We start from the raw sequence: 54,833 nt of genomic DNA on the forward strand, positions 1-54,833 counted from the left end.
CGCCGCAAGATCGCGCCACCTCTAGGCCTTGAAATCGCAAGGTGCTCCGATTACGAGCCTCGGTTCCCCGCTTATGGCTGCCTGGCCAAATGCGCGGGCGCCCCGATCCCAGGCTCCGTCATCGTGGTGGCGAACTGCAATCTTGTAGGAGTGAGGCGGCGTCGCCCGGACTTGGTCGGCGAACCGCCGGCACAGCTGGAATCGATGGGCTGCCTATACGGCAAATCAATCGGATAGGACCGGCTTCCTCGGCCACCCAATGAGGTCGCCCGCGCAACACCAGGCGATTGCTCACTCGGACGGCTGGGTACGCTCCGCGATGGCGAATGCCTGTAGGTTCTTGGCCTTGCCGATGTCCTGATCCGCATTGGCGATGATCGAAAAGAAGGCCGCTCTGGCGATGTCCTTCTTCGAGGCCTTGGGGTGGGCTTTCTGGGCTGCCTTGACAAGCTGCTTGGGTGACATGTCTGGCGTGACGATCCTCATGAGGGTGTCGCCGATCGCGCTCAATTCACTTGCGTCCATGACGGGGTGTCCTGTGCTGACCGTAGGCCACGATAGCAAGGACAGTTCGCGACTGCCAAGATGCTATATGAAATAGAAAACCCCACCGGCAGGGAACCGGAGGGGTTGGTCTTGGGAGGACGCGCGGCACACGCTGCGATCATCAACCGCGCAATGCTGAGATACCGCCTGGTTGCGACACCGTTATGACAGACCGGCGAGCGCTTCGATCGCGGGCCCTGCCCTCAGCAAGACCGGGAGACCGGCATCAAGCCTTTGGAAAGGAGAACTGTGGTTCTGTCCGGAAGCTGACGCGCGAGCGGGTGCTGGCCACAGGCAAGGCCATAGAGGCGGGTGAATGGACATATTTGGCATCAAGGCACTGTTGATCTCCGCATTGATCTTCATTCCGTTCGAACATCTGTTCCACGAACGCCCCCAGAAGACCCTCCGCAAGGGCCTGGGTGTCGATCTGATCTATGTGCTATTCAACGGCCTCATCATAAAAGCAGTCATCGTTCTGATCGCGGCCAACACACTCGACGCCGCCGCAATCCTGGTCCCGCAATCCATGACGCACGCCGTCGGTGGCCAGCCCGTCTGGCTGCAGGTCGCGGAAATCATCTTGATCACCGATATCGGCGTCTACTGGACACACCGGGCCTTCCACGAAATCCCCGCGCTTTGGAAATTCCATGCCGTTCACCACGGCATCGAGGATTTGGATTGGCTCGGCGCTTTCCACTCCCACCCGGTCGACGCCATCCTCACTAAGGCAATATCGCTGACGCCGATCTTTTTCCTTGGATTCTCGGAAACCTCGATCGCCGTCTTTTCATCCATCTATTTTGGACACACGCTGCTTGTTCATTCGAACCTGCGGATTCCGTTCGGCCCCTTGAAGTGGCTGATCGCCAGCCCGCAATTCCATCGCTGGCACCATGCCAACCAGCGCGAGGCCTATGACAAGAACTTCGCCGGGCAATTGCCTGTCCTCGACATGGTGTTCGGCACCTACAATGCCACTGGCAACAAGGTGCCGGAAAAATACGGCGTCGATGATCCGATCCCATCCAGCTACGTCGGGCAGGTCAGCTATCCGCTCCTGCCTCGTGGGAAACGATCGGATCGTCCAGTGCCGAGCACCGAAGCCTGACATCGACGGTGCACGGCCTTTTGCCGCTCCAAATTGATGGTGTCGCCTGATGGCAGCAGACTTTTCGTCGCGGGTTGGTTTCGGCAGATACCAGCAATAATTCTAGGTCCTGCGCTTCGCCTCAGGACTTTCTCAGCATGGACCATCGCGACGACGATCTCAGGAAATTCGAAGCACATAGCGCCACGCCCCTGCCGACCGCGGGGGACGAAGGCCATGTGGAACATGAGGGCGCAAAAATCTGGTACGCCACGTTTGGCGCCGGCTTTCCCGTGATCTTGTTGCATGGCGGCCTCGGCCATAGCGGCAATTGGGGATTTCAGGTTCCCGCACTGGTGGAGGGTGGCTACCGGGTCGTGCTGATCGACAGCCGCGGCCACGGGCGCAGCACCCACGACGAACGGCCTTACAAATACGAACTGATGGCTTCCGACGTCCTGGCCGTGATGGACACGCTGAACTTGAAAAAGGCGGCCGTGGTGGGTTGGAGCGATGGCGCCTGCGTTGCCCTGATCCTTGGCATGAAAGCCGCCGACCGCGTCACGGGCGTCTTCTTCTTCGGCTGCAACATGGATGCGAGCGGTACGAAGGACTTCGAGCCCAGTCCGGTTATCGAGCGGTGTTTCGGCCGGCACGCCAAGGACTATGCCGAACTGTCGGCGACGCCGGACCAGTTCGACGCATTCGTCAAAGCCGTCAGCCTGATGATGAAGACCGAACCCAATTATTCCGCCGCCGAGCTGGCACTGACGCGCGTGCCCGTGGCAATCGTTCAAAGCGAGCATGACGAGTTCATTAAAGACGAACACGCGAACTATCTCGCCCGCAGCGTCCCGGGAACGGAATTGATCATCCTGCCTGGCGTCAGCCATTTCGCGCCGCTGCAACGGCCCGGGCAGTTCAACGGCGTGCTGCTGGCCTTCCTCGGAAAAATTCATTCTTAAGGATCCGCTGCGCCGCGCTTCCTCAAGCCGGAGGGCTTTTCGCGCCGAATCGGCTAAGCCTTGAGGCATGAACGAGACCTCACTCTATGCGCCGGTGAAGCGGTTCCTCGAAAGTCTCGACTTCGTCGTGAAGGGGGAAATTGGCGGCTGCGACATCGTCGCGCTGCGCGAGGGCGAGCCGCCGGTCGTCGTCATCTGCGAGTTGAAGCTACAGTTCAATCTGGAACTGGTGCTGCAAGGCGTCGACCGTGCGGCCGCTTGCGACGAAGTCTGGCTGGCGGCACGCATGTCGGCGCGGGGCAAGGGGCGCGAAAGCGACGCCCGCTTCCGCAATCTCTGCCGCCGGCTTGGCTTCGGCGTGCTTGGCGTGACAGCCAGTGACAAGGTCGAAGTGCTTGTCAGTCCTGCCGCGCCGGAGCCGCGCAGGAACGCGCGGAAGCGATCCCGCCTTGTCGACGAGCACCAGCGCCGCCGCGGCGATCCTGTCGCCGGTGGAGGATCGCGCAATCCAATCATGACCGCCTACCGCCAAAGCGCCCTCACCTGCGCGGCTGCGATGGCAGACGGACCCAAGCGACCGCGCGATCTGAAGGCCTTGACGCCGATCGCGCCGAAAATCCTGCAGCACAATGTCTATGGCTGGTTCGCGCGCGTCGACCGCGGCCTTTACGATCTCACCGATGCCGGCCGCGCCTCGCTGGTCCGTTGGCCGCAAGCCGCGCAAGACGAGGCTCGACACGAGATTTTGATTGCGTCGACCGCCTGAATACGGGGGCTTGCCGAGCATGAAGCGCCCCTCTTGGTTGATTTTTCAGACAAAACATGCTGCTTGTCCCGCCCATGAAGACACTCTGCATGATGGCCGTTGCGTCCCTGACGCTGGCTTTCCCGGCCAGCGCAATGGACAACGCATTGCGTGCCGGGCTGATGAAACTCGATCCGCAAACACGCCTCGAGCAGCGGTGCGATGCCGAGGTTCTGGACCGGATCACTCACGATGACCGCAAGTTCAAGGCCGACCGTGTCGTCGCCTACGCCTTCGCGACGCCCGAGATGAGCGCCGATGCGATCAGGAGCCCGGGTGCGGCGTTCCGCAGCAAGGGACAGTGGTATCGGCTGAAGTTCAAATGCCAGACCGGGCCGGACCATATGGAGGTCCTGCAGCTGCGCTACCGGATCGGCGACGAAATTCCGGAAGCCGACTGGGCGAAGTACAATCTCTACGATTAGTTTTTCGCAGGCGCTCGTCCGCTTCGGCTCACGTTCCGGCGGCGGCTGAAAATCCCCTGTAAAACCCCTGCCACGAAAGTGGTTTTCCAGTGTTGTCTGTCGCAGCGTCTTGACGCCAGCGGACCATGCCTTTAGGCCCGTCTGGACAATCGACAACGAACACTCGGCGAAGGGCTTCCAGGTCGATGGAAATATTTACCGCCGCGGGCATATCGGCTCTTTTTCAGGTCATCGCCATCGACCTCGCGCTCGCGGGCGACAATGCCATCGTCATCGGCCTTGCCGCGGCCGGCCTGCCGGCCGCCCAGCGCAAGCGCGCCATTCTCGTCGGCATCGCGGCGGCCACCGTGCTGCGCATTTTCTTCGCCCTGATCACGCAATGGCTGCTGACCATTGGCCCGATGCTGCTGATCGCCGGCGGCCTGCTTTTGCTGTGGGTGTGCTGGAAGATGTGGCGCGAATTGCGTGTCACCCATGAGCAGGAGCGCGACGCCACCGAAGCGTTGTCGAATGGCGATTTCGACAAGGACGGCGCCATTGGCGGCAAGGGATCGGGCAAGACCTTCTCGCAGGCCGCCTGGCAGATCGTCATCGCCGACGTGTCGATGTCGCTCGACAATGTCCTTGCCGTAGCCGGCGCGGCCATGAACCATCCGACAGTGCTGATCATCGGATTGGCCCTGTCGATCGCCCTGATGGGCTTTGCCGCGTCGTTCGTCGCGCGCCTGCTGCACAAATACCGCTGGATTGCCTATATCGGCCTGGCGATCATTCTCTATGTCGCGGTCAAGATGCTGCTTGACGGGGCCGTGCAGCAATTCCCCGACCACTTCGCTTTCCTAGCGCCCTGGTTCGGATCGGGAGGCCACTGAGCCACCCCAATGGCGCGGACCAGCCTGCCGGCCGGTTTGCTTGATTGCGCAACCCATGCTATTGCGCCGCGCGTATTGGCTGCTGCCACGCGCCACAGACCGACATTTACAACGATTTGAGGCCGGACCAGCGTTTCGGCCCGTGCCCCCATTGGAAACTTGCCTATGTCCGCCCCTCGCGTCAGTTTCGTCAGCCTTGGATGTCCGAAGGCGCTCGTGGATTCCGAGCGCATCATCACGCGCCTGCGCGCCGAAGGCTACGAGATCGCCCGCAAACATGACGGCGCCGATCTCGTCGTCGTCAACACCTGCGGTTTCCTGGATTCCGCCCGCGACGAGTCGCTCAACGCCATCGGTTCAGCGCTTTCGGAAAACGGCAGGGTCATCGTCACCGGCTGCCTCGGCGCCGAGCCGGATGTGATCCGCGAAAAGCACCCCAATGTGCTGGCGATCACCGGGCCGCAGGCCTATGAGAGTGTGATGGCGGCCGTGCATGAGGCGGCGCCGCCTTCGCACGACCCCTACATCGATCTCCTGCCGCCACAGGGCGTCAAGCTGACGCCGCGCCACTATGCCTATCTCAAGATTTCGGAAGGCTGCAACAACCGCTGCACCTTCTGCATCATTCCCGCCCTGCGTGGCGATCTCGTTTCGCGCCCGGCAGCCGATGTGCTGCGCGAAGCCGAAAAACTGGCCAAGGCCGGCGTCAAGGAGCTGCTCGTCATCTCGCAGGACACCAGCGCCTACGGCATAGACATCAAATACCAGACGTCCATGTTTGGTGACCGTGAAGTGCGCGCGAAGTTCCTCGATCTGTCCGAGGAGTTGGGCAAGCTCGGCATCTGGGTGCGCATGCACTATGTCTACCCCTACCCCCATGTTGCCGACGTCATCCCGCTGATGGCCGACGGCAAGATCCTTCCCTATCTCGACATCCCGTTCCAGCACGCGTCGCCGCAGGGGCTGAAAAACATGCGCCGGCCGGCGCATGGCGAAAAGACACTGGAGCGCATCCGCGGCTGGCGTGATGTGTGCCCCGATCTCGCCATCCGCTCGACCTTCATCGTCGGCTTCCCCGGCGAGACGGATGAGGATTTCGAGATACTGCTCCACTGGCTGGACGAGGCCAAGATCGATCGCGCCGGCTGCTTCAAATACGAACCGGTCAAGGGCGCCCGTTCCAACGAGCTCGGCCTCGAGCAGGTTCCGCAGGACGTCAAGGAAGCACGCTGGCACCGCTTCATGCAGCGCCAGCAGAAGATTTCGGCGACGCAGCTGGCCAAGAAGGTCGGCAAGCGCCTGCCGGTGCTGATCGATGAAGCGCATGGCACATCGGCGAAGGGCCGCACCAAATACGACGCGCCCGAGATCGACGGCTCGGTCCACATCCAGTCGCGCCGCCCGATGCGTGCCGGCGACATCGTCACCGTCAAGATCGAGCGCGCCGACGCTTATGATCTCTACGGTTCGGCTGTCTAAGCCTGCCGTCGGTTTCTTCGGGAAATGAAAAGGGCGCCTCGCGGCGCCCTTTCCTATTCGAGATGTGGTGCGCCGCCTATTGCGGCAGCTTGTCGTCGACGCCCTTGACGTAAAAGTTCATGCCGAGCAGCGTGCCGTCGTCGGCGACTTCGCCGTCCTTCAGCCATGCCGAGCCGTCCTGCTTGGCTATCGGTCCGGTGAAGGGGTTCCAGCCGCCGGCGATCTTCTTCTCGGTCGCCTCGGCCATCGCCTTCACGTCGTCGGGCATGTTGGTATAAGGCGCGAGCTTCACCGCGCCGTCCTTGATGCCGAGCCAGACATTGTCCGGCTTCCAGGTGCCGTCGATGGCTGCCTGCACCCGGCTGATGTAGTAGGGCCCCCATTCGTCGGTGAGCGAGGTCAGCTGCGCGTTGGGCGCGAACTTGATCATGTCGGACGACTGGCCGAAGCCGTGCAGCTTGCGCTCCTCGGCGACCTGCAGGGCGGCGGTGGAATCGGTGTGCTGGACGATGATGTCGGCGCCCTGGTCGAACAGCGCCTTGGCGGCGTCTGCTTCCTTGCCTGGATCGAACCAGGAGTTCACCCAGACGATCTTGGCCTTGAAGTTCGGGTTGATCGACTGCGCGCCGAGCATGAAGGAGTTGATGCCCATCACCACTTCGGGAATCGGGAAGGAGACGATGTAGCCGGCGACACCGGACTTCGATTCCTTGGCGGCGATCTGGCCGAGCACGTAGCGGCCTTCGTAGAAGCGGGCATTGTAGATGCCGAGATTGTCACCGGTCTTGTAGCCGGTGGCGTGCTCGAACATCACTTTGGGAAACTTCTTGGCGACCTTTACCTCGGCATCCATGAAGCCGAACGACGTGCCGAAGATCAGCTTGCAGCCTTCGCGCGCCAGCCGCTCGAAAGCACGGTCGGCGTCGGGGCCTTCGGAGACGTTCTCCAGATAAGCGGTCTCGACCTTGTCGCCGAGCGCCTTCTCGACTTCGAGCCGGCCCTGGTCGTGCTGGTAGGAGTAGCCGAAATCGCCGATCGGGCCGGTATAGACCCAGCAGGCCTTCAACTTGTCGGCAGCCTCTGCGGACGCGGCCAGCGACAATGCCGCTGTCGTCGTCATCAGGGCAATAAGCAGTTTTTTCATCGTGTTACCTCTCTGTGTTAAGCCTTGGAGCTTCCCGTCTTTTTGTTGTTGTCAACGATCCGGAACGAATGGCTGCCCCAGGGATGCCGGCGTGTTCATCATCGTCAGACGCTTATTGCGCGAGATTAGAACGAGAACCACGACGGTTGCCAGATAGGGCAGAGAAGAAAGCATCTGCGAGGGCACCGGAATGCCAAAAGCCTGTGCATGAAGCTGGCCGATCCAGACCGCGCCGAAGATGTAGGCGCCGGCCAGCACCCGCCACGGCCGCCACGACGCGAACACCACCAGCGCCAGGGCGATCCAGCCGCGGCCCGCGCTCATGTTCTCGACCCACTGCGGCGTGTAGACCAGCGACAGATGACCGCCGGCGAGACCGGCGCAGGCGCCGCCAAAGATGACCGAGATATAGCGGTAGCGGATGACCTTGATGCCGAGCGCATGCGCCGACGTGTGGCTGTCGCCGATCGAGCGCAGCGTGAGGCCAGTGCGCGTCTTGAACAGGAACCACATGACGGCGGCGGTCAGCGCGATCGAGATGTAGAAGACCGGATCCTGGCCGAACAGCAGCTTGCCCACGATCGGGATCGAGCTGAGGCCGGGAATATCGAGATTGGGCAGCCTGACGCCGGGCTGGCCAACGAAGCTCGTGCCGATCATGCCGGAGAGACCGAGGCCGAGCAGCGTCAGCGACAGGCCGGTCGCCACCTGGTTGGTTGCAAGCGACAGCGTCATCACGGCAAACAGCAGCGAGAACAGCGCCCCCATGGCGATCGCCGCCAGCAGGCCGATCCAGGGCGAGCCTGTCAGGTAGCCGGCGCCGAAGCCGCCGACCGCGCCCATGATCATCATGCCCTCGACGCCGAGATTGAGCACGCCGGAGCGTTCGACCACCAGTTCGCCGATCGCCGCGATCAAAAGCGGCGTTGCCGCGGTGGCGATAGTCAAAAGGATGTTGACGGTGATGTCCATCAGCGGGCTTCCTTCAACTTCGGCGTGGCTTCGAGCTTCGCCGCGCCTTCTTGTTTCGTCAGCGCCAGTCCGATCAGGCGGATGCGGTAGTGGATGAGCGTGTCGCAGCCGAGCACGAAGAACAAAAGCATGCCCTGGAACACCCTTGCCACCTTGTCGGAAATGCCGAGCGCGCTTTGCACCGCCTCACCGCCGAGATAGGTCAGCGCCAGCACCAGACCCGCGGCGATGATGCCGAGCGGATTGAGGCGGCCGAGGAAGGCCACGATGATGGCGGTGAAGCCGTAACCGGGAGAAATCACCGGCTGCAACTGTCCGATGGCGCCGGAGACTTCAGAGATGCCGGCAAGGCCGGCCAGCGCGCCCGACAGCAGGAAGGCGAAGAACACCATGCGGCTGAGGCCGAAGCCAGCGAAGCGCCCTGCCCGCGGGCTGGAACCCAGCACGCGCACCTCGAAGCCCTTAAGCATGCGGCCCATCAGGATCCAGATCAGCACCGCGGCAACCAGCGCGAAGACAAAGCCCCAGTTGGCGCGTCCGGCATCCGGCATCAGTTCCGGCAGCACGGCGGAGTCGCCGAACTGGATCGTCTGCGGGAAACCATGACCCTGCGGATCGCGCCATGGGCCGCGCACCAGCCAGTCGAGGAAGAGCTGGGCGACATAGACCAGCATCAGGCTGGTCAGGATTTCATTGGTGTTGAAGCGGGTCTTGAGCAAGGCCGGGATCGCCGCATAGGCGGCACCGCCGACCATGCCGAGCAGCAGCATCAGCGGCAGCACCAGCGGGCCTTCGAACTGCGGAAACAGCACCGGAATGGCGGAGCCGAAGATGGCGCCGAAAATGAACTGGCCCTCGGCGCCGATGTTCCAGATGTTGGCCTTGTAGCAGACCGACAGGCCGACAGCGATCAGGATCAGCGGTGCCGCCTTGATCGCAAGTTCATGCAGCTGCCAGACCTGGCTGACCGGCTCGATGAAGTAGATCCGGAACGCGGTCAACGGGTTGACGCCGAGCAGCGCAAACAGAACCGCGCCGGCAATGATCGTCAGCGCGAAGGCAATGAATGGCGACAGGGCCGAAAACAGCGCGGAGCGCTGCGGGCGTTTGACGAGTTCGAGGCGCATCATGCCGTCTCCAGCGTGTGTTCGGCGTGGCCGGGCTCGGCGCCGCCCATCAGCAGGCCAACCTTCTCGAAGGTCGCCTCGGCGATCGGCATCGGCTTGGACAATTCGCCATTGTGCATGACCGCGATCGCATCCGATATTTCGAACAGTTCGTCGAGATCCTGGCTGATCACCAGCACCGCCGATCCGCTGCGCGACAGTTCGATCAGCGCCTGCCTTATGTGGGCAGCGGCACCGGCGTCGACGCCCCAGGTCGGCTGGTTGACCACCATGACGCTTGGGCGGCGATCGAGTTCGCGGCCGACGATGAATTTCTGCAGATTGCCGCCTGAAAGCGCTGCCGCTTCCGGATCCGGCGCGCTCTTGCGCACGTCCATCGCCTCGATGATGCGTTGGGACGCAGCGTAAACAGCGCCGCTCTTGACCATTCCACCGGTGCCGACAAAGGCCTTGCCGTCGGTGGCATGGCGCGACAGCAGGAGATTTTCCGAGAGTTTCATGCGCGGCGCCGCGCCATGGCCGAGGCGCTCCTCCGGCACGAAGGCGGCACCCAGCAGGCGCCGTCCGGTGATGGTGAGGCCACCCGCATCCTTGCCGCGGATGCGCACCGAGGTGGCATCCTGCTGCGAGACCTCGCCGGAGACGGATTCGAAGAATTCGCCCTGGCCGTTGCCGGCGACACCGGCAATGCCGATCACCTCGCCGGCGCGGACATTGAGGCTGATGGCCTTGAGCGGAATGGAGAACGGCGTCGCCGGCTTGCGGCTGAGATTGCGGATTTCGAGCAACGGTTGAGCGGTTTCGATCCCTTCGACCGGTGCACGCACCACGGCCTGCACTTCGTTGCCGACCATCATGCGGGCGAGCGAAGCGGCAGTTTCCTCGCGCGGGTTGCAATGACCGACCACCTTGCCATGCCGCAACACGGTGGCACGGTCGCAGATGCGTTTGACCTCTTCGAGCCGGTGCGAGATGTAGAGGATCGATTTGCCTTCCGCGCGCAGCCGCTCCAGCGTCTCGAACAGCTTGTCGGCTTCCTGCGGCGTCAGCACCGAGGTCGGCTCGTCGAGAATGATGAGCTGCGGCGTCTGCAGCAGGCAGCGGATGATCTCGATGCGCTGGCGCTCGCCGACCGACAGGTCGCCGACCAGCGAGTCTGGATCGAGCGGCAGGCCATAACTGTAGGAAAGCGCCCTCGCCTTCGCGGCGATGCTGCTGATCGGCGAACCGTCATCCAGAGACAGCGCGATGTTCTCGGCCGCGGTCAGCGCCTCGAACAGCGAAAAATGTTGGAACACCATGCCGATGCCGAGCTTCTTGGCAGCACCCGGGCTGGTGATCCGCACCGCCTGGCCGTTCCAGAAAATCTCGCCGGAATTGGGCTCCAGCGAGCCGAACAGCATCTTGACCAGCGTCGACTTACCGGCGCCGTTTTCGCCGAGCAGAGCGTGGATTTCACCCTTGGCGATGTTGAGGTCGATATGATCGCACGCCGTCAGCGTGCCGAATATCTTGGTCAGGCCACGAACCTCAAGCAGGTTCGCCCCATCATGATTTGCACTCACAGTGCCTCCCATCTGGTTCGCCAGATATGTTCTGTGTTCCCGCAAGCATGGTAGGCGCCGCCGGCTCTCGACGGAAAGCGGCACGCGTCTTGAAAGAGCTTCAAGAATTTCAGCGGAAATTCAAGGGATAGCAAGCCTGGCGGGACTAAGGGATGAGAATGGTCGTCCCTGTGGTCCTGCGACCCTCAAGGTCGGCATGCGCCTTGCCCGCATCCTCGAGCGCATAGCGCTGGTTGATCTTGATCTTGACGGCACCGCTGAGCACCACCTCGAACAGCGCCGCCGCGGAGGCATCGAGGTCCTCGCGTTTTGCGTTGTAGACGAACAGCGTCGGTCTGGTCGCGAACAGCGAGCCCTTCTGCGCCAGCAACGACATCGAGAATGGCGGGATCGGTCCCGAGGACTGGCCAAAGCTGACGAACATGCCGAGCGGCTTCAGGCAGTCGAGCGAGGCCGGAAAGGTGTCGTTGCCGACCGAATCGTAGACGACATCGCATTTCCTGCCGCCGGTGATGGCCGCGACGCCGGCGACGAAATCCTGTTCCTTGTAGTTGATGACATGGTCGAAGCCGTGCGCCCTGGCGAGTTCGATCTTGTCGGTCGAGCTTGCCGTGCCGATGACGGTTGCGCCGAGGTGTTTCGCCCATTGGCCGAGAATGAGCCCGACGCCGCCGGCAGCGGCATGGAACAGGATCGTGTCGCCCGCCTTCACCTTGAAGGTGCGGCGCAAGAGATATTCGGCGGTCATGCCTTTCAGCATCATCGCGGCCGCCTGCTCGTCGCTGATGCCCTCGGGAATCTTGACCACGAGGCTGGCGGCGATGACGCGTTGCTCTGCATAGGCGCCGACATTTGTCGAATAGGCGATGCGGTCGCCCGGCTTCAGCCAGTCGACGCCTTCACCGATCTCCTGAACCACGCCGGCGGCTTCGCTGCCCGCAATGAGCGGAAAGCCGCCGGGCGGCGGATAGAGGCCGGAGCGATGATAGACATCGATGAAGTTGAGGCCGATGGCTGTATGCTTGACCAGGATCTGCCCGGAACCCGGCTGGCCGGGATCGGTATCCTCATAGGTCAGAACTTCCGGGCCGCCATGGGCGTGGATGCGGATGGCTTTGGACATGGACTAGGATTCCTCTGGGAGCGGCTGATCAAGCCTTCTTGGCGCCGAGATTTGGAAAGAACTGCATGATGCCGCCGATGCAGCCCAGGTAAAGCCCGCTCACGGTGATGCCGATCTTGATGAAGGTGCTGACCTGCTCGCCCAGCACACCGATCTGATCATAGAAGGCGGCTAGAGCCGCCTGCGCAAGCGCAAGCGCGCCGAAGGCGCACCACAACAGGGTCATTGTGAGATTGATGCGGCGCAGCCGCACCACCCGCACCGGATGAATGAAATTGATCGGGACGAAGGTCAAGATGCCGGCGACCACCACCACAGCGAACGACACCCATTGTCCCGGCTCGATGACGAACAGTGTGAACACCACCATGTTCCAGACCACAGGGAATCCCTTGAAGAAATTCTCCTTCGTCTTCATGCCGGTGTCGGCATAGTAGATCGCGCTGGAGACGACGATGATCGCCGCCGACAGGAACGACAGACCCTCACCCATGAAGCCGCGCTGGTAGAGCGCGAAGGCCGGAATCAGCACGTAGGTCACATAGTCGATGATGTTGTCGAGGAGTTCGCCCGACCAGGTCGGCAGGATTTCCTTGACCTCGAGCTTCCTGGCGATCGGCCCGTCGATGCCGTCGACGAACAAAGCCAGTCCGAGCCACCAGAACATCGCCGTCCATCGTTCCTCGCTCGCCGCCACCAGCGACAGGAAGGCCAGGAACGAGCCTGACGCTGTCAGCAGATGGACGGAGAACGCCCTCGCCTGCGGCCAGGTGACTTTCTTCTTCGGTCGCGGAATCCGGTCCGTGATTTTCTTGGCAGCTTTCCGTGCCGCCAGGTTCCTGGCCGCCATATTCCTCGCCGATGTGTTCTTGCTCACGGGCCCCGCCAATCCAGCTTGCAGATTTCGGCCGAGCGGCCTGCAAAATTCCAGTTGCGGCCAAAGGCGCGCATCTTGCTCTTGTCGGACTTGGCCACGATGATCTCCGGCGCGATCCAGTATTCCGAATTCGTGATCACCGTATCCTTCTCGCGATCCTTGCCCGCAATCGGCGTGACCGCCCCGTCGATGATCTTCGGTATCTGGAAGATACGCGTCTTGTCCCGCGTCTCATAGGTGATCTGCACCTGTTCGACACCCAGGAATTTTCCGACCAGGATCGACAGCAGCGACGTGGTTCCGCCGGCCTTGCCGGTAAAAATCTTCGTCAGTGCCTTGACCGCGTAGACCGAGGCGCGTTTGTCGATGAAGAGGCCCGCCGTCCAGTTGCCGCGGCTCATGTAACCGGGGATTTCCATGATCAGCCCTAGGTTGAGGCCGGAGAGGTCGACCTCGCCGAAATGACCGGCGTCGATGCGGAAACCCGCCCAGGTCTGGCAATAGCCCTCGGTCGGCGGGTGACTGCCGAGCGACAGCACGCAAGGGCAAAAAACCGTGCAATTGCAGGAGAGTACGAGCTCTCCTTTCATTGCCCAGCCCTGATCTTTCATTGAATTTCCCCCACTCACAGCGAGACTACTAGCAGCGCGGCTGCCCAGACAAGCAGTATCGCACCGGCCAGCCGGGTTGGAAGACGGCCGGTCGTTTGTTTTTCAATCAGGGTGAACAGGCCGATCAGCGCCATCCAGAAGATGTTCATCACGCCGACGGCGAACATCACCAGCATCAGCGCCCAGCAGCAGCCGAGGCACCAGATGCCTTGCGCGACGCCGAGCCGGAAGATGCGGATGGCTTTGGCACTCCAGTTCGAAAACAGGATCGAGAACGGGTTGCGGCATTTCTTCAGGCAGGCCTCCTTGAGGCCGCTGAACTGGTAGAGGCCGGCAACCAGCAATGCGAGCGCTCCGGCAATGCCGAGCACCGGGTCGTAGATTTCGCCGGACGCAGAGAATGCGTGCACGGAGAGCGTCAGTGCCGAAAACAGCATCGAGGCGGCGAGCCATACGCAGAGATAGCCGGCAACCAGCACCAGCGGATGGACGACCGGCTCGCCCTTGATCCGGGCTGTATCGGCGATCTCGCAATAGGTGCGGATCATCGGCGCCGCGGATGGCAGCATCGCGGCGATCGCCATCAGGAACCACATCAGGATGAGCGCCAGGGCACGCAGACCGATGTTTGCGTCCAGTGGCGTCGGCGACAGGCAGAGCGCGAAGAATCGCTCCAGGAAATCAGGCAGCGGCAACTGCGGCAGGCCACGCAGCAGCGGGTCACCGGGCGCGCTGCCCCCGACCTCGGCACCGCGAATTGCCATCGCGGCCAGCAGCAGCCAGGCGAGCAGGATGCCGGCGCCGACGACGATGTTGACTGTCAGGCGCGGGTTGCGCGCGATGTCAGCCGCGGCGCGGCCGGCGCGGTCGAGATGGCTGAAGTCGTCCTGATGGCCGGTCATGACACCCGAATGGGCCGAATCGCCGCGTTGATCAAGCCGCATGAACTGCCCTATATGCTGCTCAACTGGCAGGTCTGGTGGGCCCGCCTCGCATCACAAACCGGAAGCCGACCTTGGAGCATCAGGAAACAGCGCCGATACTGATTGCCGGCACCGGGCCGGCAGGGCTGATTGCGGCGCTGGCTTTCGCCGATGCCGGCTTCCCGGTGACGCTGGTCGGGCCTAAGGCGTCGGCCCCCGACGGCCGCACCACGGCGCTGATGAACCCTGCTCTGAAAGTGCTTGAGCGGCTTGGTGTCCTCGAAGACATCAAGCCCAAGGCCGCGCCCTTGAAAGTCATGCGCATCGTCGATGCGACCAGCCGGCTGATCCGCAGTCCTGTCGTCACCTTCCGCGCCAGCGAGATCAACGAGGACCAATTCGGGCTGAACCTGCCCAACGCCGTCTTTGGCCCGGCGCTTGCCGGCAAGGTGGCCGCGCATTCCGGGATCGAATGGCGCAGGTCGATGGTCAAGACCTGGCGCCTCGATGCCGACAAGGCTTATGCCACCCTCACCGACGGCAGCGAGGTTGGCGCATCGCTGGCGGTCGCCGCCGACGGACGCCAGTCGCCTGCGCGCGAGGCGGCTGGCATTTCGACCGGCTCGCGCGCTTATCCGCAGGCCGCGCTCGTGCTCAATTTCGGTCATAGCCGAGAACATGCCTTCACCTCGACCGAGTTCCACACCGAGACCGGTCCGTTCACACAAGTTCCGTTGCCCGGCAATCGCTCGAGCCTTGTCTGGGTGGTGAAGCCCGAGACCGCCAAGGAGCTTGCCGGCCTGGATGACGCAACGCTCTCCCTGCGGGTCGAGCAGCAGATGCAGTCGATGCTGGGACGCGTGACCGTAGAGCCTGGCCGCCAAATCTATCCGCTTTCGACCGTGACGCCCCTGCGTTTCGCGCGAGACAGGGTGGCGCTTGTCGGTGAGGCGGCACATGTGTTCCCGCCGATCGGTGCGCAAGGCCTCAACCTTGGCATCAGGGATATTGACGATCTGGTTGGAATCGCAAGTGAAAATCGTGAGGATCCGGGCGCGGCCAAGGCCCTTGCCGCCTACGATTTCAAGCGGCGCCCCGACATTCTGGCCCGCAGCAGCGCTGTCAATCTGCTCAACATGTCGCTGCTCTCCGATATGCTGCCGGCGCAGATGGCGCGAGGTGCGGGCCTCAGCGTACTCGGCGGCTTTGCGCCGCTCCGCGCCTTCTTCATGCGCGAGGGGCTCCGTCCCGGCAGCGGTTTTTCGGCACTTGTGGGTGGCCTGCGAAAACCGATGCGGCAGCAGTAGCGATCTTGCGGATTTTATCGCGGCATCGCGGCACCAATCAAAAACCTTTGCTCCGCATTTTGCGTAGCTTGAAGGCGTTCAAACGCTTCGGGATTGAATTGACTCGGAGTCTGCGCCAAATAAAGTCAAGGAATTCAGTGGTGAGTACGATGAAAACGGCCAAATTCGCGATCGGACAGGTGGTTCGCCACCGGCTGTTTCCGTTTCGAGGCATCATTTTCGACGTCGATCCGCAATTCGCCAACACCGAAGAATGGTACGAAGCCATCCCCGCCGACGTGCGGCCGCGCAAGGATCAGCCATTCTACCACCTGCTCGCCGAGAATTCGGAAACCGAATACATCGCCTATGTGTCGGAGCAGAATCTGCTTGAGGATCGGTCGGGCGAGCCGGTCCGCCACCCGCAGATCAAGGAGATGTTCGACAAGAAGCCGGACGGGCGCTACGAGCCGAAACGCCAGTCAAGGCACTGAGTTTCCGGCTAGCCGTCAGGAAATCCAGCCATGGAACAAAAAAAGCGGGGCATGACCCCGCTTTTTCTTTGACTGGAGGTGACCCGAGCCCGCGATCAGTTGGCGGTCTTGGCCTTGTCCTGCTCATCCTTGAGCTTCTTGGCGAAGTCCTGGTTGTTCTTGGCGACGAAGTCCTGGAGCTTCTTCTGCCGGTCCTCGATGTCCGACTGCTGCAGCGGCGGGCCGTCATAGGCGCCGCTGAAGCCCTGCAGCGCGATCTTGATCGGGTTGGCCTGGTTCTGGAAATTGATCGAGGTCAGCGTGATCCCCTGACCCTTCTTGAACGCGGCGACGAGCTGGTCGGTCAGCGGCACTTCGGCCACGCAACGATCCGGGAAACAGATGACATAGTCGAGCTTTACGGCCTTGCCGGTATCGATCTGCAGGCCGATGCCGGGAGGCACCAGGCGGCCGGTCGGGACCGTCACCTGAAACACCTTGCGGTTCACCTTGCCCTTGAGTTCGATCAGGCTGACACCGGTGACGAGCTGGCCGTTGCCGGCAGTGACGATGTTCTGGACGTTGCAGATATCGACGTCCTCCTGCTTGGTGCAGGCCTTGAACCAGCCCTGTGGGATCTGTTGCTGCTGCTGTGCGGAAGCAGAGGGAAGTCCCGCGCCCAGAAAGCCGACCACGCCCGCGGCCATAACCGAAAGGCGGTATGCGTTGCTGTTCAGGCTCGTCATGTCGTGCACTTCCTCTCAAATGATCCCGGAACCGGCTTCTCTGCGCCGTGTGGTCCAGCTACCTGTTGCCGAAATGAGGCAACAGAATGACTTCGGACGGCGTGTTACACTGCAAGCGGTGCCGAATCCAGCCCGCTCACTTGTAATTCTTGATGACACCATTGGCCGGCACGCAGCCGCCTCATGCTAGGGTGCGCACCGAATCATCAAGCCGACCTGTTAAGGAGACGGTCATGGGCCGCGTTCTTGTTTGGCTGATCACCGCGATATCGCTTTTCACCCTGTCGCCGCCGGCGCTGTCGGAGCCAAAATACGCGATCGCCATGCAGGGCGAACCCGCTTTGCCGCCGGACTACGCGCATTTCAGCTACGTCAATCCAGACGCGCCCAAGGGCGGCAGCATCACCTATTGCGTCGTCGGCAGCTTCGACAACCTCAACCCTTTCATTCTGAAAAGCCTGCGCACGACGGCGCGTGGCATGATGGACACGATCTTCGGCAATCTGGTCTTCGAGCCGCTGATGCAGCGCAGCGCGGATGAGGCTTTTACCCTCTACGGGCTGCTTGCCGACACAGCCGACATGGACCCAGAGCGCAAGAGCATCGAATTCCATCTCAACCCGAACGCCAAATGGTCTGACGGACAGCCGGTGACTCCGGAGGACGTGCTGTTCACCTATGATGCCTACACGCAAAAGGGCCGCCCGCCCTACAGCGACCGCATGGCCAGGATCGCCAAGCTCGAAAAGACCGGCGACCACAGCGTGCGCTTCACCTTCAACGACAAAGCCGATCGCGAGTTTCCCCTGATCATCGCCCTGACGCCGATCATCCCCAGGCACGCCTTCGACATGGAGACTTTCGACAAGACGACGCTGAAGCCGCTGATCGGCAGCGGTCCCTACACGATCGCACAGGTGACGCCCGGCCAGCGCATCGTCTTCAAACGCAATCCGGACTACTGGGGCAAGGACGTTCCAGCCAAGCGCGGCTTCGACAATTACGACCAGATCACCATCGAATATTTCCTCAACGCCAACGCCAAGCTCGAAGCGTTCAAGAAGGGTCTTTGCGCCATCGACGATGACGGCGATCCGGTGAAGCGCGAGCGTGATCTCGACTTCCCGGCCTTCCACAGGGGCGAGGTCGTCGCCGAAACCTTCGACACCGGCATTCCGCCCGTCGTGACCGGTTTCCTGTTCAACACCAGGCTGCCGAAATTCTCCAATCCGGTGGTTCGACGCGCGCTCGGCATGCTTTACGATTTCGAATGGGCCAACAAGAACCTGTTCGGCGGCAAGTACACGCGCACGATGAGCTATTGGCAGGGCTCCGAACTGTCGGCGCTTGGTCATCCGGCCGACGACAGGGAAAAGGCTTTGCTGGCGCCCTACCCCGGCCGCGTGCCGCCTGATGTCATGGACGGCACCTGGAAACCGCCGGTGACCGATGGTTCGGGCCAGGACCGCAAGGTGTTGAAGACCGCTTTCGATCTCCTGAAAAGCATCGGTTACCACGTGCAGGACGGCACGATGCTCGATCCCGACGGCAAACCTTTCGGATTCGAGATCCTGACCGCTTCGCAGGACGAGGAGCGCCTGGCCGGCATCTACCAGCGCACACTGGAGAAGATCGGCATCAACGTCAGCATCCGGAGCCTCGACGGCGACCAGATCCAGTCGCGCAAGCAGCGTTTCGATTTCGAGGCCCTGATCGGCTCTAGCGGCTTCAACAATTCGCTGTCCCCAGGCATCGAGCAGATCGGGCGTTGGTCGTCCGCCGCGGCCAAGACCGAAGGATCTTTCAATCTCGCCGGCGTTGCCGACCCGGCGATCGATGCCGCGATCGACGCGATGCTGCGCGCCCGCTCGAAGGAAGACTATGTCGCCGCCGTTCGCGTCCTCGACCGGCTGCTGATCTCGGGCAACTATATGGTGCCGATGCAGTACAACACGCAGCAGTGGCTTGCGTACTGGAATTATCTGGAACATCCGCAGAAGACGCCCATATTCGGTTATCAGCTGCCAAGCTGGTGGCGCAAACCGAACTGACAATCCGGAGATCGAGATGAGCGAAGCGAACGCCATTACCGTCGATGTGGTGTCGGACGTCGTCTGTCCGTGGTGCTTCATTGGCCAGAAGCGGCTGGACAAGGCGGTTGCCGCGGCCGGCGATGTCGATGTGCACATACGCTGGCGGCCGTTCCAGCTCGATCCGACCATTCCGCCGCAAGGCAAAGACCGCCGGGAGTATATGCTGGCCAAGTTCGGCAGCGACGAGCGCATTCGCGAGATCCATGCCCGCATCGAACCGCTTGGCGAGGCGGAGGGCATTTCGTTTGCCTTCGACGCCATCAGGGTGGCGCCGAACACGCTGGATGCGCACCGCCTGATCCGCTGGGCGGGTGCTGCTGGCGAAGCCGTGCAGAACAGGTTGGTGCGCCGCCTGTTCCAGCTGAATTTCGAGGAGGGCGCCAACATCGGCGACCATGCCGTGTTGGTCGAAGCCGCCCGTGAGGCCGGAATGGACGCGTCCGTGGTCGCCACACTCTTGCCGACCGACGCCGATGTCGAAGCGGTGCGCACCGAAATCGCCACCGCTTCGCGCATGGGCATATCGGGCGTGCCGTGTTTTCTGCTTGAAGGCAAATATGCCGTGATGGGTGCTCAGGACGCCGACACGCTGGCTGATGCTATCCGCCAGGTGGCGGCGGCCAAGGCACGGGGCGAACTGGACAAGGTCGGCTGAGGCAGGTTCCTACAAGGCAGGCGTTACTTCACCGTCGCCTTCGCTTTGCTGATAAAAAATCCGTGGCCATTCATGGCGGTGCAGGTCAGTCCCTTGGTCGATGACTGGCAGAAGAAGGGCCCAGCGCTCCAGCTGTTGCCATAGGCGAGCCTTGTGACATCGCTGCAGCAAGGCTGTTCGCCGGGGTTCTTGATCAGCGTCGCCGGCCCGTTGGGGCCGAGGATGATGGTGATGTAGCTCGGCTCGACGCGCGAGCAGCTCAGTTCCGGGCCGCCATCCTGTGGCTCATAGGTGCTGGTGCCGCCTTTCGGCGTATAGATGCAGCCAATGTTGTCGGATGGTGTGTTGAACTCGATCTGGCCCTCGGCGCTGGCCGGGATGCTCTGTTCGGCTGCGTGCGCCAAAGGGAGGGTAGCCAGGCGAAGAGGACGAAAGCTGCGGTTGCGCGCGTGAGCATGAGAAAGCTTCCCTGTTGGACAACCCTGGGTGTCGACAACGCCCCGGAAGGTTCAATCCCGAACGCGGGAATTGTCAAAGCAGACATCAAGGACGGCACGTTTTCGGGAATTTTGGTTAGCCCGCAATGAAAATCCCGGCCGGCTCGACCAACTAAAACGAGTCACAAAATCGTGTGCACACCTTCCCTTAGGGAAGCTGTAGGCGCCCTGCCAGCGATTTGGTAACTGTCTGACATCGTTGCGTTAAATCGCCGTTTCGCCAACTTCCGCGCGACGCTTGGAAAGCCTGTTCTGTTGCCTTGCCGACACGGCCGGAACTTCAATCTCGCTGACCCCCTACAAAAATTAATGGAAAATGATCAATTGGTGTTACCATCCGTAACAAAACAAAAAAGGTTTGGGCGGGATCGTGATTCGGATCGGCAGACGATCGCAGGAGTCAGTACCGGATAAACTACACGGCGGCGCCGCAGGGCCGTCGCATTTGACGCCGGTATCCTCGATGCGCAGTTTCTGGGGCCTTATGCGGGCCTACTGGTTCTCCAACCGTTGGAAGGAGGCCTGGACGCTGACCATCGTCATCGCCCTGCTGACGGCGCTTTCCAGCAAGGCCGGCGTCTGGTTTGCCTTGGCATTGGGCGAGTTGGGCAATTCGATCGCCTTCTTCCACGATGCCGCCAACACCAGCCCGCTGCGGGCAATTCTGACCAATGCCGGCATATTGGTGGTGCTGGTCGTGCTCAAGGATGCCGGCTTCACCGGCGTGCGCGGTCTTGTCTCCGCAACCTTGCACCGTAAATGGCGTGGCTGGCTGAACAGCCAGTTCAACCAGGCTCTGCTCGACGGCAATCATACCCATTTCCATGCCCAGCATGGTTCGGCGGCCGGCGGTATCGTGGCTCCCGACAACATCGACCAACGCATCCAGGAATCGATCAAGGACATGACCGGTGGGGCGATCGGTCTCGCCATGGGCGTTCTGGGTGTTGCGACCTCGCTCTATTTTATCGGCGAAAATCTGATCGGATCCTCGGTCGAGGTTAAGGGGCTGGAGTTCCTCGGCAGTTATGGCAGCGCGGTGCTGGCTTTCCTCGCCGTCGCCATTTACGTGCCGCTGAACACCTGGATCGCGGTCAAGCTTGGGCGCCTGCTCGAGCGGCTCAATATCCGCATGCAGCAGGCCGAGGGCAGCTACCGCAGTGAACTGACGACATTCCTGCGCCGCAGCTTCCACGTCGCCGCCTCGCATGGCGAGGACGTGCAAAAGTCGATGCACGACAGGCTCTACGTCGATATCGACAAAACCTGGGGCCGGCTCAATGTCGTCAACAACAGCTACACGTCGTTCGAGCTGATCTACAATTTCATCGGCGCCCGGATCGTCGCCTATGGTCCCGGTCTCGTGTCGTTCATCCACAATCGCCTGGACTACAAAGGCTACATAACCGGCTCTGAAATGGTCGCCCAGCTGATCAGCCAGTGCTCGTGGTTCATCCATGTGATGCCGGCCATTGCGACGCTGCGTGCCAACAGCCAGCGTGTCACCGAGCTGGCGAATGCGATCGAGAATGTTCAGCACCCGCAAGCGTTCTACAGCCAGACCGGCCGTTCCGACTTCCACTATGCCAGCCAGAATCCGGTTTTCGGCCTGACCATCCAGAAGCTCGAACTGGCGCATCAGGGCGAGGACGCAACACCGTTCCTCAGCGCCGCCAATTTGCGCTTCCGGCGCGGCGAATGGACCTTCCTGAAGGGCGAATCCGGGTGCGGCAAGACTTCGCTGATCAAGGCGATCAACGGCCTCTGGCCCTACGGCCACGGCACCATCGTCTTCCCTGACGGGGTGAAGAGTTTTTATGCTGCCCAGGACGTCAAGCTCCCGCAGGTGTCGCTGAAACAGTTGGTCTGCCTGCCGGGCTCCGAACATGACCATGGCGACGCCCAGGTCGCGTCCGCGCTGCACAAGGCTGGGCTCGGCGACTTCATCGAACAAATGGCCAATGAGAGCCGCGAGGGCAAAAGCTGGGATCAGGTTTTGTCGGGCGGCCAGAAGCAGAAGCTGGTGGTGGCCCGCATCATCCTGCAGCAGCCGGGACTGCTGTTCCTCGACGAGGCGACCGGCGCCCTCGACCCGGAGGGCAAGATTGCCTTCCACCAGGCGATCAAGGACAACTGCCCCGATGTCACGGTGATCAGCGTCATGCACGAAGCGGTGGCGCCGAGATCGGCTGCCGGCACCGAGTTCTACCACTCGATCGTCCTGATCGCCGACGGCGTCGCCACCAAGAAACCGCTGACTCCGACCCTGCCCGTCGAGCTCACCACGATCCTGGCGCAGCCACGGCCAGTAGAGGACAAATGGCTGCGTTTCTCGCGTCGGCTGAAGCAGAAATAACCGTGATTTCACCGCGACTTGCCGCATCTGGCGGCAGTCGGCGATCACAGTATCGCGATCGGAGCCGTCAGGCGCCGTTTTCCTCACTCACCACGATTGACTCGGCAAGACGCACTCCTATGTTGCGCCGGCTTGCTGATAGTCAAACGCGAACCCGCAAGCGGAAAGGTCACCGCGCCATGCCTGGCGACAGTATTAGTCGAACGCAACCGCCGTCCGCCTAGACGTGACCTGAATGGTTCATGTCCTGCCGGACGGCAAGGAGTGAGCCATGAACGATTTTTCTCCCGTAGCGGACGACGAGGCCGTCGCCATCGCCCGCATCCTTGCAAACGACCATGTCGCCGACGTGGTCGAGGCGCTCAACCGTGAACCGCGCGAAACCGCGACAGATCTGCTTTGCGCCGTGCCTTTCGAGCGGCTGGTCGAGATTTTCGATCAGCCTGAACTCGAAGGCGCGCCGGAACTCGCCGAGGCCCTGCCCCGCCCCAAGGCAAGCAAGCTGCTCACCGCCATGTCGGTCGACCGTGCGGCCGACATCCTGCGCGAGCTCGACGAGCCGGCACGCTCCGAACTGCTCGGGGCGCTGGCGCCGCCACTGCGCGCGACCCTGCTGTCGATCCTGGGCTATCCCGAAGGCAGCGCCGCATCGATCATGACGACGGAGTTCGTCAGCGTTCCCTCGGACTGGACCATCGGGCGCACGCTCGATTACATCCGCAAGGTCGAGCGGACGCGCGAAACCGTCTACGCGATCTATATTGTCGATCCGCAAACGCACCTGCTGGTGCGCTCTACCGGCCTGCGCCGGCTCATCACCGGTGAGCCGGACGACCCGATCCTGTCGGTAGCGCCGGACCGCACCCCGGTCACGGTCACCCCGCTGACCGATCGTGAAACCTTGGCGCAGACGATCTCCAAATACGATCTGCTCGCTGTCCCGGTCGTCGACCACGGCAAGATCCTCGGCATCGTCACCATCGACGACATCATCGATACGATGATCGAGGAGACGACGGAGGACGTGCACCGCTTCGGCGGCATGGAGGCGCTCGACGAGCCCTATATGAAGATGAGCTTCCTCTCCATGATCAAGAAACGCGGCGGCTGGCTGTGCGCGCTGTTCATCAGCGAAATGCTGACCGCCAACGCCATGCAGAGCTACGAGGGTGAGCTGGAGAAGGCGATCGTGCTCACGCTGTTCATCCCGTTGATCATGAGTTCCGGCGGCAATTCCGGCTCGCAGGCGACCTCGCTGGTCATCCGGGCGCTGGCGCTGCGCGAGATAGGTCTTCGTGACTGGTGGCGGGTGGCGTTGCGCGAACTGCCCACCGGTCTCGTGCTGGGCGCCATGCTTGGCGTGGTCGGCATCTGCCGTATCGCGCTCTGGCAATATATGGGCTTCTACGACTATGGGCCGCATTGGCCGCTGATCGCCACGACGGTCGGTGCCGCACTGGTCGGCATCGTCACTTTTGGTTCCCTGTCGGGATCGATGCTGCCCTTTGCTCTGAAACGGATCGGCTTCGACCCTGCCAGTGCATCGGCGCCGTTCGTCGCCACGCTGGTCGATGTCACCGGGCTGGTGATCTACTTCTCGGTGGCGCTGGTCATCCTGCGCGGCACGCTGTTGTAGCGCATCACTGTCTCCGCCGCTGGCCATGGCCGGCGGCGGGGTTCCGTCCTTCGTGGAATTGCCTAGGCCTGCCTGCCATAGATGGCATCGCGCAGTGCATCGGGAAACGTGCCCGTCATGCCGGCGATTGCCGTGTTGGTCAGCGCCACCACCGTCAGGTCCAACGCCGGATCCACGAACCAGGAATGACCGTAGACGCCGCCCCAGCGCCAGGTGCCGACGGTCTGCGGCGTCGATGCGGCGAGCGGGTCGCGCAGGACGCTGAAGCCGAGACCCCAGCCCCAGCCGGGCATGGTGGTTTCGAGGCCCGGTATCGCATCCCTGGTCATCACCGCTGCCGTTTCGGTGCGGATGACTGGCCCGCCGCCCGAACGCAGTGCCTCGAGCAGCTTGAGGACATCGCCGGCGGTGCCGTTCATGCCGGTACCGCCCGAGGCGAAGGAAGCGGGATCGAAGACACGGCCGGGCGAGTATGAGATGAAACCGTCGCCGAAGGGCACGCGGTGATGTTCTCCCATCACGATGGCCTTGCCGGGCCCATCGGCGTATGGCGTTACCAGCCGGGATCGATCGCGCACGGCAAAGGCCGCATCATGCATGCCGAGCGGCTGTACGACCAGGCGATCGACCAATTCCGGCAAGGAGGCGCCCGTGGCTCTCGCCATCGCCTCGCCCAGCACATCCATCGCCACCGAATAGCCCCAGCCCGTTCCCGGCACACAGGACAGCGGCACTGAGGCGATGCGGCGGGAGATTCTCGGCCATGGAGAGGCCGGGCTGGTCAAGGCCGTCGGAGACATCGGCGCGATGATAGGGCCCGTCCGCCGCCTGACGAAAACCGTAGTCCAGCCCAGCGGTGTGCGTCAGCAACTGTCGGATGGTGATGACCGGCTCGCTGCCATCGCTGAGCTTCGGCCGGAATTCCGGGATGAATGTTACCAAGGGATCATCGAGGCCGATATCGCCTGCTTCGACAAGGGCAAGTGCTGCAGTCGCGACGACGGGTTTGGTCACCGACGCAAGCCGGAAGATCGCGTCCGGCGTCATCGGTTTCTTCGCTTCGCGGTCGGCCAGGCCGGCGGCGCGGCTGTAGAGGATTTCCCCGCGCCGGGCGACAAGGATCACGGCGCCGACGATGCGCCCCTCTTCGACGGCCCTGTCGATGACCTGATCGACACGTCCGCCGAAGGCGTGATCAAGCGGTGTGGAACTGGCTGTCACGGACATTGATTGCCCCCTGGCAGCAAGCGCTGGCGGCTTGCAAAAGAGTCAGACGCGCTGGCCGTCCTTCACGCGGTAGGTCGGCTTGTACATGGTGACGAGTTCTTCCGCCGCGGTCGGGTGCACGGCCATTGTGCGGTCGAAATCATCCTTGGTCAGGCCGGCCTTCAGCGGAATGCCCAGCAGCTGCGCCATCTCGCCGGCATCCGGCCCCAATATGTGGGCGCCGAGCACTTTACGGGAAGCGCCATCGACCACCAGCTTGATCAGCATTTTCTCGTCGCGGCCCGACAGCGTATGCCGCATCGGCCGGAAGCTGGCGCGGTAGATCTCGATATCGGCGAAACGCTTCACGGCGTCATCTTCCGACAGGCCAACCGTGCCGATTTCCGGTTGTGAGAAGACCGCGGTCGCGATCGTCTCGTGATCGGGCGCGGTCGGGTTGCCCTTGAATGCCGTCTCGACGAAGCACATCGCTTCGTGGATCGCCACCGGCGTCAGCTGCACGCGGTTGGTGACGTCGCCGATCGCCCAGATGTTGTCGATGTTGGTGCGGGAATAGTCGTCGACCTTGACCGCGCCGGCCTGAGTCATCTCGATGCCGATGCCTTCCAGGCCCATATTCTCGGTGTTGGGAATACGCCCGATGGCCAGCATGACCTGGTCAACCGTCAGCGTTTGGCCGCTGGTGAGAACGGCGTCGAGCCGGCCGTCCGGCCGCTTGCGCACCTCTTCGCTCACCGCATGGCAGAGTATCTTGATCCCCTTCTTTTCCATGGTCTCGTGCAGCGTGCGGCGCAGATCCATGTCGAAACGGCTGAGGATCTCCTTGCCGCGATAGACCAGCGTGGTGTCGACGCCGAGACCGTGGAAGATGTTGGCGAACTCGACCGCGATATAGCCGCCGCCCTCGATCATGATCGCCTTGGGCAGCTCCTTGAGGTCGAACGCCTCGTTGGAGAAGATGCAGTGTTCGTGGCCGGGCAGTGCCGGATGCGCCGCCGGACGGCCGCCGGTGGCGATCAGGATCTGGTCGGCGGTGACGGTGCGGTCTTCGCCCAGAAGATGGATCACATGCGGGTCGACGATCAGCGCCCGGGTGTGGAAGGTCTCGCCGCCGGCACCCTCGACATTCTTCTTGTAGATCGCCTCCAGCCGGCTGATCTCGCGATCCTTGTTGGCGACCAGCGTGCGCCAGTCGAAACTGGCTTCCGGCACCGTCCAGCCATAGCCCGCCGCGTCGGCAAAATGCTCCGGGAATTGCGAGGCGTAGACATAGAGCTTCTTCGGCACGCAGCCGCGGATGACGCAGGTGCCGCCAAAACGGTATTCCTCGGCGATGCCGACACGCTTGCCGAGTGCCGCGGCGACGCGCGCCGCCCTCACCCCGCCCGAGCCGCCGCCGATGACGAAGAGATCGTAGTCGTAAGCGGTCATGAGGGGACTCCTGCGGAGGGAAAGTTCAAGCCAGAGGTAGGATGCGAAGCGCCAAAGAAAAGCCCGGACAAAGCCGGGCTTTCTGGTCCAGAGGCAGCTACGCCGCCTCGAAAAATGAAATCAGTTCTGCGTGCCGTCGGCAGGCGCCGAACCGTCGGCAGGCGCGGCGCCATCCGCCGGAGCCGCATTGTCGGCCGGAGCGGCACCATCAGCGGGCGCTGGCGCGGGCGCAGCCGGTGCCGCGGCCTTGGCAGCCGCTGCCAGCGTTTCGCCGACCTGCTGGGCGAGATCGCGGGCGACGCCGTTCTGCCAGATGTCGGCTGCCTTGACCAAATCACGTGTCACGGTCGGCCCGCTGTCGAGCAGCTTCTTGCCGGCGTCGGAGCTGTAGAAGGCCGCGATGTCGTTGAGGTCCTTTTCGGAAAACACCTTCGCATAGGCAAGAGCCGCTTCCTTCTCGAGATCGGCGCGGCGCGCGGCCAATGCCATCGCCTTCTCGCTGATCGTCTTGCCGATCAGTTCCTGCATGTCCGGGTTCTTCTGGATCAGCTGTGATTCGAGCGCTGCGGCCGCCTGCGGCAGGATGTTGTCGAACGGGTCGGTCGCATGGATCGCCGCGACCGCCGCCCGGGCGGCCTTTAAGTGCGATTCGGTGACGTCCTGCGAAAACGCAGGCGACGACAAGGCGAAAACGGCCGAAGCCGCCAGAACGACGCAAAGGCCGCGAACCCGGTTATGCAACATCATGATCGGTAGAACTCCCTGGTTTTCGGGCGGCATGGACGGTTTGGATACCGTCGCCGCCGGCGATGATGGCCGCTGACGCCAGCCCGATGAAAAGACCATGCTCGACCACGCCCGGAATGGCGTGGAGAGCATTCGAAAGCGCTCTTGTATCCGGAATGCGGCCAAAAGATGCATCGAGGATAAAATGGCCGCCGTCTGTAACAAAAGCCTGGCCTCCCGTCATCCTCAATGTAATCGGACCGGAAAGGCCGAGATTTGCGGCCGCCGCGCCACCGCGATCTCGGTGGCGCGCAGGCCGAACTGGTTGACTTCGATCGGCAGCGGAAATCGGCCAAGCGTCTCGACCATCTTCGACCGGTCGGCGATGACGATCATGCGCTGCGAGGCCGCGGCCACGATCTTCTCGCGCAGCAGCGCGCCGCCGCCGCCCTTGATCAGGGTCAGTTCCGGGTCGACCTCATCGGCGCCGTCGACTGTAAGATCGAGCTCGGGCGTTTCCTCCAATGTCGACAGCGGCACGCCAAGCTCACGGCAAAGTGCCGCGGTGCGCTCCGACGTCGGCACACCGATGACGGTCATGCCGGTGGCGACCTTTTCGGCAAGCAGCCGCACGAATTCTTCCGCCGTGGTGCCGGTGCCGATGCCGAGCCGCATGCCATCGGTGACATGGGCAAGGGCGGCCCGCGCGGCCTCGACCTTCAACTGTCTTGCGTCCATGCCGCTTGCTGCCCCGGGAACCTTATGCATGTCGCCCAAAAGTGACCTCGGTGTTGGGGAAACGACATGCATGAAACTGAGTGTTTCGGGCTCCTAGCATTTTTGCCGGTCGGGTCAAAGCCTTTGACCGTGGTCAAAGCCCTTGGGCGCCTGTCCACCGCTCTGCTTGCCTTGACGCGCCGCAGCCGCTATCGCCTGCCGATGCATAAATCTGCGCAGGATGGATCATGAGTCGCCCGATCATCGTGTTCGACCTCGACGGAACGCTGGTTGATACCGCGCCGGACCTGCTCGACAGCCTCAACCACAGCCTGGCCGCCAGCGAACTCACGGCTGTCGACGAGGCGGGCTTCAGGCGCTTCGTCGGCCATGGCGGGCGCGTGATGATAGAGCGGGCGCACGCCGCCCAGCAGCGCTCGCTCGATGTCGCCGAGCACGACCGGCTGCTCAAACTGTTCCTGGATCATTACACCGACAACATCCCCGGCAAATCCCGCCCCTACCCCGGTGTCATCGAAGCGATCGCACGCTTCGAGAAGGCGGGCTATCTCCTGGCAATCTGCACCAACAAATACGAGGCCAACTCGCTGGCCCTGATCGAGGCGCTCGGCCTGACCAGGCATTTCGCGGCGATCGCCGGCCAGGACACGTTCGCCTTCCGCAAGCCCGACCCGCGTCACCTGACCGAGACCATCAAGCTGGCCGGCGGCGATCCGCACCGCGCTCTGATGGTCGGCGATTCGCAAACCGACATCGACACCGCCAAGGCCGCCGGCATTCCGGTGGTGGCCGTCGATTTCGGCTACACCGACCGGCACGTGCGCGAGTTCGAGCCCTCGGCGGTGATCTCGCATTTCGACGCGCTGACCGTGGATCTGGCGGAGCGCCTGATCAGCGCCGCAGGGCACTAAACGGAAAGCGACGAGAAATTCCGTCGGGACGGCCCCGAAATGGCGCAGAATCCGATCTCTACAAGAACGCCAGACAGCGCCTTGACTTAACCGGCCGGCCTCCCTTATATCGCGGCTCGCTTGGCCTTCGGGCAACGAGCGGGCGATTAGCTCAGCGGGAGAGCACACCCTTCACACGGGTGGGGTCGCAGGTTCAATCCCTGCATCGCCCACCATCTTTTCAAGCACTTAGCCATGTCGCATATCCTCCGCGTACAGAAACCGTACAGAAACAAAGCGTTTCAAACCTCTGCCGCCCGCTTCTGAAAGTCAGGGTGGTGATGTCCGTAAGTGTCCTCCAGGATCTTCACGGACATGCCGAGCGCGCCGGCGGCCTCCCAAAGATCCACGCCCTGCTGCATCATCCAGGTCGCGCGAGTGTGGCGAAGGATATGCGGTGTGATCGAGCGCTTGAGCGCAGCGAATTCACGGGCAGCATACCAAGGCTTACGCAGCTTCTGGATCGGCCGACCCTCGTAGGCGACCACATTGATGAACGGTGCCGGCGGCAGGTAATCGCGTTTTTCGAGATCGCGACGATTGTAGATCTCCGCCGCCTCAACGCGCGCGGCATCATCGAGAAGCTTCCAGCGGCGCAGGTGGGCAAGGATGCGTCGGCCAAGCCTGACAGGTGGCTGCCGCTTGGACGTCTCACCGACGCCCTCCCCTCGCCTGTGCATGACACCGCGATCGAGATCAATCCAGCCACCATCGATGCTGGGTAGCCACCTGACGCCGAGGACGGCTGCATGGCGGGTTCCGGTGTAGAGCCCAACGAGGATAAAGCGGGCCGCATGACGGCAGATGGCCTGTCGATCACGGCGCCATGCCGATTGCACCTTGCGGGTGGTGACGTCCGACCACTGGCAGCGATAGAAGCCAAGCGCGCCGGCGAGCAGCTGGGCGGATGCCTGCCGATCGAGCCAGTCGGCTTTCGGAGCGGGTTTGTCAGGCATGGTCACGGCCGGGATCGACGACAACGGCCCGTGTTCGCGGTGCCAATGGCGGATTGCCGCTGAAAGCGTGGTCAGTTCACGGCGGATCGTGGCGTCTTTTGCTCCTGGGAACAGACGCTCGCCCTTCATCACCGGCTTTCGGCGAAACTTCGCGTATTCGCGGCACGTGGTTGCACGAAGGTTGGAAAGCACCGTCCAACCCGGCCACGACACCAAAGAGGCGATATTATAGCCCGCATTCGCCGGGCTGGTGCCCCGCGTGTTCGGTGCGTGTTCCCTGCCATAGGCGGTCAGCACTTCGGCGACCGGGATGCGAGAGAGATCACTTTCGCGGACGGCTGGCCTGAATTTTTCGGTGATGTACGCCCCGAGCTTCTTTTCAGCTCCTGGGCGATCGCCTTTGCCGCAGCCTGTGCGTCCAAAGTGCGTGCCGTCTCGGATGAAGTAGACTTGCTCGGCGGGGGAGAACCAGAGCCTGGGGCCTTTGGCGGGTCTTGGCACAATAGTAGCTCCCTCATAGCAGTGGGAGACACCCAATCAGCCCTCCCGACCCTCACTATGTTTAACTTGCCACGCCGCTTCTCCGCCCGCAACGAGTCGGGCGTGATACGGCCGCCGAAGAAGGTGTCGCACGCTTCTTGGAGGGTCATCATCGGCTCAACGGGCAGTGCATTCATGGTTCTCGCCCTGGAAAGTGCTTATCGAGGATCTGCTGGACGGCGCGGCGGTACTTCGCCTCGCACCGTCCACGGTCGATCAGGTGCCATCGCTGGCGCCGCTCCCGGTAGGCGTCGTCGTGGCACAGGCACGGCCCTGCAGCCATGCATGCGGCCAGCGCCAGCGCCTCCGGGTGCGGATGGGCCATCTTCATTTCGGGCCGGCGTAGTTTTCGGTGCGGAGCTCGGCCGGGAGCCAGCCGGTACCGGGCACGTTCGCGACACAGAACGCGACGAGATCGCCCTTCTTCATGCTCTCGGCCTTCTTCGCCTGGTCCTTGTTCACGGCCGACTTGATGGCGGCGATTGCGAAGGGCTTCGACACGCTCTTGAAATAATCCACCGCATCGAAGCTGGCCCGCAGGTGCTCTGCCATCCGATCGGGATTGATCGCCGCGGCTAAGGCGCTGGTGGCTTTCGAGAACGCCTGCGTGTCGGCGGTCTGTACTTGCAGGTCGAGCGCTTGGGCGGCGATCATCGCCCCGACACGGAACAGGTCCGCGTCATCCATGGCAGTGAGCCGAGCGAGAGCGTCGGGAAAGCTTTCGGTGCCGCTGGCGCCTTGCTGGCCCATGCCAGATGCCTGGACGCGCACAGGGCACACCTGTCCGCTATCGTAGGCATAGCGCTTGGTCAGGAAGCTCGCGAGCAGCGTCACCAGGCCGAGGCGCGGCTCCTCCAGCAGCGCGGCGCGCGTGGCAATCGTCGCGGTGATGGACAGCCGTGCGGCGATGGCGTTGGAAATCACGGCCGCCTTCTTCTCGGCCGGCTTGCCGACCGCAGTCTTGGTTGGCTTAGCCGAGGCCGGGCGGAGAACCCCATAGGTGGTGGAAAGCTGTCCGTCACGGTCGACAGATATGACGGCGCCGGCGCTGGCCATCTGATCGGCTGTCCAGCCTCGTGCCGTCGCCGCTTGCTCGATCCGCTCGATCTCCTCCGAGGCTTCCTGCTCGGCCTCATAGGTGCCGCCGGGCTTGTCGACGATCGCCTGCAGCTGCTTGATCCGCTTCGCCTCTGTCTTGTCGGGCTTGCCGCTGGGAGTGAGCTTGCTCCAGTTGTAGCTCCAATTACCGGGTAGGGAATCGGCGAACTCAGCCCAACTCCAGCCGACCTTGAGCAGCAGCTGAAGCTCCTCCGCCAGATATTCGTTGGCCAGCTGTTCGGCGAGAGCATGGTCGGCAATGATGTGCGCTCCGCCGAACAGATCCTTCAGCACGGCGCCGCCGGCGGCCTCATACCGGGCAAGCCCAGCCATCTTGACCCATTTGGCAGCCGTCCTGTTCGCCTCGCTCGCGCCAAAGGCCTGCCTGATCTGGTGCGCGTAGAGATTGCCATGCTCGTGAAGCATGTGAAAGACGCGCTCTTGCTCCGCGATCGACGGCGCCAGAGTGAAGGCTTTCATGGAGCCGAACGCATCATCCCTGAAAACCCCGGGTGTGCGCCACGCGTCCAGAAGAACCGGCGACAGATCACCGAGGGCGAGGAACTTTTCGACTTCACCGAACGGCATATTGAAGCGCTGGGCGATATCGTTCGTCGTGGATCCACGCGCATGTAGATTGTGGAACACCTCAAACTTGTCGGCAGGGTGCAGATCCGCGCGGATGACGTTCGCCACCATCGAGCGCTCCTCGCTGTCCTGCCCAGCTGGCGTCGGGTCGCATTTGACCAGATCGTCGGGGCGCATCTGATTGCGCTCGACCAGCAAGCCCATAGCCGCGAGACGCTTGTTGCCGTCCTCGACAAACCAGGTTGTGTCCTGCTGCTTTACATTCAGGGCCTGGATCAGACCATGCGCGAGGATCGACGCGGCGTAGTCCTCGATGTCATCGAGCCGGCCAGTTTTGCGGGCGTTGATGGGCGGATCGGCCTCATGTCCAAACCGGAGCTCGTTGTACGGGATCATCAATTGCGTCATGAGGCTTCGCCTTTCCTGTTGTGAAGTGGCCGCCGGCGGGGAACGAGCCTTGGCCCGTCGGTGTGTTGAATGTGGAAGCGGTACCAGGCCGCGTTGTCGTAGCCGCCGGAATGCTTGGAATTGGCGATCCACTTGAGCCGGCCGACCGAAACGACGTGCGAGCAGTGCACGAGGAATGGCGTGGCCTGGACGTTGTGCTGCCAGTCAGCGTCGAATAGCAGCCACGTAGGCGCTATGCGTTGGAAATGCCGGATCAGCGGGTAGAGCAGTGCCCGCGTCCAAGGTGGATTGGTGATGATGACGTCGGGGTGGCCCATGCTCGCGGCCGTCTGGTCGAGAGCGTCCCTGCCCTGCTGGATATCGCCGTCATAGGTGCAGTGAAGGTCGAACAGCCGCAGATGGCGCAGCAGTAGGCCGGGGCCGGCGCAAGGCTCGGCGAAGGTCCGAACCCCCGACAGCATCGGAATGAGCGGCAAGACGCCCTTGTAAGGCGTCTCGTACTCATCGTTCGGCCGGCGGGGGAAATCGGAACGCTTGCCCATGCTTAGAGGCTGTCCTGCATCATGTCGAAGTGCACCTGTTGCCGCGCGACCAGCAGCTGCTTGAGCTTCGCGACGTTGGTTTCGAGGGTCTTCTCGAACGCACGGTGGGCGGCGATGATCTCCTCGTAGCGCTTCAGCTGCCCGCGCTTCCGCTCAAGCATGTCCTTGTTCCGGTTGAATTCGGCGTAGAGGCGCTGAATGTCGTCATTGATGTAGTTTTGCTCGGCCTGAACGATCGCATCGATCGACGGGATTTCTTCCACCTGGGCCGGCCGTGGCCCAGGCTGCGCTGCTGCTGCCGGCTGTACGCTCATATCAGCGAGCCGCGCCGACGGTCTTGCGGCCGAGGCCGTGCGTCTTGGCAAGCTCGGAGCGCCTCGCCGAGTAGGCCGGCGCCACCATGGGATAGTCGGCACCGAGCGACCATCTCGCACGGTATTCGTCAGGCGTCAGCTTGAACGTCGTGCGCAGGTGCCGCTTGAGCGACTTGAACTTCAAGCCGTCCTCCAGGCAGATGATGAAGTCATCATGCACGGATTTCTTTGGGTGAACGGCTGGGACCAGTGCCGCTGCCGGCGCGGCCATCTGCGGCTCCGAAGTGACATTCGACAGAGCGTCGAACACCTCCTTGATGAATGGCGCGATGCTATCGCGCTGTATGAGGCTGCGCTCGATGGCAGCGACGACGATGCTTGTCGTGCGGGAGATCAGATCGACTTGTTCAGGCGTCATGGGCAGTTTCCTCTCGGTTGTGAAAATGGACCGGCGGAGCGTGGGGCCTGGGGGAAGCGGACGCTCCGCCGGCATGTAGCCGGCGATGGGGGGATCGCCGACTATTCGTTCTGGAAGGCTTGAGCGCGTTCCAGCTTGGCGATTGCCGCGTCGGCTTGCGCCAAGGCGGCGTCAAACTCACCGCGATCGGTGTCTTCGTCCCACACCGCGACACGGCGAAGGGATTTCAGGGCGGTGACCAGTTCCGACAACAAATCGGCGCCCATGTTTCAGAGCTCCCCTGTTGTCAGGTGATGTTGGAAGATGTCGCGGCCCCACGACAGGAGCACCGCGCGACGGAGATCTACAGGCTTCTCAGGCGAAGCACAGTCGCTGTTCGACCACAACTCAGCATCGATCCAATGCAACCTAGCATCGTTTCCAACCAAAGAATGCAGAAGCCGGAAATCGTCGGCCAACTGCTGGTCTGTAACTATATCGCCAGTTGGTCCAGTCGGCGGCACTTGAATTAACCATGTCGGGAACAGTGACAGAGCCGCGATCACGGAAATGTGTTCACTAGTCGTGGAACCTCTACAAAAGTCTTTGTGATGAGGCTGCGCCATGCTTTGTATCCCACCGAGGCTGTGCCCGACGGTACGCAAGAACCAATCCGCCGGCCCTTTCGAAATATCAATGGAATGTTTAAAAAGCAACAACGTTTTAAACAATTCATTGATACAAGGGGAACAGTGATGCAAACAGAGCATGGACGACAAAGCGTTCGGCGATAGGGATTCGGCATGACCAAGGAAGAGACTAGGCGGGCGCACGGCGCATCACTTCGCAGGCAGGCGATGCAGATCGCCTCCATGCTGCCGCCGGACATCGACGACGCGAGGGTAGTCCTCAAGTTGATGGGGGTCTTCCTTGAGGAGTTTCTCGTAGAGCCTCTCGCAGAGCCAGAGGCTATCCAGTCGGCCAGCCGCAAGCTCAAGGTGGTCTAGGCAGCACCAAACCCATCAACGCAGCGTGGCCGCACAGGGGGGCGGCCACGGTGTTCTCGAAAAAGCGAAGAAGCTCTACGCCCGCTTAGCGCGAGCCTTGGCGCCGGCAAGGGCCGGCCGCAAAAGCGCGGCAAGGTCGGCCGGCAGCGCGTCTGTCCGTCCAAACAGAACGAAATCCGACGTCACGCCGGTCAGCTGCCAGAGGCGCGCGAGCACTTCTGGCGGAACCATCGTATTTCCCTGCTCATAGTTGTGCCAGCGCTGGGGAGACAGCTGCAACGCCGTTGCCATGCCGCCGGCGGTCCAGCCGCGCGCAACACGGACCGCGACCAATCGCGCCGCGATCGCTGTCTTGCTGGTGTCTGGTTCCAGGTCCCATGTCATTTAAACAATATGTTACACATTGGGGTTGAAAGCCATAAACAATTCGTGTCCATTGATTTTAAATGATTCGTTGATTAACGTGCCGCTCATTCTGTTTGCGGCACCCCCGTGCCCGACAACCTGAAGGCCAAACACCTTGCAGCCAATCGAAGTCACAACCGCCAAAGAGGTCATCGTCCTCCTGGGCGGCACCGGCAAGGTGCGAGAGATCACCGGCGTTCGCACGCTGCAGGCCGTCCACAACTGGAAAGCCCGCGGTTCCTTTCCTTCGCGTCTGCACGTCGTGATGTCGGATGCGCTCCGTCAGGTTCACTGCGTTGCCCCCCCGCCCGCGCTGTGGGGCATGCAGCCAAAGTCATAGACGCTGAATCGGGGGATACACCATGGCTGGGGAAGGCAATGTTGACGGGATCGGGACCGGCCCGGCCCACGACGCCGACCTTCACCATGTCAGCTACCACGCGGTCACTCGATACGTGCAGCGCATCCTTGGCGTCGAGGTTACACTCGACCCTACCCGCACGCCTCCAGGCAGCAAGTGGGAAAGCGTCCGCACCGCCATCGCCCATTGCGAAGCGGCGGGCACCAACTTGAACGCGGTGAGGCGACAGATCCTCACGCCGGCCGTGCTCACAGCCATCGCTTTCAAGGCGCGGTCATTCAGCGTGGGCTGCATCACCGTCCAGATGGCCAACGGCGTGATCGTCACCATCAGCCCGCGCTCCAGGCGCTCCACTCTCGGAATGAAGATCATGACGAGGAAGGAAGAACGCCGCGAGAACGCGAGAATTCATCGACGCATGGTCCGAGGCTTCAAAGAATGACCATCGTAACCCGCAAGCGTGCCGACAAGTTCGCCATCATCCCCAATGCAGTTGCCGAAGACTATCGCCTGTCTTTCGAGGCGCGCGGATTGCTGTGCTACTTGCTGGCCAAGCCGAACGATTGGCGCGTAGAGGTTAGCGACATCATGCAATCTGGCGGGATTGGCCGCGACAAGGCTTACAGGCTGCTCAAGGAGTTGCGCGAGACCGGCTACATCGAGTTGGTGCAAAAGCGCAATGCGTTCAATCACATCACCGAGCACCAGTATGTCGTCTACGATCGCGCGGTGCCCTCCGAATTCCTACTTCCTGAAAAGCCGGAAGTGGATAACCCACTTACTGAAAACACGGAAGTAGGAAAGCCACTTCCTGAAAACCCGGATGCTGGGAAGCCGGATGCTGGAAAGCCGGATGGAGTACTAAGAACTAAAAGAAACCAAATACCCAAAACCTCCCCCTACCCCCAGCAGGGGGAACGGAAGGATCTCGATTTGGTGAATTGAAAGCGCTCTGGCCGCCGGCGCACCTACCAAACAACGTCGAGTACGCCGCCAGGCTGTTCGACAAGCTGTCCCCCCGCCGACCAGCAACTCGCCATCGACCACGTGTCGGTGTTCCTCCGCGTCCAGAGGCGGCGAAAGCTGGGTTTTACCATGATCCCGTACCTCAAGGCCAAAGCGTTCCGAGAGTTCGACGGGGCGCCGACGGTCGATCTCGACGGGGATTTCGTCATCCTGCCCACCAATGACGAATGGTCGATCTGGATGGCCGAGTATCACCGGACCCACGGCGCCAAGGGCACGCAGTATTTCGCCCGCATCGGCCGCATGGTCGTGAAAACCCGCTGGCCGCCCGGGCATGAGCACCAGCTATCGATGCAGATCGGATGAACGCCATGGCCAAGAAGCCAACCATCGAAGGTTTCGTCAGCGTCATCGACGGCGTGAAATACGACGACATGGCCGCCGGCGCCGCCGCTGCTGTCGCAAGCCTAGCAGTCAAACGAAAGCTCGAAGGCCGTGGCGTACCCATGGCCGAGCGCGGCAACGAGGAAATGTTCACCATGGCCGAAACCGGCTCCGAGACATCACAGACCGTCGCCGCCGGCCAGCTGCGCGCCCTCATCGAGCGTATCGAGCGCTTGGACGAGGAAAAGAAGACCATCGCCGAGGACATCAAGGAAGTTTTCGCCGAGGCGAAGGGCACGGGCTTCGACACCAAGGCCATTCGCACCATCCTGCGCCTCCGCAAGAAGGACCAGGCCGAGCGGCAGGAGGAGGATGCGATCCTCGATCTCTACATGGCCGCGCTGGGCATGGTCTGATGGGACGGTTCGAAGCCGAACAGGCCGCGCTGCATTACCGGTTCACGGTGAAGTGCACCCGCGACCAAAATCGCAAGATCGAGAAGGCGGCAAAGGCGGCCGGCCAGACGCCCACGACATTCGTGCAGCAGCATTTCGCCTCGCTGTACGCGGAGCCCGAGCCAGAACCCGTCACAGATACCCGTGGCGGCGAGCGCAAGCACGTCAGCGAGAAGGTTCGCGCCGCAATGGTGGCAGAGATCGCCTCGCTGGTGGCAGACAGCCCCACGGGCCTCTCTGTCGAGATATCGCTCCGTGAGCTCGGCGAGCGCTGCAACGTGTCCGTCGAGACGGCGAGCCGCGCCATGGCCGCGCTGGTCGACGCGCAGCGCGTGCTGGTGATCACGCCTGGTGGACCGAACAAGACGGCGGCCTATGGCCTCCCAGGTGAGGCGCAGAAGCCGTGAGCACCCGCCATGCCGATAGCGACGTGCTGTGGGGCAAGACACGCTCGGAGTACGCCTTTGAGCACGTGAGGCGCCGCCGCGAGGCAGAGCGCCGGCGCCGGCAGTCGTTCCGCGCGGCCATGCTTGCTCGTCCTGCAGCGCACATCGCCATCCTGGTGCCGCTCAGGCGCGCCACCGACGATGAATGGCACCTGCGCATTCGCCGCGGCCGCGACATGCGGGATCTCACCGGCCGGCTGATGGGCGATCCCGTCACCGGCCGATCGGCTTTGGACATGAGGGCTGCACGATGAGCGTCAGGGATCTGTTGCGAAGGATCTTCTCGTTCGGCGACACAGACGCGGATGCGGATCTCGCGTGGCGTCGGCGCCAGTATGCGCAGCAGTATCTGCTCGCAGCCGCCGCCGGCGGCCGCAAGTACGACGAGGAGCTCGCCATCGAGGCACACACCGCCGCCGAGTGGACGCATCCGGGCTATCCGAGGCTGAACAAGTGACTGCTCTCAGGTATCTCGACATGGACACGTTTCGGCTGGAGCTCACCTCCAAGGTCGATGCATGGCTCGTGGAGATGCTCGACTTCCCCGCTTTCATGCGGGACGTGTTCCTCCTGCTCCGTGAAGCGGAGTTCAACGGCCTTGATGAGGATGGGGCGGTCTTTCGCGAGTACATGCTCGTCGCCGCCAAGCTGGAAGCCAGCTGGCCGGGCTGGTCATCACCAAGTCAGGGAAGGTCACACTAGGTGGTCAAGAAGGCCAAGAAACCGAAGGTTCGGGACCGCAAGAAACCCGTGAAAAGCGTGTCAACAAAAATGACGCCGCGAACGGAGCTTTTTGTGCTCGAGTTCCTGAAGGATCTGAACGCTGGAAACGCAGCAAAACGTGCGGGTTTCAGCGAAAATGGTGCGCGACAGGCTGGCCACCGTTTGTTGACAAATGTTGACGTGCAGGCAGCCATTGCCGAGGCGATGGAGAAGCGTGCGAAGTCGATCGAGACGGATGCCACCTGGTTGCTCAAGCGCCTCCGTGAGGAAGCCGACGCCGATATCCTGGAATGCTTCGACGAGAAGACGAACACGATCCGGCCGATGAGCGATTGGCCGCTGGTCTGGCGGCAAGGGCTGATGGCCCAGCTGGAGATCACCACGCTGTTCGGCGCCGACGAGAACGGCCCTAAGAGCATCGGCACAACGACCAAGATCAAGCCGGCCGATCGTCACCAGAAGCTGATGGCGATCGGCAAACACACCAACATTGGCGCGTTTGCCAAGGCGCTGGTGAAGAAGGCCGAGGACGATGGCCCCAACCAGTTTTTGCAGGAGGTGTACGGAAACTCGATCCGGCCCGGTGGCGCTGGGGGTGGTAACGTTCACTAATCTGGAATCGCTCGCCCCGATCACCCAGCGAGCATCGCATGTCGACTGCCTACAAACCCATGAAATTGATGACGCTAAGGGAATTTCAGCTTGCGCTGAAAGACCCCTACTGGCGCATCCGCAACCTGTATTGGGTGTCGGACAAGGAGGGTAAGCCCGTCCTGTTCCGGCCGTGGCCCGAGCAGGAGAAGTTCTACAAGGAAATGTGGTACCGCAACGTGGTGCCCAAGGCTCGGCAGCGCGGCTTCTCGACGGCCGTGCAGATCATGATGCTCGATGCCGCCATCTTCGTCCCCAACACCGCCTGCGCCGTCATCGCCCAGGACGAGACCACCGCGCTGCAGATCTTTGAGAAGAAGATCAAGTTCGCCTGGAACCGCCTCCCCGTCTACGTCCGTGAGGTTGTGGCGCCGCTGAAGTTCAACACCAAGCACGAGCTCGTGATGGAGCACGGCTCCTCGATGCTGGTGTCGACCAGCACGCGCGGCACGACGCTGCAGTATCTGCACGTCTCGGAATACGGGAAGATCTGCGAGAAAGACCCGGTCCACGCCGACGAGATCATGGAAGGCTCACTGCCTTCGGTCGATAGCAGCGGCGTCATCGTCATCGAATCCACCGTCGAAACGCCATATGGGCACTTCTCGAACATGGTGCGCGTGGCGGAGAAGCACCAGCAGACCGCCCGGCAGCTGACCAAGCTGGACTACAAGCTGCATTTCGCATCGTGGTGGGACGCGCCCGAGTATGAGCTCGACCCGGCGCTTGTGGTGATATCGCCGAAGGATCAAGCCTACTTCTACCGGCTTGAGGCGACGTTGAAGCGGGACATCAGCCCGGCGAAGCGCGCCTGGTACGTCACGATGCGCGACAGCACGTTCGGCGGCGAAGACGAGAAGATGTTCCGCCAGTATCCCTCGACGCTGGACGAGGCCTTCTCGGTGTCGTCCGAGGGCCTATGGCTGTCCAAGCAACTGGCCCGGGCCAGGCGCGAGAAGCGCATCAGCAAACTGCCGTTCCTTCCCGGCATCCCCGTCAACACCTTTTGGGATCTGGGCGTCGACGACGACAACTCCATCTGGTTTCACCAGTTCTACGGCCCGTGGGATCACTGGATCAACTACGCCGAGGCGTCAGGCGAGCCCTACAGTTACAGCGTCGGGCAGATGCAAGAGCTGCAGGCGAAGTTCGGCTACGTGTGGGGCACGCACCATCTGCCTCACGACGGCAACCAGCGCCGGCCGGGAGCGGAATCGCTGAAGACGCCGCAGGACATGCTTGAAGATCTCGGCTTGTCGAACATCGTCATCGTGCCGCGCATCGCGGAGACGTCGCTGGGCATCATGCAGCTGCGCGAGGACTTCAACAATTACCGGTTCGACGAGGAGAACTGCGCCGAGGGTTTGAAGCACCTCGACGGCTTCTCCAAGACGTGGAACGCGCGCATGTCCCTGTGGAACGCTGAGATCGCGAAGAACGGGCACCAGCACGCGGCCGACGCCATCAGGCAGAAGGCCCAGGTGGCGCATCTGTTGAAGGGTGACGACGAGCCGGCGCCGACCAGGCCGAAGAAGCTGCGCAACCGGAGCGGCATGGCGTCTTAGCCACCGTCGACTGAAAAGCCGTCAACGGTAAACCAGTCGACGGTGCACCGCCCACCGCCGGCGGTTGCCCCAAACAACGAATCATATCTCTGTCTTTCGCACTGGGACCCTCGCCCCCAACCTGAGAGCATCCAGTTTGTACAAAATTCTCGACCTTACTCAACGCGCGTGGACTGCACACCGTGGGGAGCTAACGATTGCTGGCCTATGGGCTGGCGTCGACGATCGGTACCGCCCTTGCATGGCCATCTGGCGAACAGCCGACGAAGGCTATGATCGGCTCTGGCCGTGCGTCGTTACGCTGGAAGACGCATGGAAGTGGTCCGAGGAAGTCGGCGACCCGGCCCATTGCGCACGGACGTCGGTGATGTTCTGCGAAATGCTGCGCCTCAACGCCGTCGACCCGCGCGTGCCGATCAAGCTGACCATGCTGATCCAAGACTTCATCGGCGACCTGGTCAGCATGCGCCCCTACCAGGCGACGGATAGCGAGATCGTCGCGGACATCGTCATGCGCGACCGAAACAGCGGTTCCGTCACCGAGGTAGAGGTTCGCGAGGATGTTTGACGTTGGCGCCACCGATGGCTCGGTTCGGAAACGTCGCTACCAGTCACCGATCCCCGCCGACGCCACCGAAGGCAAGCCGGCCAATGGCGGCAGCGAGTATGCCGCCGGCGCCGACGACAGCGGCAAGAAGGGCAAGCCCGTTGCTGCGCTCGACAGCGAGAAGATGGTGGCATTCCACCATCGCATGCTCGCGCTCTACACCGGCGAGCTCGATCGACAGAACGCGAACCGCATCGAACAGGCCATCGATGAGGATTTCTACGACAACATCCAGTACACCGAGACGGATGCGCAGACCCTGACGGATCGCGGCCAGATCCCGCTGGTCTACAACGTCATCTCCGCCTCGATCGATTGGGTGCTTGGCACCGAGAAGCGCGCCCGGGCCGATTTCAAGGTTCTGCCGCGGCGAAAGGCTCAGTCGAAGCCGGCCGAGCGCAAGACGCAGCTGATGAAGTACCTGTCCGACGTCAATCGGTCGCCCTTCCATCGGTCGCGTGCGTTCGAAGACACCGTCAAGGTGGGCATCGGCTGGCTTGAGGACGGCGTTCAAGACGAGGACGAGGACGAGCCCCTGTATTCGCGCTACGAAAGCTGGCGCAACATCCTTCACGACAGCGCCGCGACCGAGATGGATCTCAAGGACGGCCGCTACATTTTCCGATCGAAGTGGGTGGATCTCGACATCGCCTGCGCGATCTTCAAGAAGCGCCGTGCGCTCCTCGAACGGTCCGCCTCCGATTCCGTCGACTACCAGCAGCTGGACCTGTACGGCGACGAAGCCATGGATCAGCTGGAAATGTCGCTCGAACAGCGCGGCAACTCCACCACATCGGACCGCCTGACAGGCTACCAGCGCCGGCGCGTGCGCATCACCGAGGCGTGGATCACGATCCCGGGCGATTGCGACAAGATGTCGGGCGGCACCTTCACGGGCGAGATCTACGACCCGCAGTCACCTGGTCACAGCGACGAGATCGACAGCGGCGAGGCCACGACCAAGAAAAAGATGGGCAACCGGATGCACGTGGCGATTTTCACGTCTGCCGGCATGCTCTGGTTCAGTGAATCGCCCTATCGCCACAATCGGTTCCCGTTCACCCCGATTTGGGGCTACAAGCGCGGCCGCGACGGCATGCCTTATGGGCTTATCCGCCGCCTGCGCGATATCCAGACGGACATCAACAAGCGCGCCTCCAAGGCGCTCTACATCATGTCCACGAACAAGGTCATCATGGATGAGGATGCGCTGCCGAAGGGCACCAGCATCGATGACTTCCGTGACGAGGTTGCCCGGCCCGATGCCGTCCTGCTCAAGAAGAAGGGCGCGGACATGGATATCAACGTCGACCGGTCCGATGTGCAGTTCCACATGGATTTCATGTCGCGGTCGATATCGCTGATCCAGTCGGCGAGCGGTGTGACCGATGAGAACATGGGCAGGCAGACGAACGCCACGTCCGGTGTCGCGATCGGCAAGCGGCAGGACCAGGGCGCGATGGCTACGGCCAAGCTGTTCGACAACCTGCGCTTCGCCGCCCAGGTGCAGGGCGAAAAGCAGCTGGCGAACATCGAGCAGTTCGTCAGCGAGAAGAAGGCCTTCCGCATCACCAACATGCGCGGCACGCCAGACTACATCGAGGTCAACGATGGGCTGCCCGAGAACGACATCATCCGGTCCAAGGCCGACTATGTGATTTCCGAAGCCGACTGGCGCGCGTCGATGCGCCAGGCCGCAGCTGATGAATTGCTCGAGGCGTCGAAGATGTGGCCGCCAGAGGTCACGCTCGTCGTGCTGGATCTGATCGTCGAGAACCTCGACATCCCCAACGTCGACGAGATCGTGAAGCGTATCCGCACGATGACGGGCCAGAAGGATCCGGACCAAGAGGAGCTGACGCCCGAGCAGCAGCAGCAGGAAGCCGAGATGGCGAAGCAAAAGCAGATGCAGGAGGCCGGGATCATGATCCAGCTTCGCGCCGAGCTCGCCAAGGCACTGAAGGACGAGGCGACGGCGCAGCAGATCGTCAGCAAGATCGTCAGCGACAAGATCGCGGCGCAGCTGTCGGCGCTTACCACCGCCGCGCAGGCCATTTCGATGCCAGCGACGGTCGACATGGCCGACCACATCCTCGCGGAGGCCGGTTTCGTGTCGAAGTCCGACGAAGCGCAGCCTGGTCCGCAACCGCAGCCGCAAGGAATGCCCGGGCTCGACCAGCCCGGCGCCCAGCCACCGCCCCAACGCCAGCCGATCGCCGCTCCGCCAACGGAACCGGCACAGGATGACATGATGGGGCTTGGCGCACCGCCACCACCGACCGCCCAACCACAGCCCGGCGCAATGGCGCCGGCGTGATCTGAACGCCCCAGGAGGAAACCATGGCCCGAGACACCCACACCGAAGCCGAACTGAGTATGCTCACCGACGACGAGCGCGAAGGCCTGCTCGACGATGACGTTGTCGACGAAGGTGCCGACGAAGAGATCGACGACGAGCTTGTCGCCAACGACGCAGCGACAGCAGCCGCGCCGAGCTCCAGGAACGTGCCGACGCGCGGATCGCCGCCGGCGACGATCAGAACGCCAAGGATGCGCTGGCCGCACGCCAGCAGATCGCCGCCGACGCCAAAGAAGCGGCCGAGGCGCTTGCAGCCGAGAATGCTGCCAAGGCACAGGCGCTTGTGGACGCCGCCGGCAAGACCGCAGTGGTTGCGGCGCCCGTTGCGGCCGTAGCGGCTGCGCGGCCGGTCCAAGCAGCACCGACGTTCCCGCAATACACGGCGCCGGCCGACGCCAAGGCGAAGCTCGACGAGATCGATGCCAAGCTGGCCGCGATCGACCTCAAGTTCGACGAGGGCGAGCTCACGGCCGTCGAGCGCCGTGCGCAGACGCGTCCGCTTGAGGACAGCCGGGCGGATATCCGGGAAGCCGTCAACCGCGCCACGGTGTCCAAGGACACGCAGGACACCTATTGGCGCGATACGACGGTCCCCAACTTCCTTGCCGAGCACAAGGAGTACAACCTCGAAACCAATCCGACGCTGTACCGGGCGCTCGACCAGCGCGTGCGTGAGCTCCAGACGGCAGCAGCTGCCGAAGGCAAGCACCGCGACCCGAACATTCTGATCAAGGCGCACGAGTCGTTGCAGAACGATGCGCGCGCGCTGCTTGGCGTGGCACCGCCCAAGCCCGGCAAGCCGACGCCGACACCTGCGAAGCCCGCGCGCGTCATTCCGCCGTCGTTAGCCCACGTGCCGGCTTCCGAAAACGTCGACATCGAGGAGGGCAACGACTTTGCGTGGCTCGATCGCCTCTCGGAGAACAACACGGAAGCCTTCCAGCAGGCCTTGTCGAAGCTGTCGGCAGCCGAACAGGAACGCTATTTGGCGCAGTAGCCAGCAGGGGGTTAGATGCTGACTTTAACGGTGAATGTCGGCCAGGCGGTGCAGATCGGCGAGCACGGCGTGGTCAAGGTGGAAGACAAGACCGGCCGCCGCGTGCGGCTGGTGTTCGCTGGCGACTTCCGCCCGATCACGCTGATAGCCGACGGCATCATCCCTGCCCGGTTCACGCTGGGCATCACGGGTGTGGCTCGCCGCATCCATGATCACCAGGAAAGCCCCGTCCAGCAGGTGGCCTAAGCCCCGTTGCGCCATACGATTATCCATCGTATCAAGGCTCGATTGCGCATGACGTGCTGAATCCTCACAGGAGTAGCACGTCATGGCCGGTCCTACGACCATCGCATTCGGCGACCCGAAAGCCCAAAAGAAGTGGTCCGGGTCACTTTTCATCGATGTGACCAAGAAGTCCTATTTCGACCGCAAGTTCGTGTCGGAAGACGACAACGCCGTCATTCAGCGCCTCACGGATCTCGAATCCGATGCAGGCGACACCATCGACTTCGATCTCTCGGTGCAGCTGCGCGCCAAGCCCACCGCCGGCGATGCTCGCCTGCAGGGCAAGGAGGAAAACCTCCGCTTCTTCTCCGACCAGGTGAAGATCGACCAGCTGCGCCACGGCGTTTCCGCTGGCGGCAAGATGAGCCGCAAGCGCACCACGCACAATATCCGGAAAATCGGTAAGGACCGGCTCTCCGACTATTGGTCGAAGTACGTCGACGAGCTCAACTTCATCTACCTCTCCGGCTCGCGCGGCATGAACGAAGATTTCACGGAAGACCTGACCTATGTCGGTCTGGCCGGGAACACGATCGACGCTCCGGACGCCGCGCACCTGATCTACGGCGGCGTTGCCACCACGAAGGTTGGCCTCGTTGCCTCCGACAAGATGGCGAAGCTCGTGGTCGAAAAGGCCGCCGCCAAGGCCCGCACCATGCGGACCACCGATCCGACCACCGCGAACATGATGCCCGTCATGATCAATGGCGAGCCTCACTACGTGCTGCTCATGTCGGTGTTCCAGGAATTCGACATGCGCACGGCCGACACCACCGGCTGGATGGATATCCAGAAGGCGCTGATCACGGCCGAGGGCAAGAACACCCCGATCTTCAAGGGTGGGCTTGGCATGGTGAACAACGTGGTGCTGCACTCGCACGAGTCGGCGATCAGGTTTTCCGACTACGGCGCCGGCGCGAACGTGCCGGCGGCGCGTGCCCTGTTCATGGGTCGCCAGGCGGGTGTTGTCGCCTACGGCTCGTCCAGCGGCCTGCGCTTCTCGTGGACCGAAGAGATGCAGGATCACGGCAACGAGCCGGTGATCGCCGCGGGCGTCATCCTTGGCGTGAAGAAGACGCGCTTCAACAGCAAGGACTTCGGCATCATCTCGATCGACACGGCCGCCAAAGACCCGAACACCTGAGAAAACTAGCCGCCGTGGCCTGATGGTCGCGGCGGCTTTCACCGTTCACCGTCAACGCCCCCACAGATCCTCGCGGAGAAGCCACTATGACCATCAAGCAGTCTGACGCCGCGCTGGGGAAGATCAACGTTCCCTACCCCAGCTATGCCGGCGAAACCGTCACCGTTCGTTACAAATATGCCGTGCCGCTGGGCCTGGTGCTGAACGACATTATCGAGATTGCGCCGATCCCGCCGAATTGCCGCGTCACGGACATGGTCCTCGACAGCGACGATCTCGACACCGGCACCACGATCGCCTTCGACGTCGGCATCATGTCGGGCGATTGGCAATCGCAGGACCAGGCCCGCACGTGCGGCGCCGAGTTCTTCGCAGCGAGTACGCTCGCCCAGGCCGGCGGCGTTGCCCGTCCGACCGCCAAGACCGCATTCCGCACCGTTTCGGCGACCACTGCTCGCTCGATCGGCATCAAGTTTCAGGCAGCTGCCACCGGCCTCACGGTCGGTGAAGTTGGCCTGACCGTGAGCTACCACGCCCTGTAGGTCGGGGCGAGCTGCAAGGCGCGTGGTGCAGACGTCGGCCATCGTTGGAGATTTCCTCCCCAACGATGGCCGGCGTCGAATTTTAGGAGGAAAGTGAAATGGCTACAATCGAGTGCAAACTAGGCTCTGCCGAGGTGAACGCCGGCGGCAGCACGTATAGCTTCCAGCGTGATCCTTACGGCCGCTTCACGGCCCGCGTCGACCGCGCTGATGACATCAAGATGTTCCTCGCCGTCGAACACTACCGCGAGGTGCCCGCAGTCCCGCCCGAGCACGTTGAACCCGCCGATTTCATCGAGCCCGGCTTTGGCCTTGGCCTCGATGATGACGACGACACAAGCCACGATCACCTGGACGACGACGACAAGGACCACGAGTACCTCGACGGCGATGACGCTCCCGACCTTGGCTTCAAGCCGCCAGAAACCATCCCGCCGGCGGTACCTGGTGCAGTCGTGCTCCCGATCGCCGACGATCTGACCAAGATCGTGGGTATCGGCCCGAAGGTCGCCGAGAAGCTGGCTGTCGTTGGCATCGTCTCGTTCAGCCAGATTATGGATCTGACGCCCGAGAAGATCGACGAGCTCGACAAGCAGCTGAAGCTGTTCGGCTCGATCGTCAGCAAGGACTGGATCGGCCAGGCGAAGGCCCTGTTGGTCCCCCAGCTGTAAGGATGAGACTTCATGCCGACCGGCCGAGAGATCCTTGAGCGCGCCAGTGTCTTGCTCCTCGATGAGGACCATGTTCGCTGGCCGCTGGCCGAGCTCTGCAGCTGGATCAACGAAGGCGTCAAAGCCATCGTTCTGGCGAAACCCTCAGCCTCATCCGCTACGATCGTAATCCCGCTCGTCGCCGGCACCCTTCAATCGGTACCGGCGACGGGCACCCCCACCCCGCTCATCCTTCAGAACATCAGCGCCAATGTGCGCAGCCAGACGCCGACGCGCTTGCTCGGCCGCGCCATCACCGTGATCGGTCGCACCATCCTCGATGCCGAAGTGCCCAACTGGCATGACACCAGGTACTCGCCGTTCAAGAAGGACGTGCGGCACTACGTCTATGACGAGGCGGCGCCGCTGGAGTTCTTCTGCTACCCGGGCAACACCGGCGATGGTTTCGTGCAGGGGCTCGTCTCGACGCTTCCAACCAAACTGGAGGCAACCGGTGATGTGAAGCTCCCGGCCTCCTACGAGGGTCCCGTGGGCCTGCCAGAGCCCTACTCCGACCCGCTCCTCGATTACGTGCTGTACCGCGCGCAGATGAAGGACGATCTCGCCGGCGGCCCCGGCCGATCGGCGATGCACTATCAGCAGTTCGCGACGGCCGTTGGCCTGAAAATTCAGATTGAAGGCTCGACCAGCCCGAACGCGCGCCGTGGCGGGGCCAAATGACGGACATGGTCGACATCGACGACATGCTGCCGTTCGTCATGCCGCACGTGCCCAGCGCGCCGCATCCGACGGTCTTGCGCAACATCCGCGCCGTGGTGCGCGAGCTCTGCCTGTACGCCGCCATCTGGCGCGAATACGACGACATCGTCATCGCCACTCCGGACAGCGAGTGCGTGTGCACAATCCCCGATGTGGCGATCGTCAAGATCGAGAAGGCATCGCTCGACGGCTTGGAGCTCCATCCCGTCACCATCGCGTGGCTCGATGAGAACGTTTCCCGCTGGGATATCGACCTCGACCAGACCAGCAACGCCCGCTGGATCACGCAGCTGAACCCGAACACCGTCACCATCGTGCCCAAGGCGACTGGCACGTTGCGGGTGCGCCTGGTGCTTCAGCCGTCGATCACGGCCGAGCAGATCCCCAATTTCATCCTGACCGACCATTCCGAGATGATCGGCATGGCGGCGGCCGGCCGCGTGATGCTCACGCCCAAGACTGAGTACACCAACCCCCAGCTGGGCGCCGCCTACAAGCAGATGTTCGATTCCTACATCGCTCGCATGGATCGCGAAGCGTCCAAGGGCCAGCAGCGCGCCCGTCTCCGCACCAAGCCTCAGTTCATCTGACCAACGAAAGAGCCGGATCATGTCTCTCGGCAATACCTTCGAAAACGACCTCGCGAAGCTGATCTTCAACGCTACGCCGATCGCCAATTTGGCCGACAACGCGGCGGCATCGCCGCTGACCGTGCTCGAGGTGGCGCTCCACACGGCCGACCCGGGTGAAGCCGGCCTACAGAACACGTCGGAAGCCACCTATACCGGCTATGCGCGGGTGCCGGTTGCTCGAACCGCCGGCGGATGGACCGTGACCAACAACGTCGTATCCCCGGTAGCGAACATCGATTTTCCAGCAGGCACCGCCGGCGCTGGCACGGTGACGCACTTCTCGGTCGGCACGGCGCACACCAGCACGGGCAAGTTGATGGTCAGCGGCACGGTGACGCCGAACATCATCACCGGCGCCGGCGTCACGCCTCGCCTGAACACCGCCACCACCATCACCTTCGACTGAGCCCCATCATGACCGAAGTGAAAAGCATCATCGTCGAGGCTGTCGGCGTCTCCGCCAATGCCAGCCCCAACAACCCGCTCGGGAAGCGCGCAGCCGTCGTGATCGAGGCTGCCATGTCGACAGCGGTGCTCGAATGCATGGCGGCCGGCATCGCTGACCCGGCCGAGATCCGCGCGCAGATGCTCGCCGCGCGGGACAAGGCCAAGGCCGATTTCTACGGCGCACTGCTCAACCCCAACGGAGACGACAATGGCAACGACAAGTGAAGTAAAGGTCGGTATGGCCGCCATCGCGCAGCGCCTGAGCGATCAGCGACAGGTCATGCTGAAAGCGAAGTCCAACGCCGGCGCTGCTTCCGTGGCTCTCTCGGCCATTCCCACCGACTATGCCGACGTCATCGCAACCGTGCAGGCCTTCGGCTCGGCGAACGCGTTCGATGCTGCAACGAAGGCCGAACTCGCGAAGATGACGGCCGAGTTTAGCGCACTCAAGGCTAAGGCCGACCAGGTCGCCGCGGTGGATCTCAACAGCTGATCATGAGCGCGATCGCGGCAGGCATCGGGCACAACGGCGGCCCGCCGGCGGCCAGTTGGCTGCCAAAGGCAAAACTGCGCCTGCCAAAGTTCGACATCTGGCGCCTGCTGCGGCCGCTCCAGATGTTCGGCGGGCAGTTCTACCCCTACCAGCCCCTGCAGTTCGGCGACGATCTGTTGGCACCGCCGATTGGCTTGCCGCCGCTCAAATTCATCGACGTGATCAGTTTCTATGGGCTCACGAGCAGCCTCCAGATATGCTTCGACGCAGCGGACGCGAACAGCTATTCCGGCACGGGCCAGGTTTGGAACGATCTTTCCGGCAATGCCGTAAACTACAACAGGGGTTCGTCATCCACAGCCACCACCGATGACCCCACTTTCAACGGGACGGCTGGCGCCCTCTCGGCCAACGAGTATTTCTCGTGTGACGGTGGCGATTTCTTTTCGCCGGTAGCCACGACCACTTTCGACGATAATTGGCACAAGGATGGCGCCACTGAAACTGTGATGGCGATCGTGTGGATACCCACGACGCCGACCAACACGTTCCGCACCATCTTGGGGAACTTTAGCGGCATCCCCGGAAGCACCCTCACTTGCATCGATACCAACAACCTGAGCTGGCGCATTGAAGGCTCGTCCACGAACAACTTCGCTTGGGGTCTGGCATCGGCCATCGCCGGCGCTTGGGCGATCATCGTCGTGTCCTTCAATGAAAACGGCGGCGCTACAGCCAGTCATTGGAACGTCAATGGCACGATTACTGCCTTCAACGGCAACCTGACCGGTCCTTCGGCTGCCGCGCCGAACGGTAACTTACAGATCGGTCGTGACGCGAACGGTGGATCCATTGTTCCAAGCGGCTTTAGGTACGCCTGCATCGCCGCTTGGAACCGGGCGTTGAGCCAGGCGGAAACTGCCGCGTTGTTCAACGGGATGCGAAATAGGTACGGGCTATGAGAATCCCCAGCGGCAAGATCGACCAAAACATCTATTTCGTCGCCGTCGATGCTACGGATCTGAAGACGCGTAAGACAGGCCTTACGACATGGACAGTCTACCGAAGCCGCAACGGCGGCGCGGCGACGATCTACACCACTCCGACCATCGTCGAGTTGTCTGCTGCAAATATGCCCGGCGAATACGCGCTGTTGATCGACGAGGACACGACCATCGCCTCGACGTCCGACAGCGAGGAGTACATCGTGTCGATCACCCAGGCGTCCATGGCTAGGGTTACGCGCGTCGTCGAGCTTTTCCGCCGCGACAGCACTTCCGGCAGGACGCAAACGGTCGACGCAAGCGGCCGGGTCGATGTCGGATCGTTGCTCGGCACAGCCGTCGCCACCCCCGCCACCGCAGGTGTCATGGACGTCAATGTCAAGAACGCGGCCAACGTCGCCTGGGGCTCTGGCGCGATCACCAACGCAGCGTTCGCCGCCGACGCGATCAGTGCTACCAAAGTAAACGCGGACGTGGGCAATGAATTTGCCGATAGCCTGCTCGACCGCACCGCCGGCGTCGAAACGGGGCTGACGATCAGGCAGGCCATGCGGCTCATCGCTTCCGCGCTGTTCGGCAAGTCCAGCGGGCTCGCGACCACAACGGGCGTGTTCCGCGATATCGGCGACACCAAGAACCGCATCAGCGCCACGATTGACGCGGACGGCAATCGCTCGGCCGTAACACTGGACGCCACCTGATGTTTGCGGGGCGCTTTTTCGGCAAGAGGTACTTCGCTCGCCGGTACTTCGGCGGCGGCCTTGGGACGATCGTCGTCTCGGCCGTCGGTATCGCGGCAGCCGTTGTCTCGGGCGACGGCATCGGCGCCTCCACCTGGGAGGCAACCGGCTCTGCCGCCTCGATCACCACCGCCGACGCTGGCGGCGCTGCCATTGGAGCGGGCACAGGCGCGGCGGCGGTCTTTGGTGATGCGGCAGGCGGCGGGACCGGCATCAACGAGGCTGTAGGGGCCGCTGCGGCAACCGTTGACGCCCTTGGAGTGGGATCGAGCACAGTATCCTCGACCGGCGCGGCTGCATCGGTCGTAGCCGTGGACGGCATAGGTGCGGCCACAGGCGCAGGCACGGGCGTCGCGACGTCGATTGTTGATGCTCTGGGCGTAGGCGCGCCGATCGGCTCCGGAACTGGCGCTGCAGCGTCCGTGGTAGCGGTCGACGGGATCGGCAGCAGCACCGGCGCCGGCACCGGCTCAGCGGTCATCACCGTTGACGGGGACGGCGTCGGCGCCGCCACTGCGAGCTCGGCCGGCGCGGCAGCGGTCACAGTCGACGCCAGCGCGGTCAGCAACTGGCTTCCGGCCACACCACCTTGGCGTACAGTCGAGGTTGCGGAGGAAGATCGCTGGGCGGAAGTCCCCGCCCTGGTGGAGATCTCGACGCGCTTTGTTGAGGTAGCCGCTGAAAACAGGTCCGCGACGGTCGAAGCCGAAAACCGCAGCGTCACAGTGCCGCCGGCGCCGCGCTCGACCAGGTCGCCACCGGAAGACCGAGACGTCACCATCGTTGAAAAGATCGCTTAGGGGCTGACCATGACCGCAAACCTCAAATGGCCCGAAAAAGACCCGGATGAAGTGCTCGATTATGCCATGCTGTGGTGGAAGCGGTTGACCAGCGAGGACAGCATCGTCTCGTCTACGTGGATCCTCCCTGACGGCATCACCAAGACAAACGAGGAGCTATGCTGCAATTTGGGTGACGAGGCTGATCAAGCGGCGCTCTGCGGCTTCAGTTCAATGACCTCGATTCCATCCTGGAACGTTGCACCTGCGATGAGTTTAGGCAACTGATTTTGTCCTTTCAGTCGTCGCCACGTCCTGGCCGCGGCCATGACCAGCTTGAAGACCATCAGCCTGGCGGTTTTCGAGGAGAGTGAGCCCTTGGTACGCACCGTGCGATGGCGAACGGTCGCAAAGACGCTCTCGATGGGATTGGACGTTCGCAGATGATCCCAATGTTCGGCGGGGAAATCGTAGAACGCCAGCAAGGCATTCTGATCTTTGGTCAGGCAGTCGACCGCCTTGCCGTATTTCGCATCATATTTCTCGACAAAGACGGCAATCGCCGTCTCGGCTGAGGCTCGGTTCGGGGCGGAAAAGATTTCGCGCAAGTCCGTCTTCATGGCGGCCTGCACCGATTTCGGCACCTTGTTGAGCACGTTGGCTGTCTTGTGCACCCAGCATCGCTGGTGCTTGGTGCCGGGAAGGAGCTCATCGAGCGCTTTCCAGAAGCCAAGCGCGCCGTCGCCGACGGCAAGATCGGGCGCGATCTGCAGGCCACGACGCTTGACGTCGACCAGCAGCTCGCGCCAGCTCTGTGCGCTCTCACGAATGCCGGTCTGGAAGCCGAGCAGCTCTTTCTTGCCCTCGGGCGTGGCGCCGATCAGGACCAGCATGCATTCGGCATGATCTTCCATCCGGGCCTGCAGGTAGACCCCGTCCGCCCACACATACACATAGCGGCGCGCCGAAAGATCGCGCTTTTGCCAACGATCGTATTCGATGCCCCACTCCGCCGTCAGTCGCGTGATCACCGAGGGTGAGAGGTTCGGCGCCTCCTTGCCCAACAGAGCTGCCAGAGCTTCCTGAAAGTCGCCCGTCGAAATGCCGCGCAGATAGAGAACGGGAAGAAGCGCATCCAGACTTCGTGTCCGACGCGCCCATTTCGGCAGGATCGATGAGGAAAAACGGATGCGCTCCGCTTCACCGTTCGCGCCGCGATCCCGGACCTTCACCCGGCTGACGGGCACCGCCCCGATCCCCGTCTGGATGCTCCGCTCCGGCCCGTGACCGTGCCGGACCAGCCGGTCACGTCCGTCCGGAAGCTTGAGATCCCGCATCTCGGCAAGAAACGCTTCGGCCTCCATCTCGATCGCCTGCGCCAGCAATTTGCGCGCGCCGGTGCGAAGCACATCCGTCAGGGGATCATCGATTTCGTCGGGCTGACGAAGGCGAACAATGTTGATAGTCTCGTTCATGGCGTATCGCTCTCCTTGAGAGGTTCTGGCAGGCTTCATCACCCGCCTCGATACGCCGCCCTTCTCAAACCGTCATCACCCAGTTTCAGCCATAGCTCACAAACGAGAGCTTCCAGCCTGATAGCACTACCATCTGGCTGTCTGGTGGCACGATCGGCGCGACCTACGAAATCCTCAACAGGATCGTCACGGCAGCCAACCGCACGATGGACCAGTCGGTGCGCATCCGCGTGATCGAGAAGTAGCCCCGCCGGCGGCCCTTCCGCTTCGCCGCACGGATGCTATATTGCGGCCTCTCCAGCGCATGACGTGCTCGAACCCCACAAGGGACGCACCATGTCGCTGAAGCTCTCGAACAACGCCACTTCTCTGCTCGCGAACACGATCAACAACCTCTCTACGAGCGTGGTGATCACGTCCGGAGACGAAGGTAACTTCCCGACGCTGGGAATTGGCGACTGGTGCCCGATCACGCTGACCGACGGCGCAGGCAACCTTGAAATCATGCGCTGCACGGCGCGCGCTGGCGTGACGTTGACCGTTGTTCGAGGCCAGGAAGGCACCACGGCCAAGAACTTCGTCGCCGGCACGACGCGTGTCGACGGAACGCTGACGGCCGCTGCGCTGCTGGCGCTGGATCTCACTGCTTTCACCGGCAAGCTTCCGGTGGCGATGGGCGGCACCAACGCCAGCACGCCGATGGAGGCCTTCGACAACCTCTCGACCATCTCGACGCCGATGGCGAGCGCCAA

65 protein-coding genes, 1 tRNA gene and 2 pseudogenes (1 of these 68 only partly in view) are annotated in these 54,833 nt (G+C 62.5%); 45 read left to right on the forward strand and 23 right to left on the reverse strand.

Annotated features, from left to right (window positions below):
- Positions 1-291 precede the first annotated feature (291 nt).
- Positions 292-525, reverse strand: a complete 234-nt coding sequence (locus tag HB778_RS30065; protein WP_095200239.1) for a hypothetical protein — start codon at positions 523-525, stop codon at positions 292-294.
- 337 nt (positions 526-862) lie between these two features.
- Here HB778_RS30065 and HB778_RS30070 point away from each other — a divergent pair, with 337 nt between their 5' ends.
- From HB778_RS30070 to rimO, 6 genes are all read left to right on the forward strand, one after another.
- Positions 863-1,660 carry a sterol desaturase family protein gene (locus tag HB778_RS30070; protein WP_183459162.1) on the forward strand — a complete coding sequence of 266 codons (798 nt, stop codon included), beginning with the start codon at positions 863-865 and terminating at the stop codon, positions 1,658-1,660.
- 137 nt (positions 1,661-1,797) lie between these two features.
- Complete coding sequence (locus tag HB778_RS30075; protein WP_183459165.1) at positions 1,798-2,604, forward strand: alpha/beta fold hydrolase; 807 nt, start codon at positions 1,798-1,800, stop codon at positions 2,602-2,604.
- A gap of 67 nt (positions 2,605-2,671) precedes the next feature.
- The gene (locus HB778_RS30080; RefSeq protein WP_183459167.1) at positions 2,672-3,370 is read left to right on the forward strand and encodes a DUF2161 domain-containing phosphodiesterase; all 699 of its coding nucleotides are present in this window, start codon (positions 2,672-2,674) and stop codon (positions 3,368-3,370) included.
- Between the two features lie 56 nt (positions 3,371-3,426).
- Positions 3,427-3,834, forward strand: coding sequence for a DUF930 domain-containing protein (locus tag HB778_RS30085; RefSeq protein WP_183459169.1), 408 nt, complete (start codon positions 3,427-3,429; stop codon positions 3,832-3,834).
- 185 nt (positions 3,835-4,019) lie between these two features.
- Positions 4,020-4,706 carry a TerC family protein gene (locus tag HB778_RS30090; protein WP_183459171.1) on the forward strand — a complete coding sequence of 229 codons (687 nt, stop codon included), beginning with the start codon at positions 4,020-4,022 and terminating at the stop codon, positions 4,704-4,706.
- A 165-nt stretch (positions 4,707-4,871) separates the two neighbouring features.
- Complete coding sequence (gene rimO / locus HB778_RS30095; protein WP_183459173.1) at positions 4,872-6,185, forward strand: 30S ribosomal protein S12 methylthiotransferase RimO; 1,314 nt, start codon at positions 4,872-4,874, stop codon at positions 6,183-6,185.
- Positions 6,186-6,261: 76 nt separating this feature from the next.
- Here the strand turns inward: rimO and HB778_RS30100 are convergent, their stop codons facing one another.
- The 8 genes from HB778_RS30100 to HB778_RS30135 all read right to left on the reverse strand — a co-directional run bounded on the left by HB778_RS30100 (position 6,262) and on the right by HB778_RS30135 (position 14,548).
- Positions 6,262-7,329 carry a BMP family ABC transporter substrate-binding protein gene (locus tag HB778_RS30100; RefSeq protein WP_069092151.1) on the reverse strand — a complete coding sequence of 356 codons (1,068 nt, stop codon included), beginning with the start codon at positions 7,327-7,329 and terminating at the stop codon, positions 6,262-6,264.
- 51 nt (positions 7,330-7,380) lie between these two features.
- On the reverse strand, positions 7,381-8,301 hold the full coding sequence (locus HB778_RS30105) for an ABC transporter permease (protein ID WP_183459175.1): 921 nt from the start codon (positions 8,299-8,301) through the stop codon (positions 7,381-7,383).
- Entirely contained in the window at positions 8,301-9,431 is a 1,131-nt protein-coding gene (locus HB778_RS30110) for an ABC transporter permease (protein ID WP_183459176.1), read from the reverse strand. The genes HB778_RS30105 and HB778_RS30110 overlap by 1 nt, the downstream gene beginning before the upstream one ends.
- Positions 9,428-11,005 carry an ABC transporter ATP-binding protein gene (locus HB778_RS30115; protein ID WP_179297937.1) on the reverse strand — a complete coding sequence of 526 codons (1,578 nt, stop codon included), beginning with the start codon at positions 11,003-11,005 and terminating at the stop codon, positions 9,428-9,430. The genes HB778_RS30110 and HB778_RS30115 overlap by 4 nt, the downstream gene beginning before the upstream one ends.
- 133 nt (positions 11,006-11,138) lie before the next feature.
- A complete protein-coding gene (locus tag HB778_RS30120) occupies positions 11,139-12,116 on the reverse strand; it encodes a quinone oxidoreductase family protein (RefSeq protein WP_183459178.1) in 978 nt (325 codons plus the stop codon).
- Positions 12,117-12,144: 28 nt separating this feature from the next.
- Positions 12,145-12,966, reverse strand: a complete 822-nt coding sequence (pcsA, locus tag HB778_RS30125; protein WP_183465268.1) for a phosphatidylcholine synthase — start codon at positions 12,964-12,966, stop codon at positions 12,145-12,147.
- A 23-nt stretch (positions 12,967-12,989) separates the two neighbouring features.
- Positions 12,990-13,604, reverse strand: a complete 615-nt coding sequence (locus HB778_RS30130) for a DUF1326 domain-containing protein (RefSeq protein WP_183459180.1) — start codon at positions 13,602-13,604, stop codon at positions 12,990-12,992.
- 14 nt (positions 13,605-13,618) lie between these two features.
- Positions 13,619-14,548: a DUF2182 domain-containing protein gene (locus tag HB778_RS30135; protein ID WP_183459182.1), complete on the reverse strand. Its 930-nt coding sequence runs from the start codon at positions 14,546-14,548 to the stop codon at positions 13,619-13,621.
- 71 nt (positions 14,549-14,619) lie between these two features.
- Here HB778_RS30135 and HB778_RS30140 point away from each other — a divergent pair, with 71 nt between their 5' ends.
- On the forward strand, positions 14,620-15,834 hold the full coding sequence (locus HB778_RS30140; RefSeq protein WP_183459184.1) for a UbiH/UbiF family hydroxylase: 1,215 nt from the start codon (positions 14,620-14,622) through the stop codon (positions 15,832-15,834).
- Positions 15,835-15,983: 149 nt separating this feature from the next.
- Positions 15,984-16,307, forward strand: a complete 324-nt coding sequence (hspQ, locus tag HB778_RS30145) for a heat shock protein HspQ (protein WP_183459186.1) — start codon at positions 15,984-15,986, stop codon at positions 16,305-16,307.
- Between the two features lie 95 nt (positions 16,308-16,402).
- Here hspQ and HB778_RS30150 read toward each other — a convergent pair whose 3' ends face one another.
- Positions 16,403-17,032 (reverse strand): invasion associated locus B family protein, encoded by a 630-nt coding sequence (locus HB778_RS30150; protein WP_096445948.1) that lies wholly within the window; start codon positions 17,030-17,032, stop codon positions 16,403-16,405.
- A gap of 233 nt (positions 17,033-17,265) precedes the next feature.
- On the opposite strand from HB778_RS30150, the gene HB778_RS30155 reads away from it, so the two are divergent.
- Positions 17,266-19,083, forward strand: coding sequence for an extracellular solute-binding protein (locus HB778_RS30155; protein WP_183459188.1), 1,818 nt, complete (start codon positions 17,266-17,268; stop codon positions 19,081-19,083).
- A 16-nt stretch (positions 19,084-19,099) separates the two neighbouring features.
- Entirely contained in the window at positions 19,100-19,780 is a 681-nt protein-coding gene (locus HB778_RS30160; RefSeq protein WP_183459190.1) for a DsbA family oxidoreductase, read from the forward strand.
- Between the two features lie 23 nt (positions 19,781-19,803).
- Here HB778_RS30160 and HB778_RS30165 read toward each other — a convergent pair whose 3' ends face one another.
- Positions 19,804-20,184 (reverse strand): hypothetical protein, encoded by a 381-nt coding sequence (locus HB778_RS30165; RefSeq protein ID WP_244661669.1) that lies wholly within the window; start codon positions 20,182-20,184, stop codon positions 19,804-19,806.
- 556 nt (positions 20,185-20,740) lie between these two features.
- On the opposite strand from HB778_RS30165, the gene HB778_RS30170 reads away from it, so the two are divergent.
- Positions 20,741-22,633 (forward strand): ABC transporter ATP-binding protein/permease, encoded by a 1,893-nt coding sequence (locus tag HB778_RS30170; protein WP_183459192.1) that lies wholly within the window; start codon positions 20,741-20,743, stop codon positions 22,631-22,633.
- Between the two features lie 271 nt (positions 22,634-22,904).
- On the forward strand, positions 22,905-24,269 hold the full coding sequence (gene mgtE, locus HB778_RS30175) for a magnesium transporter (protein ID WP_183459194.1): 1,365 nt from the start codon (positions 22,905-22,907) through the stop codon (positions 24,267-24,269).
- A 62-nt stretch (positions 24,270-24,331) separates the two neighbouring features.
- Here mgtE and HB778_RS43505 read toward each other — a convergent pair.
- From HB778_RS43505 to rpiA, 4 genes and pseudogenes are all read right to left on the reverse strand, one after another.
- Positions 24,332-25,496 (reverse strand): annotated as a pseudogene (locus HB778_RS43505) (serine hydrolase domain-containing protein).
- A gap of 42 nt (positions 25,497-25,538) precedes the next feature.
- The gene (gor, locus tag HB778_RS30185) at positions 25,539-26,927 is read right to left on the reverse strand and encodes a glutathione-disulfide reductase (RefSeq protein WP_183459196.1); all 1,389 of its coding nucleotides are present in this window, start codon (positions 26,925-26,927) and stop codon (positions 25,539-25,541) included.
- Between the two features lie 120 nt (positions 26,928-27,047).
- Positions 27,048-27,674: a DUF2059 domain-containing protein gene (locus tag HB778_RS30190; protein ID WP_183459197.1), complete on the reverse strand. Its 627-nt coding sequence runs from the start codon at positions 27,672-27,674 to the stop codon at positions 27,048-27,050.
- Positions 27,661-28,391, reverse strand: a pseudogene (gene rpiA, locus HB778_RS30195) (ribose-5-phosphate isomerase RpiA). Before rpiA ends, HB778_RS30190 begins: the two are co-directional and overlap by 14 nt.
- Before the next feature lie 227 nt (positions 28,392-28,618).
- Here rpiA and HB778_RS30200 point away from each other — a divergent pair.
- Positions 28,619-29,302 carry a phosphoglycolate phosphatase gene (locus tag HB778_RS30200; RefSeq protein WP_183459199.1) on the forward strand — a complete coding sequence of 228 codons (684 nt, stop codon included), beginning with the start codon at positions 28,619-28,621 and terminating at the stop codon, positions 29,300-29,302.
- A 140-nt stretch (positions 29,303-29,442) separates the two neighbouring features.
- A tRNA-Val gene (locus tag HB778_RS30205) sits at positions 29,443-29,517 on the forward strand.
- Positions 29,518-29,583: 66 nt separating this feature from the next.
- On the opposite strand, the gene HB778_RS30210 is transcribed toward HB778_RS30205, so the two are convergent.
- The 6 genes from HB778_RS30210 to HB778_RS30235 all read right to left on the reverse strand — a co-directional run bounded on the left by HB778_RS30210 (position 29,584) and on the right by HB778_RS30235 (position 34,471).
- Entirely contained in the window at positions 29,584-30,798 is a 1,215-nt protein-coding gene (locus HB778_RS30210; protein WP_183459201.1) for a tyrosine-type recombinase/integrase, read from the reverse strand.
- 366 nt (positions 30,799-31,164) lie between these two features.
- Entirely contained in the window at positions 31,165-32,931 is a 1,767-nt protein-coding gene (locus HB778_RS30215) for a ParB/RepB/Spo0J family partition protein (RefSeq protein ID WP_183459203.1), read from the reverse strand.
- Positions 32,928-33,473 carry a hypothetical protein gene (locus HB778_RS30220; RefSeq protein ID WP_183459205.1) on the reverse strand — a complete coding sequence of 182 codons (546 nt, stop codon included), beginning with the start codon at positions 33,471-33,473 and terminating at the stop codon, positions 32,928-32,930. The genes HB778_RS30215 and HB778_RS30220 overlap by 4 nt, the downstream gene beginning before the upstream one ends.
- Positions 33,474-33,475: 2 nt before the next feature.
- Positions 33,476-33,787, reverse strand: a complete 312-nt coding sequence (locus HB778_RS30225) for a hypothetical protein (RefSeq protein WP_183459207.1) — start codon at positions 33,785-33,787, stop codon at positions 33,476-33,478.
- 1 nt (position 33,788) lies between these two features.
- Positions 33,789-34,205, reverse strand: coding sequence for a MucR family transcriptional regulator (locus HB778_RS30230; RefSeq protein WP_183459209.1), 417 nt, complete (start codon positions 34,203-34,205; stop codon positions 33,789-33,791).
- 101 nt (positions 34,206-34,306) lie between these two features.
- Positions 34,307-34,471: a hypothetical protein gene (locus HB778_RS30235; protein ID WP_183459211.1), complete on the reverse strand. Its 165-nt coding sequence runs from the start codon at positions 34,469-34,471 to the stop codon at positions 34,307-34,309.
- Between the two features lie 516 nt (positions 34,472-34,987).
- Between HB778_RS30235 and HB778_RS30240 the strand changes: the two genes are divergently transcribed.
- Positions 34,988-35,191: a hypothetical protein gene (locus tag HB778_RS30240; RefSeq protein WP_183459213.1), complete on the forward strand. Its 204-nt coding sequence runs from the start codon at positions 34,988-34,990 to the stop codon at positions 35,189-35,191.
- Between the two features lie 75 nt (positions 35,192-35,266).
- On the opposite strand, the gene HB778_RS30245 is transcribed toward HB778_RS30240, so the two are convergent.
- A complete protein-coding gene (locus HB778_RS30245; protein WP_183459215.1) occupies positions 35,267-35,575 on the reverse strand; it encodes a helix-turn-helix domain-containing protein in 309 nt (102 codons plus the stop codon).
- 136 nt (positions 35,576-35,711) lie between these two features.
- Between HB778_RS30245 and HB778_RS30250 the strand changes: the two genes are divergently transcribed.
- From HB778_RS30250 to HB778_RS43510, 28 genes are all read left to right on the forward strand, one after another.
- Complete coding sequence (locus HB778_RS30250; protein WP_183459217.1) at positions 35,712-35,936, forward strand: hypothetical protein; 225 nt, start codon at positions 35,712-35,714, stop codon at positions 35,934-35,936.
- Between the two features lie 22 nt (positions 35,937-35,958).
- Positions 35,959-36,399 (forward strand): hypothetical protein, encoded by a 441-nt coding sequence (locus tag HB778_RS30255; RefSeq protein WP_183459219.1) that lies wholly within the window; start codon positions 35,959-35,961, stop codon positions 36,397-36,399.
- The gene (locus HB778_RS30260) at positions 36,396-36,902 is read left to right on the forward strand and encodes a helix-turn-helix domain-containing protein (protein WP_183459221.1); all 507 of its coding nucleotides are present in this window, start codon (positions 36,396-36,398) and stop codon (positions 36,900-36,902) included. The genes HB778_RS30255 and HB778_RS30260 overlap by 4 nt, the downstream gene beginning before the upstream one ends.
- Before the next feature lie 150 nt (positions 36,903-37,052).
- Positions 37,053-37,289 carry a hypothetical protein gene (locus tag HB778_RS30265; RefSeq protein ID WP_183459223.1) on the forward strand — a complete coding sequence of 79 codons (237 nt, stop codon included), beginning with the start codon at positions 37,053-37,055 and terminating at the stop codon, positions 37,287-37,289.
- A gap of 173 nt (positions 37,290-37,462) precedes the next feature.
- Positions 37,463-37,723, forward strand: coding sequence for a DUF2312 domain-containing protein (locus tag HB778_RS30270; protein ID WP_183465269.1), 261 nt, complete (start codon positions 37,463-37,465; stop codon positions 37,721-37,723).
- The gene (locus HB778_RS30275; RefSeq protein ID WP_183459225.1) at positions 37,723-38,169 is read left to right on the forward strand and encodes a hypothetical protein; all 447 of its coding nucleotides are present in this window, start codon (positions 37,723-37,725) and stop codon (positions 38,167-38,169) included. Before HB778_RS30270 ends, HB778_RS30275 begins: the two co-directional genes overlap by 1 nt.
- Positions 38,166-38,462 (forward strand): hypothetical protein, encoded by a 297-nt coding sequence (locus tag HB778_RS30280; RefSeq protein WP_183459227.1) that lies wholly within the window; start codon positions 38,166-38,168, stop codon positions 38,460-38,462. Before HB778_RS30275 ends, HB778_RS30280 begins: the two co-directional genes overlap by 4 nt.
- Complete coding sequence (locus HB778_RS30285; protein WP_183459229.1) at positions 38,459-38,665, forward strand: hypothetical protein; 207 nt, start codon at positions 38,459-38,461, stop codon at positions 38,663-38,665. The genes HB778_RS30280 and HB778_RS30285 overlap by 4 nt, the downstream gene beginning before the upstream one ends.
- A gap of 20 nt (positions 38,666-38,685) precedes the next feature.
- The gene (locus tag HB778_RS30290) at positions 38,686-38,910 is read left to right on the forward strand and encodes a hypothetical protein (RefSeq protein ID WP_183459231.1); all 225 of its coding nucleotides are present in this window, start codon (positions 38,686-38,688) and stop codon (positions 38,908-38,910) included.
- Positions 38,911-39,543, forward strand: coding sequence for a terminase small subunit (locus tag HB778_RS30295; protein ID WP_183459233.1), 633 nt, complete (start codon positions 38,911-38,913; stop codon positions 39,541-39,543).
- Positions 39,544-39,581: 38 nt separating this feature from the next.
- Positions 39,582-41,147, forward strand: coding sequence for a hypothetical protein (locus tag HB778_RS30300; protein ID WP_210308048.1), 1,566 nt, complete (start codon positions 39,582-39,584; stop codon positions 41,145-41,147).
- A gap of 241 nt (positions 41,148-41,388) precedes the next feature.
- Positions 41,389-41,715 carry a hypothetical protein gene (locus tag HB778_RS30305; protein WP_183459235.1) on the forward strand — a complete coding sequence of 109 codons (327 nt, stop codon included), beginning with the start codon at positions 41,389-41,391 and terminating at the stop codon, positions 41,713-41,715.
- Positions 41,708-44,071, forward strand: coding sequence for a hypothetical protein (locus tag HB778_RS30310; RefSeq protein ID WP_183459237.1), 2,364 nt, complete (start codon positions 41,708-41,710; stop codon positions 44,069-44,071). The genes HB778_RS30305 and HB778_RS30310 overlap by 8 nt, the downstream gene beginning before the upstream one ends.
- Before the next feature lie 23 nt (positions 44,072-44,094).
- Complete coding sequence (locus HB778_RS30315) at positions 44,095-44,448, forward strand: hypothetical protein (protein WP_183459239.1); 354 nt, start codon at positions 44,095-44,097, stop codon at positions 44,446-44,448.
- Positions 44,397-45,110: a hypothetical protein gene (locus HB778_RS30320; protein WP_183459241.1), complete on the forward strand. Its 714-nt coding sequence runs from the start codon at positions 44,397-44,399 to the stop codon at positions 45,108-45,110. Before HB778_RS30315 ends, HB778_RS30320 begins: the two co-directional genes overlap by 52 nt.
- Positions 45,111-45,125: 15 nt before the next feature.
- The gene (locus HB778_RS30325) at positions 45,126-45,356 is read left to right on the forward strand and encodes a hypothetical protein (protein WP_183459243.1); all 231 of its coding nucleotides are present in this window, start codon (positions 45,126-45,128) and stop codon (positions 45,354-45,356) included.
- Positions 45,357-45,438: 82 nt separating this feature from the next.
- Entirely contained in the window at positions 45,439-46,539 is a 1,101-nt protein-coding gene (locus HB778_RS30330; protein ID WP_183459245.1) for a N4-gp56 family major capsid protein, read from the forward strand.
- Positions 46,540-46,625: 86 nt separating this feature from the next.
- Entirely contained in the window at positions 46,626-47,081 is a 456-nt protein-coding gene (locus HB778_RS30335) for a hypothetical protein (RefSeq protein WP_183459246.1), read from the forward strand.
- 98 nt (positions 47,082-47,179) lie between these two features.
- Entirely contained in the window at positions 47,180-47,752 is a 573-nt protein-coding gene (locus tag HB778_RS30340; RefSeq protein WP_183459248.1) for a hypothetical protein, read from the forward strand.
- 12 nt (positions 47,753-47,764) lie between these two features.
- The gene (locus HB778_RS30345; RefSeq protein WP_183459249.1) at positions 47,765-48,472 is read left to right on the forward strand and encodes a DUF6682 family protein; all 708 of its coding nucleotides are present in this window, start codon (positions 47,765-47,767) and stop codon (positions 48,470-48,472) included.
- The gene (locus HB778_RS30350) at positions 48,469-49,101 is read left to right on the forward strand and encodes a hypothetical protein (protein ID WP_183459251.1); all 633 of its coding nucleotides are present in this window, start codon (positions 48,469-48,471) and stop codon (positions 49,099-49,101) included. The genes HB778_RS30345 and HB778_RS30350 overlap by 4 nt, the downstream gene beginning before the upstream one ends.
- Positions 49,102-49,120: 19 nt before the next feature.
- On the forward strand, positions 49,121-49,549 hold the full coding sequence (locus tag HB778_RS30355; RefSeq protein ID WP_183459253.1) for a phage tail fiber protein: 429 nt from the start codon (positions 49,121-49,123) through the stop codon (positions 49,547-49,549).
- Between the two features lie 8 nt (positions 49,550-49,557).
- Positions 49,558-49,815: a hypothetical protein gene (locus HB778_RS30360; protein ID WP_183459255.1), complete on the forward strand. Its 258-nt coding sequence runs from the start codon at positions 49,558-49,560 to the stop codon at positions 49,813-49,815.
- The gene (locus tag HB778_RS30365) at positions 49,799-50,083 is read left to right on the forward strand and encodes a hypothetical protein (RefSeq protein WP_183459256.1); all 285 of its coding nucleotides are present in this window, start codon (positions 49,799-49,801) and stop codon (positions 50,081-50,083) included. The genes HB778_RS30360 and HB778_RS30365 overlap by 17 nt, the downstream gene beginning before the upstream one ends.
- Before the next feature lie 2 nt (positions 50,084-50,085).
- Positions 50,086-51,045, forward strand: coding sequence for a hypothetical protein (locus HB778_RS30370; RefSeq protein ID WP_183459258.1), 960 nt, complete (start codon positions 50,086-50,088; stop codon positions 51,043-51,045).
- On the forward strand, positions 51,042-51,788 hold the full coding sequence (locus HB778_RS30375) for a hypothetical protein (protein ID WP_183459260.1): 747 nt from the start codon (positions 51,042-51,044) through the stop codon (positions 51,786-51,788). The genes HB778_RS30370 and HB778_RS30375 overlap by 4 nt, the downstream gene beginning before the upstream one ends.
- Positions 51,788-52,627, forward strand: coding sequence for a hypothetical protein (locus HB778_RS30380; protein WP_183459262.1), 840 nt, complete (start codon positions 51,788-51,790; stop codon positions 52,625-52,627). The genes HB778_RS30375 and HB778_RS30380 overlap by 1 nt, the downstream gene beginning before the upstream one ends.
- Positions 52,628-52,693: 66 nt before the next feature.
- Positions 52,694-52,894 carry a hypothetical protein gene (locus tag HB778_RS43510; RefSeq protein WP_432421273.1) on the forward strand — a complete coding sequence of 67 codons (201 nt, stop codon included), beginning with the start codon at positions 52,694-52,696 and terminating at the stop codon, positions 52,892-52,894.
- Here the strand turns inward: HB778_RS43510 and HB778_RS30385 are convergent.
- Positions 52,813-54,081, reverse strand: coding sequence for an IS256 family transposase (locus tag HB778_RS30385; protein WP_183457400.1), 1,269 nt, complete (start codon positions 54,079-54,081; stop codon positions 52,813-52,815). The genes HB778_RS43510 and HB778_RS30385 overlap by 82 nt on opposite strands.
- A gap of 152 nt (positions 54,082-54,233) precedes the next feature.
- Between HB778_RS30385 and HB778_RS43515 the strand changes: the two genes are divergently transcribed.
- Together HB778_RS43515 and HB778_RS30390 are read left to right on the forward strand one after the other, a co-directional pair.
- Positions 54,234-54,326, forward strand: coding sequence for a hypothetical protein (locus HB778_RS43515; RefSeq protein ID WP_432421274.1), 93 nt, complete (start codon positions 54,234-54,236; stop codon positions 54,324-54,326).
- A 91-nt stretch (positions 54,327-54,417) separates the two neighbouring features.
- On the forward strand, positions 54,418-54,833 hold the 5' end (the start) of the coding sequence (locus tag HB778_RS30390) for a hypothetical protein (RefSeq protein ID WP_183459264.1). The gene runs 1,399 nt beyond the window's last position; 416 of the gene's 1,815 nt are visible here — the first part of the coding sequence; its start codon is at positions 54,418-54,420; its stop codon lies beyond the right edge, outside the window.

Source organism: Mesorhizobium huakuii (genome assembly GCF_014189455.1).
In the GTDB taxonomy this organism is placed as follows: Bacteria; Pseudomonadota; Alphaproteobacteria; order Rhizobiales; family Rhizobiaceae; genus Mesorhizobium; species Mesorhizobium huakuii_A.

Bases quoted from the DNA above. Each gene is read 5' to 3' on its own strand.
- HB778_RS30300 (WP_210308048.1), top strand. From the start codon at position 39,582: ATGTCGACTGCCTACAAACCCATGAAATTGATGACGCTAAGGGAATTT.
- HB778_RS30290 (WP_183459231.1), top strand. From the start codon at position 38,686: ATGGACACGTTTCGGCTGGAGCTCACCTCCAAGGTCGATGCATGGCTC.
- HB778_RS30220 (WP_183459205.1), bottom strand. From the start codon at position 33,473: ATGGGCAAGCGTTCCGATTTCCCCCGCCGGCCGAACGATGAGTACGAG.
- HB778_RS30080 (WP_183459167.1), top strand. From the start codon at position 2,672: ATGAACGAGACCTCACTCTATGCGCCGGTGAAGCGGTTCCTCGAAAGT.
- HB778_RS30200 (WP_183459199.1), top strand. From the start codon at position 28,619: ATGAGTCGCCCGATCATCGTGTTCGACCTCGACGGAACGCTGGTTGAT.
- HB778_RS30225 (WP_183459207.1), bottom strand. From the start codon at position 33,787: ATGAGCGTACAGCCGGCAGCAGCAGCGCAGCCTGGGCCACGGCCGGCC.
- HB778_RS30170 (WP_183459192.1), top strand. From the start codon at position 20,741: ATGCGCAGTTTCTGGGGCCTTATGCGGGCCTACTGGTTCTCCAACCGT.
- HB778_RS30085 (WP_183459169.1), top strand. From the start codon at position 3,427: ATGCTGCTTGTCCCGCCCATGAAGACACTCTGCATGATGGCCGTTGCG.
- HB778_RS30350 (WP_183459251.1), top strand. From the start codon at position 48,469: ATGACGGACATGGTCGACATCGACGACATGCTGCCGTTCGTCATGCCG.
- HB778_RS30335 (WP_183459246.1), top strand. From the start codon at position 46,626: ATGACCATCAAGCAGTCTGACGCCGCGCTGGGGAAGATCAACGTTCCC.
- HB778_RS30330 (WP_183459245.1), top strand. From the start codon at position 45,439: ATGGCCGGTCCTACGACCATCGCATTCGGCGACCCGAAAGCCCAAAAG.
- HB778_RS30255 (WP_183459219.1), top strand. From the start codon at position 35,959: ATGGCTGGGGAAGGCAATGTTGACGGGATCGGGACCGGCCCGGCCCAC.
- HB778_RS30230 (WP_183459209.1), bottom strand. From the start codon at position 34,205: ATGACGCCTGAACAAGTCGATCTGATCTCCCGCACGACAAGCATCGTC.
- rimO (WP_183459173.1), top strand. From the start codon at position 4,872: ATGTCCGCCCCTCGCGTCAGTTTCGTCAGCCTTGGATGTCCGAAGGCG.
- HB778_RS30340 (WP_183459248.1), top strand. From the start codon at position 47,180: ATGGCTACAATCGAGTGCAAACTAGGCTCTGCCGAGGTGAACGCCGGC.
- HB778_RS43510 (WP_432421273.1), top strand. From the start codon at position 52,694: ATGCTGTGGTGGAAGCGGTTGACCAGCGAGGACAGCATCGTCTCGTCT.
- HB778_RS30370 (WP_183459258.1), top strand. From the start codon at position 50,086: ATGAGCGCGATCGCGGCAGGCATCGGGCACAACGGCGGCCCGCCGGCG.
- HB778_RS30270 (WP_183465269.1), top strand. From the start codon at position 37,463: ATGGCCGAAACCGGCTCCGAGACATCACAGACCGTCGCCGCCGGCCAG.
- HB778_RS30115 (WP_179297937.1), bottom strand. From the start codon at position 11,005: ATGGGAGGCACTGTGAGTGCAAATCATGATGGGGCGAACCTGCTTGAG.
- HB778_RS30135 (WP_183459182.1), bottom strand. From the start codon at position 14,548: ATGCGGCTTGATCAACGCGGCGATTCGGCCCATTCGGGTGTCATGACC.
- HB778_RS30130 (WP_183459180.1), bottom strand. From the start codon at position 13,604: ATGAAAGATCAGGGCTGGGCAATGAAAGGAGAGCTCGTACTCTCCTGC.
- HB778_RS30265 (WP_183459223.1), top strand. From the start codon at position 37,053: ATGATCCCGTACCTCAAGGCCAAAGCGTTCCGAGAGTTCGACGGGGCG.
- HB778_RS30105 (WP_183459175.1), bottom strand. From the start codon at position 8,301: ATGGACATCACCGTCAACATCCTTTTGACTATCGCCACCGCGGCAACG.
- HB778_RS30190 (WP_183459197.1), bottom strand. From the start codon at position 27,674: ATGATGTTGCATAACCGGGTTCGCGGCCTTTGCGTCGTTCTGGCGGCT.
- HB778_RS30325 (WP_183459243.1), top strand. From the start codon at position 45,126: ATGCTGACTTTAACGGTGAATGTCGGCCAGGCGGTGCAGATCGGCGAG.
- HB778_RS30310 (WP_183459237.1), top strand. From the start codon at position 41,708: ATGTTTGACGTTGGCGCCACCGATGGCTCGGTTCGGAAACGTCGCTAC.
- HB778_RS30100 (WP_069092151.1), bottom strand. From the start codon at position 7,329: ATGAAAAAACTGCTTATTGCCCTGATGACGACGACAGCGGCATTGTCG.
- HB778_RS30215 (WP_183459203.1), bottom strand. From the start codon at position 32,931: ATGACGCAATTGATGATCCCGTACAACGAGCTCCGGTTTGGACATGAG.
- hspQ (WP_183459186.1), top strand. From the start codon at position 15,984: ATGAAAACGGCCAAATTCGCGATCGGACAGGTGGTTCGCCACCGGCTG.
- HB778_RS30385 (WP_183457400.1), bottom strand. From the start codon at position 54,081: ATGAACGAGACTATCAACATTGTTCGCCTTCGTCAGCCCGACGAAATC.
- HB778_RS30375 (WP_183459260.1), top strand. From the start codon at position 51,042: ATGAGAATCCCCAGCGGCAAGATCGACCAAAACATCTATTTCGTCGCC.
- HB778_RS30260 (WP_183459221.1), top strand. From the start codon at position 36,396: ATGACCATCGTAACCCGCAAGCGTGCCGACAAGTTCGCCATCATCCCC.
- HB778_RS30245 (WP_183459215.1), bottom strand. From the start codon at position 35,575: ATGACATGGGACCTGGAACCAGACACCAGCAAGACAGCGATCGCGGCG.
- HB778_RS30070 (WP_183459162.1), top strand. From the start codon at position 863: ATGGACATATTTGGCATCAAGGCACTGTTGATCTCCGCATTGATCTTC.
- pcsA (WP_183465268.1), bottom strand. From the start codon at position 12,966: ATGGCGGCCAGGAACCTGGCGGCACGGAAAGCTGCCAAGAAAATCACG.
- HB778_RS30240 (WP_183459213.1), top strand. From the start codon at position 34,988: ATGACCAAGGAAGAGACTAGGCGGGCGCACGGCGCATCACTTCGCAGG.
- HB778_RS30380 (WP_183459262.1), top strand. From the start codon at position 51,788: ATGTTTGCGGGGCGCTTTTTCGGCAAGAGGTACTTCGCTCGCCGGTAC.
- HB778_RS30360 (WP_183459255.1), top strand. From the start codon at position 49,558: ATGACCGAAGTGAAAAGCATCATCGTCGAGGCTGTCGGCGTCTCCGCC.
- HB778_RS30305 (WP_183459235.1), top strand. From the start codon at position 41,389: ATGGCCATCTGGCGAACAGCCGACGAAGGCTATGATCGGCTCTGGCCG.
- HB778_RS30355 (WP_183459253.1), top strand. From the start codon at position 49,121: ATGTCTCTCGGCAATACCTTCGAAAACGACCTCGCGAAGCTGATCTTC.
- HB778_RS30285 (WP_183459229.1), top strand. From the start codon at position 38,459: ATGAGCGTCAGGGATCTGTTGCGAAGGATCTTCTCGTTCGGCGACACA.
- HB778_RS30160 (WP_183459190.1), top strand. From the start codon at position 19,100: ATGAGCGAAGCGAACGCCATTACCGTCGATGTGGTGTCGGACGTCGTC.
- gor (WP_183459196.1), bottom strand. From the start codon at position 26,927: ATGACCGCTTACGACTACGATCTCTTCGTCATCGGCGGCGGCTCGGGC.
- HB778_RS30315 (WP_183459239.1), top strand. From the start codon at position 44,095: ATGGCCCGAGACACCCACACCGAAGCCGAACTGAGTATGCTCACCGAC.
- HB778_RS30065 (WP_095200239.1), bottom strand. From the start codon at position 525: ATGGACGCAAGTGAATTGAGCGCGATCGGCGACACCCTCATGAGGATC.
- HB778_RS30120 (WP_183459178.1), bottom strand. From the start codon at position 12,116: ATGTCCAAAGCCATCCGCATCCACGCCCATGGCGGCCCGGAAGTTCTG.
- HB778_RS30365 (WP_183459256.1), top strand. From the start codon at position 49,799: ATGGCAACGACAAGTGAAGTAAAGGTCGGTATGGCCGCCATCGCGCAG.
- HB778_RS30345 (WP_183459249.1), top strand. From the start codon at position 47,765: ATGCCGACCGGCCGAGAGATCCTTGAGCGCGCCAGTGTCTTGCTCCTC.
- HB778_RS30235 (WP_183459211.1), bottom strand. From the start codon at position 34,471: ATGGGCGCCGATTTGTTGTCGGAACTGGTCACCGCCCTGAAATCCCTT.
- HB778_RS30110 (WP_183459176.1), bottom strand. From the start codon at position 9,431: ATGATGCGCCTCGAACTCGTCAAACGCCCGCAGCGCTCCGCGCTGTTT.
- HB778_RS30075 (WP_183459165.1), top strand. From the start codon at position 1,798: ATGGACCATCGCGACGACGATCTCAGGAAATTCGAAGCACATAGCGCC.
- HB778_RS30090 (WP_183459171.1), top strand. From the start codon at position 4,020: ATGGAAATATTTACCGCCGCGGGCATATCGGCTCTTTTTCAGGTCATC.
- mgtE (WP_183459194.1), top strand. From the start codon at position 22,905: ATGAACGATTTTTCTCCCGTAGCGGACGACGAGGCCGTCGCCATCGCC.
- HB778_RS30275 (WP_183459225.1), top strand. From the start codon at position 37,723: ATGGGACGGTTCGAAGCCGAACAGGCCGCGCTGCATTACCGGTTCACG.
- HB778_RS30155 (WP_183459188.1), top strand. From the start codon at position 17,266: ATGGGCCGCGTTCTTGTTTGGCTGATCACCGCGATATCGCTTTTCACC.
- HB778_RS30150 (WP_096445948.1), bottom strand. From the start codon at position 17,032: ATGACGAGCCTGAACAGCAACGCATACCGCCTTTCGGTTATGGCCGCG.